This window comes from Methylophaga sp. (assembly GCF_048266885.1).
GTDB lineage: Bacteria > Pseudomonadota > Gammaproteobacteria > Nitrosococcales > Methylophagaceae > Methylophaga.
Genome location: NZ_JBLWYR010000002.1, coordinates 69,403 through 127,073 on the forward strand (window position 1 = coordinate 69,403; position 57,671 = coordinate 127,073).

At 44.3% G+C, this 57,671-nt stretch carries 55 protein-coding genes and 2 tRNA genes (2 of these 57 only partly in view); 40 read left to right on the plus strand and 17 right to left on the minus strand.

All coding sequences use genetic code 11. The features are described from left to right. Positions 1–299, plus strand: partial view of a TIGR01620 family protein gene (locus ACN0V2_RS01450; RefSeq protein WP_417549013.1) — the final stretch only. 739 nt of this gene lie to the left of the window's left edge; the window shows 299 of its 1,038 coding nt (coding positions 740–1,038); its start codon lies beyond the left edge, outside the window; the stop codon is at positions 297–299. Between the two features lie 8 nt (positions 300–307). Here ACN0V2_RS01450 and ACN0V2_RS01455 read toward each other — a convergent pair whose 3' ends face one another. Further along, complete coding sequence (locus tag ACN0V2_RS01455) at positions 308–3,067, minus strand: PAS domain S-box protein (protein WP_417549014.1); 2,760 nt, start codon at positions 3,065–3,067, stop codon at positions 308–310. Between the two features lie 267 nt (positions 3,068–3,334). Here ACN0V2_RS01455 and ACN0V2_RS01460 point away from each other — a divergent pair, with 267 nt between their 5' ends. The 3 genes from ACN0V2_RS01460 (at position 3,335) to ACN0V2_RS01470 (ending at position 5,745) form a co-directional block, all read left to right on the plus strand. Beyond that, a complete protein-coding gene (locus ACN0V2_RS01460) occupies positions 3,335–3,712 on the plus strand; it encodes a DUF6627 family protein (RefSeq protein ID WP_417549015.1) in 378 nt (125 codons plus the stop codon). Positions 3,713–3,721: 9 nt separating this feature from the next. After that, positions 3,722–4,717, plus strand: a complete 996-nt coding sequence (locus ACN0V2_RS01465; protein ID WP_417549016.1) for a PA2778 family cysteine peptidase — start codon at positions 3,722–3,724, stop codon at positions 4,715–4,717. A 257-nt stretch (positions 4,718–4,974) separates the two neighbouring features. Next, complete coding sequence (locus ACN0V2_RS01470) at positions 4,975–5,745, plus strand: EAL domain-containing protein (RefSeq protein WP_417549017.1); 771 nt, start codon at positions 4,975–4,977, stop codon at positions 5,743–5,745. Between the two features lie 54 nt (positions 5,746–5,799). Here ACN0V2_RS01470 and azu read toward each other — a convergent pair whose 3' ends face one another. The 7 genes from azu to ACN0V2_RS01505 all read right to left on the minus strand — a co-directional run bounded on the left by azu (position 5,800) and on the right by ACN0V2_RS01505 (position 10,990). Further along, on the minus strand, positions 5,800–6,249 hold the full coding sequence (gene azu / locus ACN0V2_RS01475) for an azurin (RefSeq protein WP_417549018.1): 450 nt from the start codon (positions 6,247–6,249) through the stop codon (positions 5,800–5,802). 278 nt (positions 6,250–6,527) lie between these two features. After that, positions 6,528–7,520: a hypothetical protein gene (locus ACN0V2_RS01480; RefSeq protein WP_417549019.1), complete on the minus strand. Its 993-nt coding sequence runs from the start codon at positions 7,518–7,520 to the stop codon at positions 6,528–6,530. Between the two features lie 530 nt (positions 7,521–8,050). Further along, positions 8,051–8,124: transfer RNA gene (locus tag ACN0V2_RS01485), tRNA-Cys, on the minus strand. 78 nt (positions 8,125–8,202) lie between these two features. Beyond that, positions 8,203–8,277, minus strand: a tRNA-Gly gene (locus ACN0V2_RS01490). 38 nt (positions 8,278–8,315) lie between these two features. Beyond that, positions 8,316–8,873 carry a CDP-diacylglycerol--glycerol-3-phosphate 3-phosphatidyltransferase gene (gene pgsA, locus ACN0V2_RS01495; protein ID WP_417549020.1) on the minus strand — a complete coding sequence of 186 codons (558 nt, stop codon included), beginning with the start codon at positions 8,871–8,873 and terminating at the stop codon, positions 8,316–8,318. Between the two features lie 53 nt (positions 8,874–8,926). Next, entirely contained in the window at positions 8,927–10,768 is a 1,842-nt protein-coding gene (gene uvrC, locus ACN0V2_RS01500) for an excinuclease ABC subunit UvrC (protein WP_417549021.1), read from the minus strand. Between the two features lie 12 nt (positions 10,769–10,780). After that, on the minus strand, positions 10,781–10,990 hold the full coding sequence (locus ACN0V2_RS01505; protein ID WP_069295918.1) for a hypothetical protein: 210 nt from the start codon (positions 10,988–10,990) through the stop codon (positions 10,781–10,783). Between the two features lie 79 nt (positions 10,991–11,069). Between ACN0V2_RS01505 and mfd the strand changes: the two genes are divergently transcribed. The 9 genes from mfd (at position 11,070) to ACN0V2_RS01550 (ending at position 24,334) form a co-directional block, all read left to right on the plus strand. After that, positions 11,070–14,603, plus strand: coding sequence for a transcription-repair coupling factor (mfd, locus tag ACN0V2_RS01510; protein WP_417549119.1), 3,534 nt, complete (start codon positions 11,070–11,072; stop codon positions 14,601–14,603). Further along, entirely contained in the window at positions 14,603–15,370 is a 768-nt protein-coding gene (locus ACN0V2_RS01515) for a methyltransferase domain-containing protein (RefSeq protein ID WP_417549022.1), read from the plus strand. Before mfd ends, ACN0V2_RS01515 begins: the two co-directional genes overlap by 1 nt. Before the next feature lie 89 nt (positions 15,371–15,459). Then, positions 15,460–16,329 (plus strand): ATP-dependent zinc protease, encoded by an 870-nt coding sequence (locus ACN0V2_RS01520; RefSeq protein WP_417549023.1) that lies wholly within the window; start codon positions 15,460–15,462, stop codon positions 16,327–16,329. Between the two features lie 9 nt (positions 16,330–16,338). Beyond that, a complete protein-coding gene (locus tag ACN0V2_RS01525; protein ID WP_417549024.1) occupies positions 16,339–17,850 on the plus strand; it encodes an inactive transglutaminase family protein in 1,512 nt (503 codons plus the stop codon). Continuing rightward, positions 17,847–18,848 (plus strand): alpha-L-glutamate ligase-like protein, encoded by a 1,002-nt coding sequence (locus tag ACN0V2_RS01530; protein WP_417549025.1) that lies wholly within the window; start codon positions 17,847–17,849, stop codon positions 18,846–18,848. The genes ACN0V2_RS01525 and ACN0V2_RS01530 overlap by 4 nt, the downstream gene beginning before the upstream one ends. Positions 18,849–18,867: 19 nt before the next feature. Beyond that, a complete protein-coding gene (locus ACN0V2_RS01535) occupies positions 18,868–19,587 on the plus strand; it encodes an SIMPL domain-containing protein (RefSeq protein WP_417549026.1) in 720 nt (239 codons plus the stop codon). Beyond that, complete coding sequence (locus ACN0V2_RS01540) at positions 19,587–20,645, plus strand: PA0069 family radical SAM protein (RefSeq protein ID WP_417549027.1); 1,059 nt, start codon at positions 19,587–19,589, stop codon at positions 20,643–20,645. Before ACN0V2_RS01535 ends, ACN0V2_RS01540 begins: the two co-directional genes overlap by 1 nt. Before the next feature lie 192 nt (positions 20,646–20,837). Further along, on the plus strand, positions 20,838–22,472 hold the full coding sequence (locus ACN0V2_RS01545) for a methyl-accepting chemotaxis protein (protein WP_417549028.1): 1,635 nt from the start codon (positions 20,838–20,840) through the stop codon (positions 22,470–22,472). Between the two features lie 254 nt (positions 22,473–22,726). After that, complete coding sequence (locus tag ACN0V2_RS01550) at positions 22,727–24,334, plus strand: methyl-accepting chemotaxis protein (protein ID WP_417549029.1); 1,608 nt, start codon at positions 22,727–22,729, stop codon at positions 24,332–24,334. Between the two features lie 40 nt (positions 24,335–24,374). On the opposite strand, the gene ACN0V2_RS01555 is transcribed toward ACN0V2_RS01550, so the two are convergent. After that, positions 24,375–25,391, minus strand: coding sequence for a Gfo/Idh/MocA family protein (locus tag ACN0V2_RS01555; RefSeq protein WP_417549030.1), 1,017 nt, complete (start codon positions 25,389–25,391; stop codon positions 24,375–24,377). Positions 25,392–25,545: 154 nt separating this feature from the next. Between ACN0V2_RS01555 and ACN0V2_RS01560 the strand changes: the two genes are divergently transcribed. Further along, positions 25,546–26,058 (plus strand): peroxiredoxin, encoded by a 513-nt coding sequence (locus ACN0V2_RS01560; protein WP_417549031.1) that lies wholly within the window; start codon positions 25,546–25,548, stop codon positions 26,056–26,058. Between the two features lie 63 nt (positions 26,059–26,121). Here ACN0V2_RS01560 and rpiA read toward each other — a convergent pair whose 3' ends face one another. Further along, a complete protein-coding gene (rpiA, locus tag ACN0V2_RS01565; protein WP_417549032.1) occupies positions 26,122–26,823 on the minus strand; it encodes a ribose-5-phosphate isomerase RpiA in 702 nt (233 codons plus the stop codon). Between the two features lie 85 nt (positions 26,824–26,908). Between rpiA and ACN0V2_RS01570 the strand changes: the two genes are divergently transcribed. The 25 genes from ACN0V2_RS01570 (at position 26,909) to ACN0V2_RS01690 (ending at position 51,128) form a co-directional block, all read left to right on the plus strand. Further along, the gene (locus ACN0V2_RS01570) at positions 26,909–27,796 is read left to right on the plus strand and encodes a fructosamine kinase family protein (RefSeq protein ID WP_417549033.1); all 888 of its coding nucleotides are present in this window, start codon (positions 26,909–26,911) and stop codon (positions 27,794–27,796) included. Positions 27,797–27,803: 7 nt separating this feature from the next. Next, entirely contained in the window at positions 27,804–28,280 is a 477-nt protein-coding gene (locus ACN0V2_RS01575; protein ID WP_417549034.1) for a low molecular weight protein-tyrosine-phosphatase, read from the plus strand. Between the two features lie 126 nt (positions 28,281–28,406). Further along, positions 28,407–29,879, plus strand: coding sequence for a sodium:proton antiporter NhaD (gene nhaD / locus ACN0V2_RS01580; protein WP_417549035.1), 1,473 nt, complete (start codon positions 28,407–28,409; stop codon positions 29,877–29,879). Between the two features lie 75 nt (positions 29,880–29,954). After that, positions 29,955–31,022, plus strand: a complete 1,068-nt coding sequence (locus ACN0V2_RS01585) for a 3-deoxy-7-phosphoheptulonate synthase (RefSeq protein WP_417549036.1) — start codon at positions 29,955–29,957, stop codon at positions 31,020–31,022. Between the two features lie 268 nt (positions 31,023–31,290). Next, entirely contained in the window at positions 31,291–31,872 is a 582-nt protein-coding gene (gene rsxA, locus ACN0V2_RS01590) for an electron transport complex subunit RsxA (RefSeq protein ID WP_226072788.1), read from the plus strand. A 3-nt stretch (positions 31,873–31,875) separates the two neighbouring features. Beyond that, complete coding sequence (rsxB, locus tag ACN0V2_RS01595; protein ID WP_417549037.1) at positions 31,876–32,436, plus strand: electron transport complex subunit RsxB; 561 nt, start codon at positions 31,876–31,878, stop codon at positions 32,434–32,436. Continuing rightward, a complete protein-coding gene (gene rsxC, locus ACN0V2_RS01600) occupies positions 32,433–33,962 on the plus strand; it encodes an electron transport complex subunit RsxC (RefSeq protein WP_417549038.1) in 1,530 nt (509 codons plus the stop codon). The genes rsxB and rsxC overlap by 4 nt, the downstream gene beginning before the upstream one ends. Continuing rightward, a complete protein-coding gene (rsxD, locus tag ACN0V2_RS01605) occupies positions 33,962–34,993 on the plus strand; it encodes an electron transport complex subunit RsxD (RefSeq protein WP_417549039.1) in 1,032 nt (343 codons plus the stop codon). Before rsxC ends, rsxD begins: the two co-directional genes overlap by 1 nt. Continuing rightward, positions 34,990–35,628 carry an electron transport complex subunit RsxG gene (gene rsxG, locus ACN0V2_RS01610; protein ID WP_417549040.1) on the plus strand — a complete coding sequence of 213 codons (639 nt, stop codon included), beginning with the start codon at positions 34,990–34,992 and terminating at the stop codon, positions 35,626–35,628. Before rsxD ends, rsxG begins: the two co-directional genes overlap by 4 nt. Next, positions 35,625–36,314: an electron transport complex subunit E gene (locus tag ACN0V2_RS01615; protein WP_417549041.1), complete on the plus strand. Its 690-nt coding sequence runs from the start codon at positions 35,625–35,627 to the stop codon at positions 36,312–36,314. Before rsxG ends, ACN0V2_RS01615 begins: the two co-directional genes overlap by 4 nt. A 2-nt stretch (positions 36,315–36,316) precedes the next feature. Continuing rightward, positions 36,317–36,967: an endonuclease III gene (gene nth, locus ACN0V2_RS01620; RefSeq protein ID WP_417549042.1), complete on the plus strand. Its 651-nt coding sequence runs from the start codon at positions 36,317–36,319 to the stop codon at positions 36,965–36,967. Next, a complete protein-coding gene (locus ACN0V2_RS01625) occupies positions 36,967–37,401 on the plus strand; it encodes a DUF1841 family protein (RefSeq protein WP_417549043.1) in 435 nt (144 codons plus the stop codon). Before nth ends, ACN0V2_RS01625 begins: the two co-directional genes overlap by 1 nt. A gap of 2 nt (positions 37,402–37,403) precedes the next feature. Beyond that, positions 37,404–38,408, plus strand: a complete 1,005-nt coding sequence (locus ACN0V2_RS01630) for a zinc-binding alcohol dehydrogenase family protein (protein WP_417549044.1) — start codon at positions 37,404–37,406, stop codon at positions 38,406–38,408. Between the two features lie 58 nt (positions 38,409–38,466). Next, positions 38,467–38,958, plus strand: coding sequence for a c-type cytochrome (locus ACN0V2_RS01635; protein WP_417549045.1), 492 nt, complete (start codon positions 38,467–38,469; stop codon positions 38,956–38,958). Positions 38,959–39,104: 146 nt separating this feature from the next. Next, on the plus strand, positions 39,105–41,924 hold the full coding sequence (locus ACN0V2_RS01640; RefSeq protein ID WP_417549046.1) for a monovalent cation/H+ antiporter subunit A: 2,820 nt from the start codon (positions 39,105–39,107) through the stop codon (positions 41,922–41,924). After that, entirely contained in the window at positions 41,924–42,316 is a 393-nt protein-coding gene (locus ACN0V2_RS01645) for a Na+/H+ antiporter subunit C (protein WP_417549047.1), read from the plus strand. The genes ACN0V2_RS01640 and ACN0V2_RS01645 overlap by 1 nt, the downstream gene beginning before the upstream one ends. Further along, positions 42,313–43,839 (plus strand): monovalent cation/H+ antiporter subunit D, encoded by a 1,527-nt coding sequence (locus tag ACN0V2_RS01650; RefSeq protein WP_417549048.1) that lies wholly within the window; start codon positions 42,313–42,315, stop codon positions 43,837–43,839. Before ACN0V2_RS01645 ends, ACN0V2_RS01650 begins: the two co-directional genes overlap by 4 nt. Further along, on the plus strand, positions 43,836–44,333 hold the full coding sequence (locus ACN0V2_RS01655) for a Na+/H+ antiporter subunit E (protein WP_417549049.1): 498 nt from the start codon (positions 43,836–43,838) through the stop codon (positions 44,331–44,333). Before ACN0V2_RS01650 ends, ACN0V2_RS01655 begins: the two co-directional genes overlap by 4 nt. Beyond that, positions 44,327–44,596: a K+/H+ antiporter subunit F gene (locus tag ACN0V2_RS01660; RefSeq protein ID WP_417549050.1), complete on the plus strand. Its 270-nt coding sequence runs from the start codon at positions 44,327–44,329 to the stop codon at positions 44,594–44,596. The genes ACN0V2_RS01655 and ACN0V2_RS01660 overlap by 7 nt, the downstream gene beginning before the upstream one ends. A gap of 8 nt (positions 44,597–44,604) precedes the next feature. Further along, positions 44,605–44,925, plus strand: coding sequence for a Na+/H+ antiporter subunit G (locus ACN0V2_RS01665; RefSeq protein WP_417549051.1), 321 nt, complete (start codon positions 44,605–44,607; stop codon positions 44,923–44,925). Continuing rightward, positions 44,926–45,393 carry a YaiI/YqxD family protein gene (locus tag ACN0V2_RS01670; RefSeq protein WP_417549052.1) on the plus strand — a complete coding sequence of 156 codons (468 nt, stop codon included), beginning with the start codon at positions 44,926–44,928 and terminating at the stop codon, positions 45,391–45,393. It abuts the gene before it with no gap. Positions 45,394–45,631: 238 nt separating this feature from the next. After that, a complete protein-coding gene (locus ACN0V2_RS01675; RefSeq protein ID WP_417549053.1) occupies positions 45,632–46,186 on the plus strand; it encodes a sigma-70 family RNA polymerase sigma factor in 555 nt (184 codons plus the stop codon). Positions 46,187–46,188: 2 nt separating this feature from the next. Then, positions 46,189–47,163, plus strand: coding sequence for a FecR family protein (locus tag ACN0V2_RS01680; RefSeq protein WP_417549054.1), 975 nt, complete (start codon positions 46,189–46,191; stop codon positions 47,161–47,163). A 107-nt stretch (positions 47,164–47,270) separates the two neighbouring features. Continuing rightward, complete coding sequence (locus tag ACN0V2_RS01685; protein ID WP_417549055.1) at positions 47,271–49,688, plus strand: TonB-dependent siderophore receptor; 2,418 nt, start codon at positions 47,271–47,273, stop codon at positions 49,686–49,688. 165 nt (positions 49,689–49,853) lie between these two features. Further along, positions 49,854–51,128: an MFS transporter gene (locus ACN0V2_RS01690; RefSeq protein ID WP_417549056.1), complete on the plus strand. Its 1,275-nt coding sequence runs from the start codon at positions 49,854–49,856 to the stop codon at positions 51,126–51,128. Between the two features lie 29 nt (positions 51,129–51,157). On the opposite strand, the gene ACN0V2_RS01695 is transcribed toward ACN0V2_RS01690, so the two are convergent. The 5 genes from ACN0V2_RS01695 to ACN0V2_RS01715 form a co-directional block, all read right to left on the minus strand. After that, positions 51,158–51,508, minus strand: a complete 351-nt coding sequence (locus ACN0V2_RS01695) for a DUF2200 domain-containing protein (RefSeq protein ID WP_417549057.1) — start codon at positions 51,506–51,508, stop codon at positions 51,158–51,160. A gap of 67 nt (positions 51,509–51,575) precedes the next feature. Beyond that, positions 51,576–52,373, minus strand: a complete 798-nt coding sequence (locus tag ACN0V2_RS01700; protein WP_417549058.1) for a hypothetical protein — start codon at positions 52,371–52,373, stop codon at positions 51,576–51,578. An 87-nt stretch (positions 52,374–52,460) separates the two neighbouring features. Beyond that, positions 52,461–53,477, minus strand: coding sequence for a hypothetical protein (locus ACN0V2_RS01705; RefSeq protein ID WP_417549059.1), 1,017 nt, complete (start codon positions 53,475–53,477; stop codon positions 52,461–52,463). A gap of 313 nt (positions 53,478–53,790) precedes the next feature. After that, the gene (locus ACN0V2_RS01710) at positions 53,791–54,243 is read right to left on the minus strand and encodes a hypothetical protein (protein ID WP_417549060.1); all 453 of its coding nucleotides are present in this window, start codon (positions 54,241–54,243) and stop codon (positions 53,791–53,793) included. Between the two features lie 477 nt (positions 54,244–54,720). Beyond that, positions 54,721–54,855, minus strand: a complete 135-nt coding sequence (locus tag ACN0V2_RS01715; protein ID WP_417549061.1) for a hypothetical protein — start codon at positions 54,853–54,855, stop codon at positions 54,721–54,723. A gap of 182 nt (positions 54,856–55,037) precedes the next feature. Here ACN0V2_RS01715 and ACN0V2_RS01720 point away from each other — a divergent pair, with 182 nt between their 5' ends. After that, positions 55,038–55,259, plus strand: coding sequence for a hypothetical protein (locus ACN0V2_RS01720; RefSeq protein ID WP_417549062.1), 222 nt, complete (start codon positions 55,038–55,040; stop codon positions 55,257–55,259). Positions 55,260–55,371: 112 nt separating this feature from the next. Here the strand turns inward: ACN0V2_RS01720 and ACN0V2_RS01725 are convergent, their stop codons facing one another. Continuing rightward, positions 55,372–56,847: a PepSY domain-containing protein gene (locus ACN0V2_RS01725; RefSeq protein ID WP_417549063.1), complete on the minus strand. Its 1,476-nt coding sequence runs from the start codon at positions 56,845–56,847 to the stop codon at positions 55,372–55,374. A 16-nt stretch (positions 56,848–56,863) separates the two neighbouring features. Then, positions 56,864–57,671 carry the 3' end of a TonB-dependent receptor family protein gene (locus ACN0V2_RS01730; protein ID WP_417549064.1) on the minus strand. The gene runs 1,292 nt beyond the window's last position, so only the last 808 of its 2,100 coding nucleotides appear in the window; the start codon falls outside the window, past its right edge; its stop codon occupies positions 56,864–56,866.

The window sequence follows — 57,671 nt, forward strand, 5'->3', positions numbered from 1 at the left end:
TAAATCGATTGTCGCAATGGCGTTTAAACTTGCGTGTTGCCAAAATTGCCTTGGGCAGTTATGCCAGCCAGGCTGGCATCAGCTTCTTTTCCGAACAAGTCGGTATCGGTTTAGGCGGGAAAATTTTGGGCAGTGTAGCTCAGGGATTTGGTGTCGGTTTGTATCAAGCCAGAATTGGTATCAGCGCCATGCAACAAATCCGCCCAGTTGCCTTTACCAGCGATGAAAAGCCCAAACTCAATATGTTTGCCAATATTTTACGTCGAAAACTCACCAAACTGACTGAAGAAAACGATTAACATTTAGCTCAGTTTTGTGACGTAATCGCATGAGCATTTAAATGATTGGATCCAAACACATGAACGCCATTACGACCAGCTGATTTAACCTCATACAACGCTAAATCGGCTTTTTTGGTGAGCTCACTGACGGTTTCCGTTTCAGAATCCCCGTTGAATATGGCAACGCCAATACTCAATGTGATGCGGAAATCATGAGTATGCACATGCAGTGGCTTAGATACAGTTTCCAGTAGATGTTCAGCAACCAGTTGGGCGTCCTCAGACTTTTTGATTTCGGTCAGTAAGATCACAAACTCGTCGCCGCCCACTCGGCTTAACGTGTCGGTTTGACGTAGACAATGTGCCATTCTATCCGCCACGGATTTCAGGATTTCATCTCCTACATCATGACCATGCGTGTCGTTGATTTGTTTAAAATGATCGATATCGACAAACATCAAAGCAATCGGATAACCCACCCGTTTCGCGTGAGCTAAGGTATGACCAATTCGTTCGTCGAACAAACGTCTATTTGGCAATCCCGTTAAGGTATCGTGATACGCCATCTGGCGAATACGATCCGACTCAGACTTGCGTGCTGTAACGTCTTCGATTTGCGAAATAAAGTGAATAACTTCACCTCTTTCATTTCGGACCAAAGAGACACTCAATAATACAAAAATAACATCGCCGGTTTTATGGAAATAGCGCTTTTCCATCTGATAGTGTTCGAGATCACCATTCAGCAGTTTTCTTACATAGTCTAAATCCAAATCCAGATCATCTGGATGGGTGACATCAACAAACGTTTTATCCAGCAACTCTTCTTCGGTGTATCCCAACATGCGACAAAGAGCACCATTGACCTCTAACCAGCTGCCATCAAGACCGACGATTGCCATACCTATTGCCGCAGTATCAAATGCATTTCGGAAGCGCTCTTCACTTTGCTGCAAAGCCAACTCGGCTTGTTTACGCCAAGAAATATCTGTCTTGGTGCCAATCACCCGTATTGCATTATTCTGAGCGTCGCGTTCGCCAACAGTGGCACTGCCCAACATCCATTTCCAACTGCCATCTTTGCTGAGAATACGATGTTCGTTACGGTATTCTGGTTTTTCACCGCTAAGCATTCGGTTGATATCTGCGGTGACCCGTTCGATATCCTGTGGATGAACCAGCTTCAACCAATTTTCCATGTGTCCCGTGATTTCACCCGGCGCATAGCCAAGCATAGCGAGTAATTTATCCGAGAACACTACTACATTATTGGCAACATTCCAGTCCCATACCCCTGCCCCACTGCCCTCAAGCGCGTGTTTCCAACGCTGTTCAGTTTCCAGAATCGTTTTCTGATGCTGCCAGTCTTCAGTAATGTCATAGCTGACACCCACCAGCGAAAGAATTTGCCCGGCTTCGTTAAAGTAAAGTTCAGCCGATGTATGTAACATCTTGATATCAGAGCCATGATGAATTCTAAAACGAATTTCTATCGGTTTATGCTGTTGCATGGCTTGTTCGACAGCCACTCGAAAGGCTAACAGATCGGCTTCATGCACTAACTTTTCAAACTGGGAATAATCTAATTGTTGCGTATCAGGCTTCAAACCAAATACTGTACTCGCCATGCTATCCAGCAAAATAATGTTGGTTTCAATATCCCACTCCCAAATCGCAATCTCCGCCGCTTCTGTAGCCAATGCCAGACGGCGTGCATTTTGTCGATATGATTTGGTCATTTGAGAAGCGATACGAATGGCGTTTGCCCGACTTTTGGCAATCGCAGCAATCACCAAAGCGAATAATAATGAGATCACCGTGCCGATTATCCAGGTAACTAAAGTATTATTGCGCGACATGGTACTGACAAACTCTTTATCTGGTTGACCGACAAAAGACCATGTACGTCCACCAACCTCATAGCTTTTTTGCAAACTGAAGGATACGTCCGCAGCCTCACCGGTTTGATTGAACAGCAAATTCTCTGATTTTTCTGCATTCTCATCATAGATATCCAGCAACCCCACATTTTTATGGGTGCCCAGTACATCTTTCAACACATCATCAATGCGAAATACCGCATAAACCCAGCCAGTATTAATGGTACGTTGCTCTATTGTCAGCTCAGTCTCGCCGGGATCAATCAACACAGGCAAATACATCAACAAACCGTTAATAGTGGCTGTTGAACTATCTTGTTTTAATATAACTTTCTCGGTTAACGTTGCATGGCCAGTGGTGACCGACTGATTCATGGCTGCCTGACGGTTAGCATCGGAATACATATCAAAGCCCAATGCCCGCAGATTTTTTTTGGTGATCGGTTCGATATAAAGATTTGAAGAGTATTGTTCGCGTTCGCCCTTGGGATGGATGTCATAGTTCAACAAACCGGACTGTCTGACTGCATTGATATGTGGTTGCTTTTGCTCTGGAGTGAGTGAGACCACATACCCTAAGCCTTGAATACCAGGATAATTTTCTTCCAGTTTCAAACTTTGATAAAAATTGGCAAAATCTTCTCGTGATAAATCAGGTGAAACATAAAACAATCCCTGGGTTGCCCGTAACATTTCTTCGTACGCATGAATTTTGCCCACCACCGCATCAACGGCCTGGTTAAAGGTCAACGTGTAGGCAGATTCCAAACGAACATGCTCCGTTTCAGCGATTTTCCCTGCAACGAAAAATGTCACAATCAAACCAAACATAAACGCTAAAACAGATGTGACTAGCGTAAAAGGTTTGAGCAATAAACTCTGATTAGTACGAATAATCAACTCCATTCAAAAACAAATGATTCCATTAACTATGTAAATCGTTATTTTGAAAATCAATAACGGGAATGCTTGGGAATAATGCTTAATATTGCCATCAAGTAATCTATACGAAAACTATATTCGAATAAACAATAAAATCTAAGCTATCTCGTCACAATACAAGCTTATAGGTCGGAAAAAAATCAGCAAAGCTTTATAGTGCTGATAAGCATCTCATGATAAGCTCGATTTGGGCATTTTTTTGCCCTCATAAGAAAACCAACGGAGGCATTTATGAAACAAAAAATCTTCGCCTGGATTGCTCTACTAGGCTTTTTGGGAAGTGTCACTCTACCGGTACAAGCAGCAATGATCAGTACGCCGGATGTCATTCAATCACAACAATCTCAATACGATCGTGAACAGTTATTTTCAATGCTGGATCGAGATGATGTACAAGAAAAATTAGTCTCCATGGGCGTAGCTCCAGAACTAGTACAAGAACGTATCAATAGCATGACTGATTTTGAAATTGCTCAGTTAAACCAACAAATTAACGACATGCCGGCTGGTGGTATTCTTGGCGCGGTTGTACTTATTTTTGTTGTATTTGTCATTACCGATGCAATCGGTGCGACAGATATCTTTCCATTTGTAAGACCGGTTAGATAATTCAAGATTATGCAAAAACGTAATAGCTCAACTCACACCCAGCTAAGGCTGGGTGTTTTATTACTACTTGGCTTTATGCTTTCCGCATGCAGCCATACTCCTCAAACCAATCAACTCAATCAAACAGCCTTTGAACCTCGACAGGCTGAGCTGGAAGATGTGCCCTTTTTCCCCCAAACCCAATACCAGTGTGGGCCAGCAGCATTAGCCACCGTAATGCAATATCGTGGCATAGACATTTTGCCCGAAGCACTTACTAATCAAGTTTATATCCCCGACAAAAAAGGCAGCTTACAAATCGAAATGGTGGCCGCAACACGTAAACAAGGGTTAATGCCCTATCCCCTGGCGCCGAATATGGAAGATTTACTGACTGAAGTGGCTGCAGGAAATCCAGTTTTAGTCATGCAGAACCTCGGCTATAACTGGAAACCGTTTTGGCATTACGCCGTGGTGGTTGGATTTGATATCGATTCAGAAGAGTTGGTCTTACGCTCTGGTGAAACCAAACGTTGGCAAACTACTTTAAAAACCTTTGAACGCACCTGGGCACGAACTGAACATTGGGCGTTGGTCATCGTACAACCCGAAAATATTCCGCCCACCGCGAACTTGGCTACCTGGTTACAAACAGCGTATGACGCTGAAAAAACTGGTCAATTAGAGACAGCACAACAAGCCTTTCAAGCCGCAATGACACATTGGCCAGATCAGCAACAAGCGGGTATCGCACTAGCCAATCTCTATTTCCACCAAGAACGTTTTGATGAAGCCGATAGCGTATATGGCAAACTCACTGAACAATTTCCGCAAGAAGCTTCGTTGAGAAATAATCGTGCCTATACATTAAAAGCAATAGGCTGTAATCAAACGGCATTAGCCTCGGCAGCGTGTGCAAAGCGATTGGCACCGGGAGATGAAAATATTCAATCCACTTTTCAAGAGATGTTAGCGCTAGAGCCACTTACAGAAAAGAATTGTCCCATTATTAACTGTGCAGATTAAGACATCGTCCAATAGAGAAACATAAAAAAACCAACACAATGCTATGAGTATTTAAAAATTAACTATAGCGGTTTGTAAGATGCTTATTTAATGTTGTCGACTAGTAGGCTGTGGCATACACTTAAAGTTGGATGCCGATAATTGTTTAACTTACGATTGAGCGTTATGCCTATCAGGATGCAGTGTTTTGAACAAAATCTTGTTGAGAATTTTATACACTAGTAAAACCTACGAATGAAAGAGAGAAAACGAATCAAATGACTATTGAAATGCCCAATTTCAAACCGTTAGGTTGTGATAAATGTTTAGAAGGTGGTGGGCTGGATTTCAGCTTTTCGATGGCTTTCCAGCCAATTATTGATGTTGAATTAAAACAGATTTTTGGTTACGAAGCGCTGGTAAGAGGGGTTAATAACGAACCGGCCTACACCATTCTGGATAAATTGAACGACACTAACCGCTATTCGTTTGATCAAACCATTCGTGTTAAAGCCATTCAACTGGCAAAACAACTTGATTTACAGGGCATGCTCAGCATCAATTTCTTTCCCAATGCCGTTTATCGCCCAGAGACCTGCATTCGAGCAACCTTGGAAGCAGCCGACACGATGAATTTTCCGACTGAGAACTTAATGTTTGAAGTAACTGAGGTGGAAAAGGTTACCGATAACAATCATCTGAAAAACATCTTTGAGGAATACAAACGGCATAATTTCACCACCGCGATTGATGATTTTGGCTCTGGTTATGCAGGATTAAACTTACTTGCCGATTGGCAGCCAGACATTATCAAACTTGATATGGCCCTTATTCGAGGCATTAGTACAGATAAAGTCAGACAGTCCATTGTTCGGTCGATCATCATGACGTGTAAGGATTTAGAGATACGAGTGATTGCTGAGGGAGTAGAAACAATAGAAGAATTTCAATTTATCCGAGATCAAGGCGTGGCTTTATTTCAAGGATATTATTTTGCCAAGCCAGCTTTTGAAGCTTTACCTGTAGTTGACCCTGCACTCTACAGTTGATTGAATAAAAAAATCCTCCCTCCAGCTGTACTTGGAGAGAGGATTGATATGAACTTATTTGATACTGAAGTTACCTTTCATCATGCCGCTATGACCAGGGAATGAACAAAAGAAAGTCAGTTTTTCACCAGCAAGTCCTTCAGTAGAAAACTCAACTTCTGAGGTTTCGCCGCCGCCAACAACGTCAGTAGCAGCAATAATGCGATCATCACCTTCTGGCAAATAATTATTATCCAAACCAGCCGCAGCACCTTCTTTCACAATTGCCTGCATATCATCTGCCTTAGTCAACACCCAGTTATGTCCCATCATATCCTTGGCGAGTGAGCCCGTATGTTTAAGGGTAACTTTGACTGTTTCACAACTGGCAGGGGCAGACATTTTCTTTTTGCTGAAACTCATTTGATCGGTGCCTTCAATCACCAAGCTACATTCATCAGCAAATGCTGAGAATGGAACCATCGCTAATACTGCAATACCGAATAATAAACGTTGAATTTTCATGCTGTTCTCCTAAGACTGGCAACATTGCCATTTAACATACCGACCCCCGTTTCTTACCGATAATCGGTACAAACTCGCAAAACGTTTCAGTTCTATTTAACTTTTAAATAATAACCGTTCTCAATTATAGTAAGCAGGTTTAGAGCATGACAATAGGCTAAAACTCATTGAGGTTATGTTCCCGTAATACTCCGTGAAATATAGGTAAAAGCAGCTATGTTGAAGGAAGCAATATGCAGCTTACTAATCGTTTTAGTCTTACTTTACCGTGCTGCAAACTATTCAGCTTTAACCTGGATATCAAACGTGCTTTCAAGCGCAAGCGGTGACATCAACATCGACATAAATGTCAGCATCAAACCTGAGCCTTGAGGATTTTTTGAATCAATATCGACATTAAGTTGAGGTTGATCACTATCAATAAAATCCGTCGTCGCTTGCGTCAACTGTTGTTGCAGATTAGGTGAAAGCGCTTTTGCCGCTGACAGCTGCTGCAGAATTTGTTGTTTGAATTGAGCTTTGAATTCTTCTTCGGAAACGCCCGCTTTTTTGGCGCCCTGTTCGATTATCGGTTGCCATGCGCCTTGATCAGCAAAATCAATGGATGCCTTAATTAAACCCGTTTGCATCCACTCAGCCGATGCTGCCGACATATCCTCATTGTTTCTTAACCGTTGCATCTGGCTTTCCAGATCCGGCACCTGACTAAAGTTAGTATGCAAGTTCATCGAGAATAATTTTGCCGAATCTTTTTCTTCCAGTTCGGGGTTATAAAACTGATTCTGTAAGCTCAAACTAAGCTGACGTTCTTGTGGTTTATAACGATAAGCCAAATGCTGATCATGGCCAATTTTGTCGTTTTTGATTCCCAGATTACGCAAGGTATCGACCAACGACTGTTCCTGCTCCGCCGTCCCATCGCCACCGGTCACAGTAAATAACGCATCCAATGTGGAAACATTCATTGCATAAATGAAATCCTGATTCTCATTCAGCTCAATATCACTCAGCGTTAATAAACCGATTTGATGTTGACGCCCTGAGTCATCAGTGACCAATACATCATTAACGGAAATGTTCTTATTATAAGGATTGGCAACAACCTCCCCTACTTCAACCTGACCACCATTTTGATTAATTTTGGTGACAAGTTCATCGACTAATTCCTGCGCCGCCTGATTGGCCTGATTATTCGCAACGGCATGCGCTCCACCTAAGGCAATCGCTAAAACTGCTAAGGGTACATAGATGATTTTTTTGACTTTGAACACTGATATCTCCAACTAAGATGAATGTAAAACGTGACAGCAGTATGCCTATGAGACCAACAACAAACTAGTTTAGTTTGAATCTAGATTGACTCGCTAAACAATCATCAAACACATTTCCTTGATTATTTAGTCGCTTGGAAAAAACGTTATTGTCAGGCGGGAAGAAACAAAAAAAGCCAGTCTTTAACCAACTTGTTATTGGTAATAATTAGATTGTGTTGTTAAAACGGAAAGGCATCAAGTTTTAGTGCAGATTTTTTTCCACACCGTGTTTACCATCATGCATGCCTCGATAAACCAAACGAAATACTTGGTTATCCAGTTCAACTTTGACGGTTTCCACCACTCCTCAATCAAGTTTTATGATGTCTGATTTATTGCATATTAAATAGGTAGATTGAAGAAAAGTAAGATGTGATAGCCAACAATTTATTTTTGAATAAATACTGTTGGAAATTGGAAATATAAAAGTAGCAGGCATAAAAAAAGCGCTATAAGCGCTTAGATATTTTTTTATGATTTTCTGAAAATGGAGGCTGGGGTCGGAATCGAACCGGCGTTAACGGAGTTGCAGTCCGCTGCATGACCACTCTGCCACCCAGCCATGGTAATGTCTTCTTAAGCTATCCAAAACTAAAAAGCCGCAGTAGTTACTTGGACTGACCGCGGCTTTTTTTATTCTTGGAGCGGGAAACGAGATTCGAACTCGCGACCCCAACCTTGGCAAGGTTGTGCTCTACCACTGAGCTATTCCCGCTTAGGAAGACGTGCATTATAGGCACTTAATATTTTCTGTCAACCCTTATCTAGCAACACTGGTAAGGCTGCTTTCAGGTAACTGATCATTGAGGTCAATGTAAGCAAAGCGGCTACATATAACAAGCCCACGCCGATCTCAAAAACCGGTAATCCAAACAGAGGTTTATAGAATATCAAGCAACCAATAGCGATCATTTGAAAGGTGGTCTTCCACTTACCAATCGAGGAAACCTTGACCACATGACGAGCACCAATTTCGGCCATCCATTCACGTAATGCGGAAATTGTTATTTCACGAAAAACGATGACAATCACTGGAAGCAAAATAAACCAGACTGGGGATTTGTAGAGGATCAGTAACAACGCTACGACAACAATCAATTTATCGGCAACTGGGTCAATAAAAGCCCCAAATGGCGTGGAGAGATTCATACGACGTGCTAGATAACCATCAAGCCAATCAGTAATACCCGCCAGCACAAACACCACGGTTGCCCAGATGGTGGCATAGGGACTTGGTGCAAAGTATAAAGCGACCAAAACAGGGATCAGTAAGACTCTAAGCAAACTGAGAAGGTTGGGTAAATTCAGCATAATAAATATCGTTGTAACCTATAGATTGCGACTATGTTAGCACTATGACGCGGTTAATTGTCTGGATGAAATAAGTCGTAAATCTTCTGTGCCAGAGCGGCGCTGATGCCTTCAACTCGTTGAAGATCTTCTACGCCTGCCCGTTTAACCTCTTGAAGGCCCCCAAATTGCTGCAATATCTTTTGCCGACGCTTAGGACCTAAACCCACAATATCTTCTAAGGTTGAGGTTTTACGGGCTTTGGCGCGACGTTGACGATGTCCAGTAATGGCAAAGCGATGCGCTTCATCACGGACTTGTTGTAGCAAATGTAATGCTGGTGAATCTGCAGATAAAGTGACTTCACCAGCCCGACCAACCAGAAATAATGTTTCTTCGCCGGGCTTACGGGCTGGGCCTTTAGCGATACCTAATATCGGTAAATCACTTAAATTTAATTCTGCGAGAACTTCTTGAGCTTCTTTTATCTGGCCTTTACCGCCATCTATTAATAATAAGTCTGGACGTTTGCCCTCGCCGTTATTCAATCGAGTAAAGCGTCTGCTTAATGCTTGATGCATCGCAGCATAATCATCGCCACCGGTAATGCCTTCTATATTGAATTTGCGGTAATCACTTTTAATCGCCCCTTCCAGACCAAACACCACACAAGATGCAACAGTGCGTTCACCACTGGTATGGCTAATATCGAAACACTCAATACGTTTAGGCAATTCATCCAGTTCTAACGCATCCTGCAGCATTTCAAAACGCTGTAACAAATTAGAACGACTGCTAATACGATGCGTCAGGCTGATCTCGGCATTGGTCATCGCCATTTGTAACCAACGGGTTGCATGACCGCGTTGCGGTTTACGAAGACTGACTTTGTGTCCGGACTCGGTCTGCAATACATCTTGCAACAATTGGGCATCATCTACTTCGTGACTGAGCAGAATTTCGGCTGGCACATCTTTGCCCAGGTAATACTGTGGAATGAAAGCCGCTAACAATTCTGATTCGGTGAGATCCGAGGATCCTTTAGGGAAATATGATTTACTGCCGAGATTACGACCGCCACGAACAAAACTGACTTCAACAACCGCGATGCCATCACGGACAATGGCCGCCAGCACATCAGAGTCACCTTGCATCGAGCTGACGTATTGACGTTCTTGCACACGCCGTAAGCTGATGATCTTGTCGCGAATAGAAGCGGCTTGTTCAAACTGTAAGTTTTGCGAAGCAACATCCATCTGATTACTCAGCTCTTCCATTACCTGCTGGTTTTTGCCTTCCAGAAACATAATGGTGTGCTGTACATCTTTTTGATAATCGCTTTCTGAAATCAAGCCCACACAAGGTGCAGTACAACGTTTGATTTGATATTGCAGACAGGGCCGACTGCGATTTTGATAATAACTGTCTTCACATTGACGCACTGGAAACAGTTTTTGCAGCAGGTTTAAACTCTCACGAACAGCACCGGCACTCGGGTAAGGACCAAAATATTTGCCGATTTTACGTTTTGCACCACGATGCACACTTAAACGAGGATATTTATCACCGGATATCAATAGATAGGGATAACTTTTATCATCCCGCAATAACACGTTGTAACGTGGCATCAGCTCTTTGATCAGGTTATTTTCCAGGATCAGAGCTTCGTTTTCGGTATGGGTAACAGTAATTTCGATCGCCACGATTTGGGCGACCATGACTTGGGTTTTGCTGGTTAAACCGGTGCTGCGGAAATAACTACCGACGCGTTTTTTTAGATTCTTCGCTTTACCGACATAGATAACGGTGCCATCCACATCGATCATGCGATAGACACCAGGTCGACTGGTCAGTGATTTTACAAAACTGACCGGATCAAATTGCGATTCGCTTGTGGGGTTTTCTGTCTGACTCATTAAAACCGTGATTTAAGAATTATCGTCTTTTCTAGGTGAATATTGACGTTGGTAGCATTTGTGAGCTTGGTAAAAACTGTTGGCCGATAAGCCTAACAAAATTAATCCACCGATGATTGCTGGAACATTTTCGTGATAAAAGTAGAACATGGCCAAGGCAGCTAATAACTCAGCAGTGCCAATAACTTTTAGTAACACAACATTTTCCGTACGTTTCACCATGTTCCATCTCCGCTTCGTTGCAAAATTTTGACTATAGCATTAACACTTATTATTTGTAAGGACATTATCGTGTTTGAAAATGCTGGATGCTGTACTTGGTCAAGTATGGGAAAATAACGCGCTTTCTCACTTTCAATATATCAAGGTATCACTCTTGCCAGCCAATTTGCTTCAGCCTGTACTGCCCGTATCAGCCAAAGATCAACTTCGTGCCGGACAATTATACGGTAGTGCACAAGGTTTGCTGTTAGCAAAAGCAGCGCAGCAACATGAAGGTCCTCTATTGGTAGTGACAGATGATGTGGCCAGCGCCCATCGCCTTGAGTTAGAAATCCGCTTTTATCTGGGCAATGCCGAATTGCCGATTTTGCATTTCCCTGACTGGGAAACCTTACCTTACGATAGCTTTTCACCACATCAGGATATTGTTTCCGAACGGCTGCAAACATTACATCATCTGCCAAACTTTAAACGTGGCATTTTATTGGTGCCCATCGCCACGTTAATGCAACGTATTGCGCCACGTGAATTTCTTGATGGCAATCATCTTGAGCTTAAGACCGGCGATCAATTTGATATCGAACAGTGGCGTCTAAAACTGGAAAAGTCAGGGTATCGCAATGTGGCTCAGGTAATAGAGCACGGCGAATTTGCAGTGCGTGGGGCCATCATTGATTTATTCCCGATGGGCAGTCGTCAGCCGTATCGAATTGATTTGTTTGATGATGAAATTGATACCTTACGTACGTTTGATCCTGAAACACAGCGTTCTATCGATAATATCGAACAGATTCAGTTATTACCGGCCCGTGAATTTCCGGTTAATGACGACAGCATCGCCCTGTTCCGTAAACAATTTCGTCAGTATTTCGATGGTGACCCGCAACGAAGTTTGATTTACCGTGAGGTCAGTGCCGGTAATATGCCCGGCGGTATCGAATTTTATCTGCCGTTGTTTTTCGAACAAACCGCTCGCCTGACCGACTATCTGCCCGATAACACGCTATTAGTGCAGCTCAATGATACGTTTCATGCAGCTGAACAGTTCTGGCAGGAGATCCAGGTTCGTTACCGTCAGCATAGCGTCGATCCTGAAAGACCGTTGTTACCGCCAATCAATGTGTTTGTGCCGGTAGAAGAATTATTCAGTCAGTTCAAGCAGTGGCAACGGTTGCAATGTCAGAATTTTGAATTAGATGGCTCAGCCGGTAACAGCAACTACGCCACGGTAATGCCGCCTTCATTGCCACTCAACTCTAAGCAAGATCGTCCTTGCGAAGCATTGCATCAATTTATTGATAAATTTGCTGGGCGAATTTTAATCGCCGCCGAATCCGCTGGTCGTCGCGAAACACTGCTGGATTTACTGCGTAAAAATCAGTTGCAACCTAAGGTTGTTGATAACTGGGATGCCTTTATTAATGATAGTGCCCCATTATCGATTACGGTCGCCCCACTCGAACAAGGCTTGTTGCTGCAAAGCGAGAATATTGCAGTCATTGCTGAAACCCAACTGTTCGGCCAACAGGTTATGCAACGTCGTCGTCGCAGCCGTAAAAAGCGGGATTCGGATGCCATTATCCGTAACCTTGCTGAACTCACAATTGGCGATGCCGTGGTGCATGAAGATCATGGTGTAGGACGCTATCTGGGTTTACAAACTCTCGACGTCGGTGATGTGGCCACCGAATATGTGACCTTGGAATATGCCAAGGGCGATAAGTTATATGTGCCGGTTGCCTCTTTAGATTTAATCAGTCGTTATTCCGGTTCTGCTCCAGAACTGGCTCCATTACATCAACTTGGCACTACACAATGGGAAAAAGCGCGTCGCCGTGCTGCAGAGAAAGTACGCGATGTGGCAGCAGAGTTACTCGATATCTATGCCAAACGCGCTGCCAACAAAAAACCGCCGATGCAGTCACCTGATGAACAATATGAAGCCTTCTCGGCAGCATTCCCGTTTGAAACCACACCCGATCAACAAGATGCGATTGATGCAGTGATTGCCGATATGCAATCTGAAACGCCGATGGATCGTTTGGTGTGTGGTGATGTTGGTTTCGGTAAAACCGAAGTCGCCATGCGTGCGGCATTCTTGGCTGTTCAATCTGGAAAACAAGTTCTGGTATTGGTACCGACGACTCTGCTCGCTCAACAGCATTATGAAAACTTCAAAGATCGTTTTGCTGATTGGCCGATTCGGGTTGAGGTGTTGTCACGCTTTCGTAGCAAGAAACAATTGGATGATGTGAAGTCAGCGATCAGCGAAGGTACGGCTGATATCGTGATTGGCACCCATAAATTATTGCAACAGGATATCGATCCGAAACGACTGGGTTTGTTTGTGCTCGATGAAGAACATCGCTTCGGTGTCACGCAAAAAGAACAACTGAAAAAATATCGCTCGCAAATCGATGTGTTAACTCTTACTGCCACACCGATTCCACGCACCTTGAATATGTCGATTTCCGGTATCCGTGATTTATCCATTATTGCCACCGCTCCGGCGCGTCGTTTAGCGATTAAAACCTTTGTGTTGCAATGGAATGCTGACAAGATCCGTGAAGGTATGCTGCGTGAAATCAAACGTGGCGGACAAGTTTACTTCTTGCATAACAAGGTCGAAGACATTGATCGCGTAGCACGTGAACTTGAAACTTTAATGCCGGAAGCTCGCATTGCAGTGGCACATGGGCAAATGCGTGAACGAGAGTTGGAACAAGTGATGCTCGATTTTTATCATCAGCGTTTCAATGTGCTGGTTTGCACCACCATTATTGAAACCGGTATCGACGTACCAACCGCCAACACCATCTTTATAGATAGAGCCGATAAATTAGGTTTGGCCCAGCTTTATCAAATCCGTGGGCGTGTCGGACGTTCGCATCATCGTGCCTATGCTTATTTAATTACGCCACCACAACAAGCCATGACAGCCGATGCGATTAAACGTCTGGAAGCCATTGAGTCGATTGAAGATTTAGGTGCGGGCTTTACCCTGGCTACTCACGATATGGAAATTCGTGGTGCCGGTGAATTGTTGGGTGATGAGCAAAGCGGCCAGATGCAGGAAATTGGCTTTACCTTATATAACGAATTACTGGAACGAGCGGTCAATGCGTTGAAATCCGGCAAAACACCGGATTTGGACAATATGGCTCGCCAGACCGTAGAAATCGATCTACATGTTCCAGCCTTGATACCTTCAGATTATTTGCCCGATGTTCATACCCGACTAGTGTTGTACAAACGTATTGCCGCCGCAGCTGATAAAGAAGCGTTGCGTGAACTGCAGGTAGAAATGATTGATCGGTTTGGCTTGTTACCTGAGCCGGTACAAACCTTATTTGCCGTGCATGAGTTGCGTCTTAAAGCTAAAACCATCGGCATTCGTAAGATTGATGCATATGATCAAGGTGGCCGCTTGTTGTTTGATAAAGAACCTCAGGTTGAACCGATGACCATTATTCAGTTGATTCAAAAACAACCCTCTCGTTTCAAACTGGATGGTCAGGATAAATTACGTTTTACCGATAATATGCCGGATGCCGAGAGCCGCATCATGACTATTGATACATTGCTGGATAATCTGTTGAAACCGGCTGCCTGATGCAACAAGACCGTAATTTTGACGATTTAGCAGATCGCTTTAACAAACGGATTTACGACACCAGCAAAGGTCAGTTAAGACTACAGATCTTAAAACAAGATCTTCATCAATTTACTGAAGCTCAGTCGTTAGAGATTTGGGATGCTGGCTGTGGCTCGGCCCAGATAAGTTTATGGTTGGCTGGTTTTGGTCATCAGCTGACCTTGTGTGATATTTCTGAAAAACTGCTAACACAAGCCCAACAGACCTTTGCCGAGGCAAAATTGGATGCCAATTTTCATCACGCTTCAATCCAACAGCTCTCCCCGCAGTTAAGCCAATTTGATTTGGTCATTTGTCACGCTGTAGTGGAATGGTTAGCGACACCTTTAGAGACACTAAAACAGGTGTTAGAGCGTGTGAAACCCGGTGGTTACCTGTCATTGATGTTTTATAATCGCAACGCCATGGTTTATAAAAATATTATTCAAGGTGGCTGGAGACTGGAACCGATTCTGAATGATCGCTATATTGGTGCCGGGAGCAAGCTAAGCCCACCCTATCCACAATACCCATATGAATTAATTCAGTTTTTGCAAAATAATGGTTTTGAGATTATTCAACACAGTGGCATTCGCGTGTTTAGTGATTATTTGAACTCTGAGAGTCGAAACCAGACAAATGAACAAGAATTACTGGCGTTAGAACACCAATATTGTCGTATGCCAACCTATCGTGACATGGGACGTTACGTTCATTTACTCACCGAGAAAAAATCTCCGGATTGACAGGGATTACGTCATAATATGCAGTTCTATCATTTTATTCTGATAAGTGCGTTTTGACTTTATAATCCGTTTTAAGCTTTGGGAAAAACATGTTCAACAAAAAATTACCACTCATCATCCTCTTCTCAAGCCTGTTAACTACAGCTTGCGTTCAAACTCAGACCCGCCCTTCAGTATCTAATGAACAGTTAAAGTCTGCACTTAGTGATAGTGAATCCAGAATAGAAACCCAGCTTCGCCAACAATGCCAGAAAGTGATTGATAACCAAGGCAAACATCAAGCTGGCATCCAATCGTTTTCTAAAGAGCAACAAATCACCCGTAAACAGCTCGATGACTTAAATGATCAAGTTGAACAACTGAATGAAAAGTTGGCTCAACGAGCCGTCGTTCAAGCAGCACAAACCGTTCAACCTATCAATGCCGATAGCTGTCCGCCGCCAGCCTCAGTAACATTGAATGATAAATTGGTATTGGGCCAAACCGAGTGGTTATGGATTGAAGCGGTCAACCGTGTGTTTCCAGCTCGTGTTGATACCGGTGCAACGACCTCCTCTTTAACTGCACAAGATATCGTTACCTTAGAACGTGATGGCCAAAAGTGGGCAAGGTTTACCATTGTTCCTGAAGAAGGCAGTGATAACAGTTACGAAGTAGAAGCGCCTATCGCCCGAATCGCCAACATTCGTCAATCTTCAACCAATGAAATTGATAAACGTCCGGTGGTCAGATTGACGATTCGAATTGGCAATATGACTGATACAGCAGAGTTCACTCTGACCGATCGTTCTCATATGAACTACCCCATTTTATTAGGCCGTGAGTTTTTGAAAGATATCGCCGTGGTGGATGTGGCCAAGAAAAATGTTCAGCCAAAACCTGAATTATTAAAAGATCGTGCATCTGCCATTCCGAAAAAAGCAGAACAAGCTAACCCTTCAGCATCAGACGACGAGTAAGGATTTCTCATGGCATCACGTGCGCCCTTTTATATTCTAGTCAGTCTGCTGTTTCTGGCCGGTACTGCCTTAACTTTACATCGACATATAGCGTTTGATATCCCTTGGTTTCCGGGTGACCAACGGCAAACCTGGTCAATCGAAGCGAAAGTAGACTTTGAAGCCAGCGGTGATCCGGTCACGGCTCGGCTCGCGATTCCAAACACACAACCCCTTTTTACTCAGCTTAATCAACAAACCGCTAGCCCTGGCTATGGACTATCTTTTATTGAACGTGAGGCTGGGACCTATGCCGAATGGTCGAAACGTGAAGCCAACGGTAATCAGTCGTTGTATTACAAAGTCGATATGCTGGTCGATCCATTTGCTATCCCAGATGAACAAAATATTGTTCAAAATGTGAAACCAAATGTTGAAAAAGAGCCGTATGCAACAGCGGCGAAGATGATTCTTGATCGCGCGACTGAACGATCTTCATCAAATTACACCTTGGCTCGTGAACTGATCCATGAGTTTAACAACCAAGAACAAACAGCTGAGTTACTTGCCCAAATCAAACCTAAAACAGTGTGGATTGCGCAATTGCTACAGGAAGCTGGAGTTCCAGCCAGACGTATTCATGCATTAGAACTTGAAGATGGCCGTCGTCGCCAATCCCTGATTGAATATATTCAGGTGTTTGATGGTGAAGAATATGATGTCTTCAATCCAGAAACCGGCGACCAGGGACAGGCTGAAAACCTGTTGCTTTGGCAATATCATTCAGGCCCAGTATTAGAGGTTATCGGTGCAACCAATGCACAAGTAACTTTCTCAATGATCTCTCAAGAGCAACCGTTTAATATCGCCTTGAATCAAAAATTTGCTGGTAACGAATGGCTGAACTTTTCCCTGTATACCTTGCCGCTTGAAGAACAAGCTATTTTCAAAGGCATCTTATTAATCCCGGTAGGTGTATTAATTGTCGTATTAATGCGCATCCTGGTGGGCATTAAAACCTCTGGTACATTTATGCCAGTTTTGATCGCCATGGCATTTATTCAAACGAGTTTATGGACCGGTCTGATTGGCTTTTTGCTGATTGTGGGCGTGGGTCTGATGATTCGCTCCTACTTGTCCTATCTTAACTTGTTATTGGTCGCCCGAATATCCGCGGTCATCATTATGGTAATAGGCATGATCGCGATTTTCTCAATCATCGCTTATAAATTTGGTTTAACCGAAGGGATGAAAATCACCTTCTTCCCAATGATCATCTTGGCGTGGACTATCGAACGTATGTCGATTCTCTGGGAAGAGGAAGGCGCTAAACAGGTCATGATTCAAGGTGGTGGATCGTTATTAGTGGCGATTTTGGCTTACATGGCGATGAATCTCGACTGGGTAAGACATTTAACGTTTAACTTTATGGGCATTCAGTTGATCTTGATGGCATTAACGTTGGTTGCCGGTAGTTACACTGGTTACCGTTTGCTTGAATTAAAACGCTTTAAACCTCTGACTAAGCTGGATAAATCATGAGCGAACCAGTCGAAAAATTAAACTGGTTTCAAACAATTCGCGAGCGCTATGCCCATCCCAATGCACTAAGCAAAATTGGTGTATTGGGCATGAATCGTCGGAATGTTTCGTATATCAGTCGCTACAATCCACGCCATTTGTTTCCGCTGGTTGATGATAAATTACAAACCAAAGAATTAGCGCTTGAAGCCGGTGTAAAAGTGCCTGATTTAATAGGTGTAATCAGTGAACAGCATGCGGTAAAAGATTTAAGTTATATCTTGCAACGTTGTAGCAGTGGTTTTTGTATCAAACCCGCACACGGCTCCGGCGGTAAAGGCATTATGGTTATCACTCGTCAGAGTGAAGAAGGTTATCGTAAGTCCAACGGTCAGTTTGCCAACATTGGCGATTTAGAACGCCATGTCAGTAATATTCTGGCGGGTCTATTTTCACTCGGTGGTCGTGCCGATGTGGCGATTATTGAGGATCTGATTCATTTTGATGACTGCTTTAGTGGCTTCAGCTACGAAGGCGTGCCCGACACGCGCGTTATTGTGTTCCGTGGTTTTCCGGTAATGGCAATGATGCGTTTATCAACCGCTGCATCCAATGGCAAAGCCAATTTGCATCAAGGTGCAGTGGGGGTTGGTTTAGATATTGGTGATGGTCATGCATTAAGAGCGGTACAATTTGATAAACCGATTTTGCTGCATCCGGATACCGGATTAAATATGATGACGTTGAATGTGCCGCATTGGGAAGAAGTATTAACCTTGGCAGTCTCATGTTATGAAATGTCAGGATTGGGATATCTGGGTACGGACATTGTGCTGGATAGATTTAAAGGCCCCATGTTGCTCGAATTAAACGCTCGACCTGGCCTGACCATTCAGATTGCCAATGGCAAAGGGTTATTACCGCGGCTGCGTCAAATTGAAAGTCTGAGTCATAAGAAAAGAATGAGCATCGCTGACCGCGTCGCTTATGCAAGAGAACACTTTACCGATCACCGCTGATTTAACAGGAGCTCAGAATATGGCTAATCAAACTAAATCAACCGCTTTGATTTTAGGGGGAGCATTGTTTCTGGGCTTAACCTTGCTGGGGTTTCAGCTCGGTAAAGCGTTAATCGACTTCAAGCAACTTGAACGCAGTGTCACGGTAAAAGGTTTATCTGAACGCGACTACCCCGCTGATATTGTGATTTGGCCAATTCAATTCACTGAAGCCAATAATGATCTGCCCGAGCTTTATCTGGCCGTTGAAAATAATGGCAAGAAAGTGCGTGAGTTTCTGCAGCAGCGTGGCATCAATGAGGATGAAGTTACCTTCAATGCCCCAGCGATTACCGATAAATCTGCTCAGCAATATGGTGGCGGCCCAAGAGCAGAATTCCGTTATACCGCAACACAAACTGTCACCGTTTATTCTGAAAACATTGAGACTGTTCGTAAGGCCATGACGGCTTTAGCTGATTTGGGTAAACAAGGTTTAGTGCTGGCAGGTGATAACTATATGGCTCAGACTGAATATCTGTTTACCCGTCTCAATGAAATCAAACCGGAAATGATTGAGGAAGCGACTCAAAATGCCCGCGAAGTCGCTGAAAAGTTTGCTGAGGATTCAGACAGTAACCTAGGTAAGATCCGCAAAGCTTCTCAAGGTCAGTTCAGTATCACGCCTCGCGACAATAACAATCCACATATCAAACAAGTTCGAGTGGTTTCGACTGTGGAATATTATTTGTCTGATTAATGGCTCATAAACCATCATTAATCAAAGGACGTGGAACTGCCGACAAAATTGATGGACGTTACAACACATATCAACGTGAAATAGTGGAAGATGGCTGGTTTCAAGAACCAGAGAATCCACCTAAAACCACGGTAGAAATTGAACACCCTAAAACCATTATTACCCGTAATCAATCACCTGACCTACCTTTTAGCCAATCAATTAATGCTTATCGTGGCTGCGAACATGGTTGTATTTATTGTTTTGCACGTCCATCTCATGCCTATTTAGGGCTTTCCCCGGGGCTGGATTTTGAGACTAAACTTACTGCCAAACCAGATGCAGCGAAGTTGCTCAAAAAAGAATTGGCCGCCAAAAATTATCAATGCTCGCCCATCTCGCTTGGTGCCAATACCGATCCCTACCAACCGATTGAACGCGAGTATCAAATCACCCGTCAGATTCTGCAGGTGTTGAATGATACCCGCCATCCCTGCCATATCGTGACGAAATCGGCCATGGTGGAACGGGATATTGATATTCTGCAAAAGATGGCCAAATATGATTTAGTTAAAGTTCATCTTTCTGTAACCACATTGGATCCAGCCTTATCACGTATCCTGGAACCCAGAGCCAGTGCACCTAAGCGTCGCTTACAAACCATTGAAACTTTACGCAATGCAGGCATTCCAGTCACTGTTTTAATTGCTCCAGTGATTCCGGTATTAACAGATGCCGAATTAGAGGATATCGTCAAAGCCGTTATCCAGGCAGGAGCGTTGGACGTAAATTACATTCTGCTCAGATTACCGCTTGAAGTCAGCCCTTTATTCGAAGCCTGGCTGCAAACCCACCGCCCTGATCAGGCCCAGCATATTTTGAATCGTATACATGATTTACGCAGCGGTAAAAATAATGACCCTCGTTTTGGCCATCGACTTCGCGGTGAAGGCATTTTCGCTGATTTGCTAGCTCAACGATTTCATAATATCTGCAAAAAATTAAACCTCAAGTCCACACTTTCACCATTACGATGTGATTTGTTTCAGTCACCCAACAGCCAAATGAGCTTGTTTTAATCCACTGGTTTATTAATTAGTTTCTGCTGCGCCTATCTGATCATCCCCTTATGACTACTAATGCTCATTTCTAATCAATGAGAGAATATTCCTGATTCTAAAATTTAAACAGGCATACATAATATTGCTTTGACATAAAACTCACATGTTGTGCGCGATGATGCGTTTGCTTAAATTAATCAGGAATTGTCAGTGACTATCAAAAACAGGCTTCAACTTGGCTTCGGTATCGTATTAAGTTTGATGGTATTGATTGCCATTATTGGCATAAATGAAGTCAGCAAGATTGATCGAACCATGAGTAAAATCAACGAGTTCGATAGTGTAAAGCAACGGGCTGCGATTAATTTTCGAGGCAGTGTTCACGACCGCGCCATTTCAATTCGAGACGTGGTGTTAAGTGACAACAGTGCTGAACGCCAACAACATCTTCAGGATATCGAACGCTTAGAACAATTCTATGCCGAATCAGCTATCAGCCTGGAAGCGATGGCGAATGATACTCAACAATTTACCGCAGAGGAAAAAACGCTGTTAGATAATATTAAAACGATTGAACAACAGACCCTTACTCATACAGCTGAAACTATTAATTTAATTAATCAAGGCAGAAGCACTGAAGCCCACGATTATCTAATGCTCAACACCTCTCCCGCTTACACTCAATGGTTAGCTGCTGTGAATCAATTTATCGATTTTCAGGAAGTGACTATCAGCGACCAGGTTGATTATATTCGCCAACAAACCGGTGGATTTATGGCTTTGATGATCACCGTTACGCTCATTGCCTTCATCATTGCCATCTTTGTCAGTTACCGATTAATTGGTCGACTCTATTCAACCATCGGTGGTGAGCCAGACTCAGCGGCCCAGTTAATCAGAGTGTTTGCCTCTGGTGATTTAACACAACAAGCACAGACCAAATTCCCAAAAAGTATCGTGGGTGCCTTAAGTACCATGTCGAGCGAACTGTCACATATTATGAAGGCAATTAGTTCATCCGCAGGACAAGTATCAGATGCGGCCAAGGTAATGAATCAAACCTCAGCAGATAATCAAAGTTTGGTTGTTGACCAAAAACAGCAAACGCTGGATGGAGCCAATGCCATCAGTGAAATTTCGACTTCGGTACAAGAAATTGCTCGCCTGACCAGCGAAGCAGCAATTCAGGCACAAACGGCCGACAAAGAAACTATTAATGGTAATCAGGAAGTAGCAAAAACACTTGCCAGCATCGCTGAGCTGGCAACCAAAGTGGAAGAAGCCGCTCGCGTTATTGATGAACTGTCTGAGGACAGCAAAAAAATTGGTACCGTTGTTCAGGTCATTGCTGATATTACCGAACAAACCAATCTACTGGCTTTAAATGCAGCTATTGAAGCCGCTCGTGCTGGTGAACATGGTCGCGGTTTTGCGGTGGTTGCTGATGAGGTTCGTGGTCTGGCCAGCCGCACCAAAGAGTCAACGTTAAATATTAAAGACTTAATCGAAAAAACCCAAAGCAGAACGGTTATAGCGGTAAAAGTTATGGAAGAAGGCAAAAACAAAGCCCATCAATGTGTCACTCAAGCAGAGCATGCTGGAGAATCGTTAGCTGTTATCAGCCGTTCCGTGACCGCTATCAATGATATGAATGCGCAGATCGCCAGTGTTGCTGAACAACAATCGGCTGTTGCAGAGGAAATTAATAATAACTTCCGTCGCATCACATTGGTTTCAGACAAAGCTGAAGCTGGATCGCAGTCTATGTCATCGCTGAGTTCGGAACTCAATCAATTGGCTGATACGCTACAACAATCGATTAGTAAGTTTAAAACGGCTAGTTAAGTAAGCTGGGTCATAAAAAGTGCCACTCTTACGGGTGGCATTTTTGTTTAACAACATCGTTTAATCGTTTTACACCTTACTCTTGGAAATATAGCCCATCAAAATCTCTGCTGATTTAAATATAGCGCTCATTAAATAGTCACGTTGGACGATAACCATCAGAGGCCCTAGTCATCCTAAAAATTATTAAGCTAGGGTCTGTTGATCTTAGATATACGGCTATTTAAGAGAACTAGACTTCAAGGTGAGAGAATATGAAGCTATACCAGAAACTCATTGTTTCCAATGTGGTGAGTAGTCTATTGCTAATATTAATTATCGTTAGTGCTACCACGTATATTCTGAGTCAAGGCTTATATATGCAAGCTCAGGAAAACCAGCAAAGCAATATGCGGGTGGCTTGGTCGGTGCTGCATCAGCAAGGTCAACAATTCAGCCTGAAAAATAACCAATTACTGCTTGATGGCCAGCCCGTTGATCAGGACTATGCTGTCGTCGATAAAATCAAACAATTAGTGGGCGGCACAGCCACCATCTTTCAATATGACACGCGCATATCTACTAATGTGATAAAAGATGATGGAAACCGCGCCATTGGCACAACACTCGCGCCGGGAGAAGTTTATGACACGGTTTTAAAACAGGCGAAGCCGTTTCAGGGTGAAGCCGATATTCTGGGAGTGCGTTATTTTACTGCTTACGATCCGATACTGAATGCTGATGGAGAGGTGATCGGGATTTTGTATGTCGGTGTCGAGAAAGCACGGTTTTTCGATATTATTGGCGAGTTGGTTACTAAGAGTGTGGTGTTTGCCATTATCCTGGTGATCATTTCTGCCATTGCCATTCGTCTGTTAACCCGTCGTTTACTGCTCCCCCTTAGCGAACTGGAAACGTCAATGAGTAATCTGGCTATGGGTGAGGCTGATTTAACCAAACGGCTGCCGATTGTAAATGCCGATGATGAAATAGGCGTAGTGGCCAGTGCCTTTAATCAGTTTATGAATAATTTACAAAATATTATTCGTGATTTGCTGGAACATACCCAAAAAACTTCAGAATCTGCTAATCAGCTAACAAATATCTCCGAACGCGTTGCCACTGGTTCCGTCAAACAGAAACAGGTGGTAGAAGATATCGTTCAGAACATCAGCCATATCAATTCTACTATTCAGTCGGTTGCCAATAATGCTTCCGAAGCACAGGAAATTTCCAAATCAGCACAGCATTCTGCAGAAAATGGACGAGCGGTTGTCGCTGAAGCAGCTGAAAGTATTAATCAAATTGCTGAAGCCGTTCGGCATATGGCGTCTACGGTCACCAATCTCGGAGAACGTTCTGACGAAATCAGCGGCATTCTACAAGTGATTCAGGATATTGCGGCTCAAACCAATTTATTAGCGTTAAATGCTGCGATTGAAGCCGCTCGCGCGGGCGATCAGGGACGGGGGTTTGCCGTGGTTGCAGATGAAGTACGCAAATTAGCGGAACGTACTTCACAGGCCACATTAGAGATTGGTGAGGTCATCGCAGCTGTACAATCGGAAACGCATAATGCTGTTAAACATGCGGATCAGGGTGAAGTACTGGTTAAACATGGCGTGGAACTGGTCGAAAAAGCCGGTCAATCTTTACTACAAATTAATGCTGGAGCCCAGCAGACCAATAATGTTATTGAAAATATTGCCACGGCAGCCGCTCAGGGAAGTGAGGACAGTCAGCAAATTAACAGCCAGATAGACAAAATCTCACAAATGGCAAAAGACAGAGCCGAAATCAGTGAGCAAATATCGCAAACCGCTGAGCAACTTGCACTGCTCTCAGGAAGGCTCAAAACCACTGTCGATAAATTCCAGGTTTAGGAGAACAAAAAGGCTGCATCAATGTGCAGCCTTATTATTTTTAATCCAGTTTTATCTTTTTCCCCTCTTTCACCGACTGCAAGGCCGCCACAATCGCCTTACAGTTGGCTCGGGCATCCTGCAGACTGAGTAATGGATCCGTGTTGTTTAGTACACAATTGGAAAAGTGTTCGATTTCATTCACGAACTGATCAGCAGCAGGTACTTCAACGGTTTCATGTTGCCCCGCTTCGGTCCACCAGGAAATCTTGGCGGTTTCATCTGCTGGTTGCCAGGTGGTATGACAGGTGATTCCACCCAATGTCCCGATGATTTCATACACACTGCGACGGGCATGTTCAAAACTCATCTCAAATTGAGCAAACCGGCCATCACCATAATCAAATATACCGGTCAGACTTAAATCCGCACCATGTTCATTTATTTTGGCGACAGCAGTCACGGCTTTAGGCTCGTCATCAAACCATAATCTGGCGGTATGAATCGCATAAGGACCGATATCCCACATGGCACCACCGCCATTCTCAATCGGCCGGTTTACCCGATATAAACGTGCTGGCTTCATTGGGAAGGCAAATCGAGTACTGACGGTTCTCACTTCGCCGATAACGCCCGATTCAATGATCTCCCGCACTGCATCATGCTGAGGATGAAAGCGATACATAAAGCCTTCCATCACTTTTACACCCTTGTCTTTTGCAGCTTGAGTAATGGCATCAATATCTTCAACTGTTAAGGCCATTGGTTTTTCAATTAACAGATGCTTGCCATGAGCAATGGCTTTTAAGGCCCATTCCGCATGTTCTTCATTGGCCATTGGCAGATGAATAACATCAATATCAGGATGGGCTAATAAGGCTTGAGGATCATCCAACGCCTGAATATCGTTATTGTCTGGCGCCAGTTTTTCAATCACTTCTGCAGCAGCTCCTTTACGCCGGCTGGCAACCGCAATAAGCCGCGAATTGTTCGCTTCTATAATGGCGGGGATTAATTTCTCTGTAACACGGGCCGCGCCAAGCACGCCCCAATTTAGAGTGGATTTGTCTGCTGCCATTTTTTACTCCATAAATCTCAATGTGTTGTTCATCATAACGATTTAAATGGATAGCACCAAACTTGAAAGCCCTTGTAATAATCAGTGTTTTTATCTGCTGGCAGATGGCTTATGCTAATAAATCAGTTTCTTAAACTCATCAAAAGGAGTGATTATGACGATCGAAGTTGGACAACAAATACCCGATGGCAAACTAACCGAATGTGTGGAATTTGATCCTCAAAATGGCTGCCCGATGAACCCATCGCCGATGGATGTACGTGAGATGGCAAAAGGTAAAACCATTGTGCTGTTTACTGTACCAGGTGCGTTTACACCGCTATGTTCATCTCAACATCTGCCTGGCTATGTTGAACATGCTGAAGCATTAAAAGCCGCTGGCGCTGATGAAATCTGGTGCTTAGCCGTTAATGATGCGTTTGTAATGGCTGCTTGGGGACGTGAACAAAAAGCCAATGGCAAAGTACGTATGATGGCTGACGGCAGCGCCGAATACACCAAGGCATTAGGTTTGGATCGTGATTTAACTGGCGGTGGTATGGGCGTTCGAGCTTTCCGTGCGGCGATGATTATTACCGATGGTGAAGTCAAATATGTAGGCGTTGAAGGTTCCGGTGAGTTTGCAAAATCGAAAGCCGAAACTATTTTGGAAGAACTAAAAAAATAAATTCACGCAGTTTCACTATATTTAATGAAAGGGGGGCAGTAATTTTTACTGCCCCTTTTTTATTTAGGCCTGTAGTAACTTCACTCCGTCAGCGGACCCAACAAACACCGCTTTAGCAATATCGGCAAAGATCCCATGTTCCACCACTCCCGGCATAACGGTAAGTAACGCGTTAATCTGAGCTGTTTCAAGACCACTAAACTGCATATCAAGAATCAAGTTTCCCGCAGCACTATAAGCAACATTGTCACCCGCAGCATTTAACCGCAAACTGCCTTTGGCTTGTAATTTTGCCAACTGATTTAACACCAACTGAGCAGCATTAGGCATTACTTCAATTGGAATGGCATTTTTATCACCAATCTTGCTGACCATCTTGCTGTCATCCACCAACACATAAAAAGCTGTGGCATGGCTGGCTAACAGTTTTTCACAAACCAGATCTTGGCCTCTTCCTTTTAACAGCGTCATATCGGGAGTGACTTCATCAGCTCCATCAACATACATATCCAAATGAGATAAATGTTCGATGGCTATGACTTTCAGACCTGCCTGCTGAGCTTTAACACGACTGATTACTGAACTGGAAACTACTTGAATATCCAATTGCTGTTCTTGTTGCCTACGGGCTAGTTCATCAATAAACAGATTGGCAGTTGAGCCTGTGCCCAAACCAACGATCATGCCATTGTCGACAATTTCGGCGGCTTTTATCGCAACCTGTTGCTTTGGGTTTGGAGCAGTTTTTTCAGAATGAGAGGCCATTGGCAAACTCCTTGAATATTTTGGCAAAATAATATTTTCAGCTTAGCATGGTTGAAACGCCCACTCATCTTTCCTGGAGAAATATATGGCTCAACTTACTGAAATTATCCAGCAAATTGAAAGTGTCACCGGACAAAGCTGCGAACCGTATCAACTCTCCTCCGTCGGGGGCGGTTGTATCAATACCGCCTATCAATTGAAAACACCGGACACACAGTTTTTTATCAAAGTAAATGATCCCAATCTGGCGGATATGTTTGTTGCTGAAGCGCAGGGTTTACAGGAAATGTCAGCGCTTAATGCCATCCGTGTGCCAGAGGTAGTTTGTTTTGGCACCGCTGATGGCCATAGTTATCTTGTGTTGGAATATATTGCTTTGGGCAGCATGCGAGGTGGTGCTAATGCCAAACTGGGCGAACAACTGGCCAAACTGCATCAGCATCCACAACCGTATTTTGGCTGGCATATGGATAACACCATTGGCAGCACACCACAGATAAATGATCGCTCGGATAATTGGGTTGAGTTCTGGCAGCAACAACGGTTGGGAAAGCAGCTTGAATTTGCCGCTCGTAATGGATTTAGAGGTAGTCTGCAGAAAAATGGCGAACGGCTTATTGAAGAGTTGCCCGCCTTTTTTACAGATTATCAACCGCAAGCTTCTTTATTACACGGCGATTTATGGGGCGGCAATGCTGCCGGAGATGAGCATGGTAATCCTGTGATATTTGATCCGGCCTGTTATTACGGAGACGCCGAGACTGATTTGGCTATGACCGAGTTATTTGGTGGCTTTGGCGGCGATTTTCATGCCGCTTATCGTAGTGTAAGACCCGTCGACCCAGGTTATCGAACTCGCAAAACACTTTATAACCTTTATCATATTATCAATCATCTTAATCTGTTTGGTGGCGGCTACCTCGGTCAGGCCGATGCCATGATTTCACAATTACTGGCCGAATTACGGAGCTAGTTTACGAATGAGCCAAATTAAAGTGTTATTTGTCTGCATGGGCAATATCTGTCGTTCCCCCACTGCCGAAGGCGTTTTTATCAGTTTGCTAAAAGATAAAGGCACTAGTGATAAGTTTCTGGTCGACTCTGCCGGCACCCATGCATATCACGTTGGCGAACCACCTGATGCACGTGCTCAGCAAACGGCAAAACAACGTGGTGTTGATTTGTCTTTTATTCGAGCTCGCAAATTTCGCCACGAGGATTTTGAACACTTTGATTATATTCTGGCCATGGATCAGGACAATTTGGATATATTGCAACAAGCCTGCCCCTTTGAATACCGACATAAAGTGAAGCTATTTCTCGACTATGCTGAGGGTCGTGACGAAACTGATGTACCTGATCCTTATTACGGTGGCCAGAATGGCTTTAATCATGTATTTGATTTGGTCGCCGATGCCTCTGAGGGTTTCTATCAAAAAGTCCTGGGGACAAAATAGGTATATTTTCATCCCCAACAGAGGCCGCTAGACAATATCAACAAGCTCTTAAAATAACGGTTGTCATTCCCACAATGAGGGGTATCATCTAGCAGCTTTTGATGCCCCATTTTTCAGGAAGTCGTTATGCCCATATTAGGCCTTTCTAAGTCTTTTACCGGTTGGTCATTTTTTTTCTTGGCCATGCTTTTCTCTCCATCAATATGGGCTGTAGAGAACGCCGCACTTCTTGATTTGACGGGTCACTGGGTTGGCTTCGCCGCCTTAGCAATATTCTTTCTCGCTTACGCATTGGTCATTGCCGAAGAGCAAATCCATATGCGCAAATCCAAACCGGTAATCGTGGCAGCAGGTTTGATTTGGGCATTAATTGCCGTTATTTATGCTCAGCAAACTGACCCCGTATTTCATGATACGGCAGGCATCATGATTCGCCACAATTTGCTGGAGTATGCGGAGTTGTTTCTATTCCTGCTCGCCGCGATGACCTATATCAACACTATGGGCGAACGTGGAGTGTTTGATGCGATTCGTGCCTGGTTGGTCAACAAAGGATTTTCTTTAAGAAGCATTTTCTGGATTACCGGATTAATGGCCTTCTTCATATCACCTGTAGCAGATAACTTAACAACCGCCTTGTTAATGGCAACAGTTGTTATGGCTGTTGCTGGTAATAATCATAAATTCATTGCCATTGCTTGTATCAACATTGTGGTTGCGGCCAATGCTGGTGGCGCTTTTAGTCCGTTTGGTGATATCACTACCTTAATGGTTTGGCAAAAAGGCGTATTGGAATTCCATGAATTCTTTGCTTTGTTTGTTCCTTCATTGGTCAATTGGTTAATTCCCGCTTTTTTATTGTCATTAGCCATCAAAAATGTCTCTTCTATCGCGGTGCATGAATATGCACCGCTTAAATCGGGTGCCTTGATTGTCGTGGCATTGTTTATATTGACGATTGCCATGGCCGCCAGTAGCCATCACTTTCTGCACTTGCCGCCAGTACTGGGAATGATGACCGGGCTTGGCTTTCTGAAATTGCATGGTTATGCCATAAAAATGCGTGATCATCGTATTATTGATAAACGTGAGAAAGATGGACAAGCCACGTTAAATATCAATGACGAAATTCAGCAAAACAAGCCATTTAATATCTTTGAACAATTACAACGTGCCGAATGGGACACCTTAATGTTTTTCTACGGCATCATTTTATGTGTTGGCGGTTTAGGCACTATTGGTTATTTGAGCGTTGGTTCAGAATTTCTTTATGGTCAACTGGGCGCCACTACTGCCAACATCTTGGTAGGTCTGATTTCCGCAGTAGTCGATAACATTCCGGTCATGTTTGCCGTGTTATCAATGATGCCGGACATGAGTCATGGTCAGTGGTTATTGGCAACATTAACAGCTGGTGTGGGTGGTTCATTGCTGTCAATTGGTTCTGCAGCGGGGGTTGCTGTTATGGGCCAAGCCCGCGGCATCTATACCTTCATGTCACACTTAAAGTGGATTTGGGCGATTGCGTTAGGTTACATCGCCAGCATTTGGGTACATCTGTGGTTGAACGCTGATTTATTTTTGACAGCTTCGCGCTAACTCGCTTGAAATAGCGAAAATAGCCCCGAAGTATTACAATTGTCGATTATTTTATGAACATAAATCAGGTTGAAAATGCGTTACAACACAGATGACTTACGCATCGTTGGTATTCAGGAAGTTCTGCCTCCAGCGCAATTGCATGAACAATTACCGATCTCGGATGCAGCATCTGAAACTGTGTTTAACGCTCGCACAGCCTCTCAGGATATTTTGCACCAGCGTGATGATCGACTGATTGTCATTATCGGACCATGCTCTATTCATGATCCTAACGCAGCACGCGACTATGCCAGTCGCTTACAGCCGTTAATCCGTGAGCTGGCAGATGATCTGCACATTATTATGCGGGTTTATTTCGAAAAACCGCGTTCCGTTGTAGGTTGGAAAGGTCTGATTAATGACCCCTACCTGGACGGCAGTTTCAAAATTAATGACGGTTTGCACATTGCCAGAAAGCTATTGTTGGATTTAGCTGAAATGGGTGTGCCTGCCGCCACAGAATATTTGGATTTGATCAGTCCTCAATACATTGCTGACTTGGTTTCTTGGGGTGCCATCGGTGCGCGTACGACTGAAAGTCAGGCTCATCGTGAATTGGCTTCAGGTTTATCTTGCCCAGTCGGTTTCAAAAATGCGACTGATGGTAGTCTACAAATTGCTGTCGATGCCTGCCTATCAGCATCCAAACCGCATCATTTCATGTCACTGACTAAAGATGGACATTCCGCTATTTTTTCCACCACCGGTAATCCGGATTGTCATGTGATCTTGCGTGGTGGTAAAAAACCTAATTACGATAAAACCAGCATCGACGAAGCAGCTGAAGTGATTGGTCGTAGCGGCCAGTCAGTTCGCATTATGGTGGATTGTAGTCATGCCAATAGTGGCAAAGATCATTTGCAACAGGAAGTGGTTGGTCATCTATTAGCTGAACAAATAGCCTCGGGTGATAAACGTATCATTGGTTTGATGCTGGAAAGTAATCTAGTTGCTGGCAGACAAAATGTCGAAGCGGGTAAAGAGCTGGTTTATGGTCAAAGTATTACTGATGCATGTATGGCCTGGGATAATAGCGTACCGTTATTGCGTGAGTTAGCGGCTGCGGTCAGACAGCGTCGCAAAAATGCCGAGGCTGCCTAGGCTTTTTTATCCTTCATATCCTCCACTGCTGGCGGAGATGAAAGATCAACAAGCCTTAATACAGAGCCAAGGAATTATTGACTGTTTCTATAGTCAGATTCCGCAATCGTTGCCACGACGCTAAGTCCTTCACCACCAAGCCTTAACCTCATTCGCAACGCTACATAAAAAGCGTTATTAAGCTATAATATTCGGTTCATAATTTGTACTTGAATCAGGTTACAGCGTTAATTTGGCTGAATTCCTGAGAAAATCAGTAGGTTATTACATGGCTGACTATGCCCTAATTCTAATAAGCACCATTTTGGTGAACAACATTGTGCTGGTGAAATTCCTCGGCCTGTGTCCGTTCATGGGTGTTTCGCGCAAGCTGGAAACAGCAATGGGCATGGCGTTGGCAACTACTTTTGTATTGACCTTATCTTCTATCAGCAGCTATCTGATTAACGAATACCTGTTGTCTCCGCTCGGCCTTGAGTTTTTGCGCACTATCAGCTTTATCTTTGTCATTGCTGTAGTGGTCCAATTTACCGAAATGGTCGTACACAAAACCAGCCCCCTGCTCTATCAAGTGCTAGGTATTTTCTTGCCACTTATCACGACCAACTGTGCTGTTTTAGGTGTTGCTTTGTTGAATGTTCAGGAAAAGCACGGTTTTCTTGAATCTGCATTATATGGCTTTGGTGCTGCCGTCGGTTTTTCAATGGTATTAATTATTTTTGCTGCAATGCGTGAGCGTTTAGCCGCGGCTGATGTGCCTGTACCGTTTCAAGGTGCAGCGATTGGCTTAATTACTGCCGGGCTAATGTCGATGGCCTTTATGGGCTTTGCCGGATTGGTAAAGGTCTAAGCCATGTTAACAGCTGTCATTGCCATCACGCTGCTCGCGTTGATCCTCGGACTTGTTCTCGGATTTGCATCGATTCGTTTTAAAGTCGAAGGCGATCCGATTGTCGATCAAATCGATAAAATCCTGCCACAAACCCAATGTGGCCAGTGCAGCTTTGCTGGTTGCAGACCTTATGCAGAAGCCATTGCCGCAGGAGAAGTTGATATCAATCGCTGCCCTCCTGGTGGTGAAGCCACGATTCAGGCATTAGCCGATCTATTGGACGTCGAACCCAAACCACTTGATGAAGAATGTGGTGTAGAAAAACCCAAAACGCTTGCTGTGATTGATGAAGCCCGTTGCATTGGTTGTACATTATGTATTCAGGCCTGCCCTGTTGATGCCATTCTCGGTGCCGCCAAACATATGCACACAGTCATTGCTGATGAATGCACTGGCTGTGAATTATGTGTTGAGCCTTGCCCGGTAGATTGTATTGATATGGTTGAAACCCAGCCCAATCCGCATACTTGGCGTTGGCCGGATCCTGCACATGTTGATTTGCAACGGAGAACCGGATCATGAGCGCGCCGTTAAGTAGTTTTCCGGGCGGCCTTAAACTGCCTGGTCATAAAAAACGTTCCACTCAGGACCCAATTCGCAAAACGCCGCTCAGCAAACAATTGGTGTTGCCTTTACAACAGCATATTGGCGCAGCCGCTGTGCCAATTGTTGAAGTGGGCGATAGGGTTTTAAAAGGCCAACGTATCGCTCGTGCAGAAGGTCATGTTTCAGTCTGCCTGCATGCGCCAACTTCCGGTGTTATTGCCGCTATCGGTGAACATGCAATACCGCATCCTTCGGGTCTGTCTGCTCCGTGTATCACCATTGAAACGGATGGTGAAGATCGTTGGATTGAACGTCAACAAATAAGCGATTTTCGTCAGCATTCCGCCCATGAGTTAAGGCAAATCATCCGTGATGCCGGCATTGTCGGTTTAGGTGGCGCAGGTTTCCCCAGTTTCATCAAACTCAATCCGGGTGTACATCACACCGTCGAAACCTTGTTGATTAATGGTGCAGAGTGCGAACCTTACATCAGCTGTGATGACATGCTCATGCGTGAACGCGCTGAAGGTATTCTCGACGGTGTTGAAATCATGTTGTTTGCACTGCGGGCTTCACGCTGCATTTTAGCGATTGAAGACAATAAACCCGAAGCCATTGCAGCAATGCGCTATGCCCTCAGCGGCAGATCGCATTTGTCTCAAACTGAAATTGTGGTTGTGCCAACGCGTTATCCAACCGGTGGTGAAAAGCAGCTCATTCAAGTTGTTACTGGCAAACAAGTGCCAACCAATAAATTACCGATTGATATCGGTATTGTCTGTCATAACCCAGGAACAGCCTATGCTGTGGGGCGTGCCATTTTGCATGGTGAACCCTTAATTTCAAGGGTCGTGACAGTCACCGGAACAGATGTGCCGCACGCTGGTAATTTTGAAACATTGTTTGGCACACCAATCAAAGACTTATTGGCATTTTGTGAAACTCGACGTCAACCGGATGAACCGTTTATCCAAGGTGGACCGATGATGGGTTACAGCCTTGCAGGTGACGATCTACCGATCACCAAAACAGCCAACTGTATTTTGGTCGGTGTCGATGATGTGGCCCCGCCCGCTCAACCGTTACCGTGTATTCGTTGTGGTGATTGTGCTGATGTCTGCCCTGCCAGTTTGTTACCGCAACAGCTTTACTGGTACTCACGGGCCAAGGATTTTGATAAAACCCGTGATTACAACTTATTTGATTGTATCGAATGCGGTTGCTGTGATTATGTTTGCCCAAGCAAAATACCACTGGTTTCTTATTTCCGTTTTGCCAAAACAGAAATCATGAATCAACAACGCGAACATCAAAAAGCCGACCTGGCTCGTGAACGCCATGAAAGTCGATTAGCTAGACTGGAACGCGAACAGCAGGAAAAAGAAGAACGACAACGGCAACGTAAAGCGGCACTAGCAGCTTCCAAAGCAGCAAAAGCCAAAGAAGAAGCGTCGACCACAACAGCAGAATCTGCCGATTCGGTAACTGAGGAAAAAGCCTGATGCCCATTTTTCGGCTGAGCCCACCGTTTCTAGCGGGTGCTAATCGCGTCACTTTGCAAATGCTGCAAGTGCTGGTGGCATTGATTCCAGCTGTCATTGCCATGACCTATTATTTCGGTCCGGGTGTTTTGATTAATGTGACGCTTGCTGTCGTAGTGGCACTGCTCTGTGAAGCGGTAATGCTCATGCTCCGTAATCGCCCGTTAAAACCTTTTCTAAGTGATGGCAGTGCTGCTGTCACTGCTGTGTTATTGGCCTTGGCAATTCCTCCACTCTCCCCTTGGTGGATGACGGTGATCGGTGTCACATTTGCCATTATCTTTGCCAAGCATCTGTATGGTGGTTTGGGCTATAACCCGTTTAATCCGGCAATGGTCGGCTATGTTTTGTTACTGATTTCCTTTCCGTTGGAAATGACCACTTGGTTGCCAGTGCAATCTTTAGCCGAGCAACCCATGGGTTGGCTAAGCGCTCTGCAATTAATTTTTAACGGCCAGTTTAATGGTTTGGGCATTGATGCCTATTCCGGCGCGACGCCGCTGGATGCGATGAAAACGCAGATTGTATTAGATCGGCATCCTGAATTTATCAGTAGCCAGGAATTGTTTGGCCTGGCTGGCGGACTAGGTTGGGAATGGATCAATATCTGGTTTGCTTTAGGTGGTATTTGGTTGATCTATCGTAAAGTCATTAGCTGGCATGTCCCTGTCGCCATGATTTTGGCATTGTTGATTATCAGCAGCATTACCACCTTAATTGACCCAACGATTTCTGGTTCCCCACTATTTCACTTAGTGAGTGGCGGCACCATGTTGGGTGCATTCTTTATTGCGACCGATCCGGTGTCAGGTTCAACCACGTTGAAAGGTCGCATTGTGTTTGGTGCTGGTGTTGGCATTTTGACTTATGTAATACGTATTTGGGGTGGTTATCCGGATGGTGTGGCCTTTGCCGTCATTCTGATGAATATGCTGGTACCGCTGATCGACTATTACACGCAACCACGGGTATATGGTGGAGCAACACGATGAAAGCATTATGGAATCAACCGGCGTTTCGTGTTGGCCTGATGCTGGCGCTTTTTGCCATTGTGGCGACAACATTGGTGGCTTACACCGAAGAAAGTACCCGCGAGCAAATCATCGAAAATGAACGTTTAGCCTTATTGGATGCCATTAATGTGTTGGTACCCAAGCAAGCTTATGATAATGAAATTTTGAACGACACCATTGTGTTACCGTCTACTGCGCAATTAGGTACGGAAGAACCGACGATTGTTTACCGAGCCAGAAAAAATAACCAACCGGTGGCAGCCGTATTAACAAGTGTGGCACCGGACGGTTACAGTGGCACGATTAAAATACTGATTGCGATCTATGCCGATGGCAGTCTTGCGGGCGTTAGGGTGATCAGCCATAAAGAAACACCCGGCCTCGGCGATAAAATTGATGTACAGCGTGATGATTGGATCCTGCAATTTGCTGGACTGTCATTAGAATCTCCAGACGAATCACGTTGGAAAGTTAAAAAAGACGGTGGCCATTTTGATCAGTTCACCGGCGCGACTATTACCGCTCGTGCGGTGGTCAATGCCATCAAACGTACATTGGAATTTTTTGAAGCAAATCAGGATAAGCTGTTTATCCCTGCAAAGGAAAACACATGACAATCTACAATCAAATTATTAAAGAAGGTCTGTGGAAAAATAATCCAGCGTTAGTGCAATTACTGGGTTTATGCCCATTGCTCGCTGTGACCAATACCGTCATTAATGGCCTCGGACTGGGCCTTGCCACCATCCTCACATTGGTTGCTTCAAACGGCATTATTTCTATGCTGCGACACCAAATCCCCGATGAAGCACGTTTGCCAGTATTTGTATTGATCATTGCCTCGATTGTCACCGCCATCGAATTATCAATGAATGCTTGGTTCCATGAACTGTATTTGATCCTCGGTATCTTCATTCCGTTAATCGTCACCAACTGCTCAATCATCGCTCGTGCAGAAGCCTTTGCCGCACGTAATCCGGTAACGCCCTCTTTGTTGGATGGTTTGATGATGGGGATTGGTTTTACAGCCGTGTTGGTTTTACTTGGCGGAATGCGTGAATTATTGGGTCAAGGCACGCTGCTCAGTCAGGCACATTTGATGTTTGGTGAAGCGGCACGCGGTTTGGAAATCACTGTGATTGAAGACTACCGTGGCTTTCTCATCGCGATTTTGCCACCTGGTGCATTTATTGGTTTGGGCTTGATTGTGGCATTAAAAAATGTGATTGATGCTCGTGTTAGCCGACGTGCCGTTAAAGTGGAAACAGCAGCGCTAACTCCGCAAACCACCACGGGCTAAAAATGAATCAAACGCAGCGGCAACAATTTTTCAGCAGACTGCGCGATCACAACCCAGCGCCCACTACCGAGCTGAATTATAAAACACCGTTTGAATTACTTATTTCGGTGATATTGTCAGCTCAAGCAACTGACGTTGGCGTCAATAAAGCTACCGATAAGCTTTATCCAGTTGCGAATACACCACAGGCCATTCTAGATTTGGGTGTGGATGGGTTGAAAAGCTATATCAAAACCATCGGTCTCTTTAACAGCAAAGCCGAAAATGTCATCAAAACCTGCCAGAAGTTAATCGAAAAACATGGCGGTGAAGTGCCTGATGACCGCGAAGCACTGGAAGCACTGCCAGGTGTCGGTCGTAAAACAGCCAACGTTATTCTCAATACCGTGTTCCAGCATCCGGTAATGGCCGTGGATACCCATATATTCCGTTTATCGAATCGAACCGGTTTAGCGAAAGGTAAAAATGTTCGTGAAGTCGAAGATCGTTTGATGAAAGTCATTCCAAACGAATTCAAACTCGATGCTCATCACTGGTTAATCCTGCATGGTCGTTACGTATGCACCGCCAGAAAACCGCATTGCGATCAATGTATTGTCAGCGATCTATGTGATGAATATCGACGCAATTATCGACAACGGACAACCGCCTGATGGCGATTTTCAGTCAAGATCGTGATGCATTGCGCCAGCAATATCATGATGTCTGGCAGAAAATGCAGTCCGGCAAAATACTTACTGCCCTCGAACAAATGATTGCCGATGTGATTGTCTTACATCCGGAATATCACAGCCTGCTCTCCTCTCCGGTTCAATCTGGCCAAGAGTATTTTGTAGAAAACGGCCAAACCAATCCCTATCTGCATATGGGGTTGCATATTGCCTTACTTGAACAGCTTTCCACTGATCGACCTGCTGGAATTATTCAGGCCCATCAACGATTAATTGCTCATACTGCTGATGAGCATAAAACAATGCATTTAATGATCGATTGTCTTGCAGAACAATTATGGTTAGCCCAGCAACAGCACCAACCGCCATCCGAAACTGCTTATCTCGATGCACTTCAACGCTTAACGGAGAAATAGTTATGCAGGCATTACAATTTCAACATGCAACACAATCTGCCCAACTTATTGAAAAAGAGCTGCCCAAGGCAACTGGCTATGATGTGGTTGTGGCGGTAGAAGCCGTTGCCGTCAATCCGGTGGATCTTAAGGTCAAATCGACTATTCAAGATGCTGCAAATGGCAAAATCATTGGCTGGGATGCCGCTGGCACCATCACAGAAGTTGGCGAGCGATGTCACGATTTTAAGGTGGGTGATAACGTTTTCTATTCCGGTGATATTGGTCGTGATGGTTGTTATGCCTCTCATCAACTGGTCGATTCTCGGATTATTGCCAAGGCACCTGAATCTTTATCAGCCCATCAGGCCGCTGCTCTGCCGTTAACCGCTTTGACCGCCTGGGAATCGTTATTTGATCGACTACGGATTAATGCCGAAAAAGATCACGATAAAACCTTATTAATTATCGGTGCCGCGGGTGGCGTCGGTTCGATGGCTATTCAGCTAGCAAAACAACTGACTAGTCTAAAGGTTATTGCCACCGCTTCACGTCCAGAGACACAACAATGGTGTGAAAAGTTAGGCGCTGATGCCGTTGTTAGCCATAAAGGTGTGCTAAAAGACAATTATCAAGCCGCTAATTTGCCTGCTCCAGATTATATTTTGTGCCTCAATGACAGCGATTATTACTATCCACAGATGGTTGAACTGCTTGCACCTCAAGGGCTGATCGCCGTAGTAGTCAGTTTTCAACAGCCGGTAGATCTGAACCCATTGAAAAACAAAAGTGCCGGGTTAGTGTGGGAATTTATGTTTACTCGTCCACATTTGAAAACTGCCGATATAGATCAACAAGGCCGCATTTTGCAGCGTATTGCTGAAATGGCTGATTTAAACCAATTACAACCTGTTTCGCAGCAACATTTTGCTAAGCTAACGGCACAAACGCTTGATCAGGCTCATCATTTATTAAGCCTTGGCCAAACAATCGGTAAAATCACGCTCGGACCGTTGTCTGATTCGTAGCGCGGCTGAACATATGCCCGTATAATTAGTGCCACTATTATGGAGTCAGAGGTAAACCATGCAATCTTCTAATACACCAAAGTACTTGATCGGCAGTTTAATTGTTGTCGGGGTACTGTTTTTAATCGCTAATCTGATTTTGTCGAATATGCTGGCTATTGCTGACAACGTTGTCGCTCCTGAACCAATGGATGCAGAAGCCGTTGCAGAACGATTAAAACCGATAGCTAAAGAAAATATTGGTGAAGAACAAATTGCAGAGGCTCCTGCAGCTGAAGAGACAGAAGCAGCCGGTGATGCTGGCGAAGACAGCGTTGGTAAACAGGTAGTCACACAAGTTTGTGCGGTTTGCCATTCAACCGGAATGATGAATTCACCAAAAATTGGCAGCGCTGATAACTGGGCGCCACGTATTGAAAAAGGTATTGATACCCTTTATGAGCATGCCATCAATGGTTTCAATATGATGCCAGCACGTGGTGGTAATCCAAAACTCACTGACGACGAAGTTAAAGCCGCTGTCGATTATATGGTTTCATCAGCTAAATAAAGATTATCAGTGATATCAATCAGTAAGAATCGATAACTAACGCGATTCTTACTGATATGTTAAGTCCAGAAAGAGAATTTTATTCATCATAAGCAATATGCTGAAACGATTATCGTCTAGCATCGACAGGGATCACACCAGCCGCCATGAGCTTACTTAGTTTTAATCTTCCCTTAGCCGCATTACTCCCTTTCGCCGCCGCTCCACTTGCTGCATGGGCAACCAAATACAATAGATTAGCGTCTGCCTGGGTCGCGGGTCTGACAACACTGTTAACCCTGGCCATTCTCTTTCCCTCCATGCAAGCAGTTTTTGCTGGCGAAACGCTGATTCAACAATGGGCTTGGCTACCTGATATTGGCTTCAACCTGGCATTTCGCCTTGATGGTCTGGCACTGTTATTTGCTTTGTTGATCCTCCTGATCGGCCTGCTCATTATTTTCTATGCCCGATACTATCTGTCTGCTAAAGATTCGATGGGCCGTTTTTACGCCTATATGTTGATGTTTATGGGCTCGATGCTGGGCATTGTGTTATCGGAAAACTTGTTACAACTGGTCGTTTTCTGGGAACTCACCTCCATAACTTCATTCTTGTTAATCAGCTATTGGCAGCATCGTCAGGATGCCCGTCAAGGTGCCAGAATGGCTTTAGCAATAACCGGTGCCGGTGGCTTGGCTTTACTGGGTGGCGTGTTATTGCTGGGACAGATTGTTGGCAGTTATGAACTTACTCAAGTGCTGGCTTCGGGCGATTTAATCAGAGGCCATGATTTATATCTGCCGACATTGCTACTGATTTTACTGGGTGTGTTTACCAAATCAGCCCAATTTCCATTTCATTTCTGGCTACCGCATGCGATGGCCGCGCCTACTCCAGTATCTGCCTATCTGCATTCTGCCACCATGGTAAAAGCCGGTATCTTTTTGCTGGCGCGATTTTTCCCAGCATTATCGGGCACTCCGGAATGGAGCTGGCTGGTTGGCACCGCCGGAATGATTACCTTATTAATTGGTGCCTATGTCGCTTTATTCAAACACGATTTAAAAGGCCTGTTGGCCTACTCAACCTTAAGTCATCTAGGACTTATCACTCTGCTGTTTGGCTTTGGCAGTCAAATGGCATTGGTAGCAGCAATCTTCCATATCATTAACCACGCGACCTTTAAAGGTTCGCTGTTTATGGTCGCCGGTATTATCGACCACGAATCTGGCACTCGTGATATGCGTAAACTCAACGGTTTATTCAAAATGATGCCGCATACAGCCATGCTGGCAATGATCGCTGCTGCTGCCATGGCAGGTGTTCCGTTATTAAATGGTTTCTTGAGTAAAGAGATGTTTTTTGAACAGGCGATCAGCGCCTCAGATACCACTCTTTCAGCCTGGACAATACCCGTATTAGTGACCATTGCAGCAATATTCTCGGTCGCCTATTCACTACGCTTTATTCACGATGTGTTCTTTAATGGCGAACCGATAGATTTGCCCAAAACACCACATGAACCACCCCGGTTTATGAAAATCCCAGTCGATATTTTGGTGGTGTTATGTTTACTGGTTGGTGTGGCTCCAATGCTACTGATTGGGCCAATTTTAAATGTAGCTGTTGCAGCAAGTCTGCAAACACCGGCTCCCGAATTCAGTTTAGCCATCTGGCATGGCTTTAACTTGCCATTGATGATGAGCTTTATTGCCTTAGTATTAGGTGTGGGGGTTTACACCATACGGCACCGTTTGTTTGCATGGCATGACAGATGTTTACATGGAATTGACGGAAAGGCCGTGTTTGATTGGGTATTATGGAAAGTCATTCGCTTTGCCAAAAAGGTCACCGATTATTTTGATCAAACCACTTTACAACCTTCCGTTACCTGGGTGATTGGTGGAGCTTTGGTGCTCAGCATTATTACCTTCTTCCAATTCAATTCACCGCTGTTTGGCAATCGAGCATTAATGGACGCCGATGTCATTACGATATTAATGGCATTGTTGTTGATTGTGGCCAGCTTGTTAACAGCAGTTTTACACCATCAACGCTTGGTTTCGCTGATCACCATCGGCGTGGTTGGCCTGGTAGTGGCATTAGGTTTTGTAAAATTCTCGGCACCAGATTTAGCCCTGACTCAACTTTCTGTTGAGGTCGTGACCATCGTGTTACTACTGTTAGCTTTATTCTTTTTGCCACAGCATACCCCACAGGAACGCAGTTATATTCGTTACAGTCGAGATGGCATTATCTCTATTGCCTCAGCTGCCGGCGTATTTATGCTGACCATGGCCGTGTTAACTCGTGAATACTCGCCTATCTCTGGGTTCTTTCTTGAGAATGCTAAACCAGGCGGTGGCGGTACCAATGTGGTCAATGTCATTCTGGTCGATTTCCGAGGTTTTGATACTTTAGGTGAAATCGTAGTGTTGGCGCTGGCAGGTTTGGGTGTGTTTGCCATGCTGGAAGGACTTAAGCTCGCTGCCCCAGCAAAAGATGTCGATGGTCTGGAATGGAGTCATGATCCACATCCACCGATTATGCAAACCTTAACAAGACTACTATTCCCGTTAATGCTGATGGTAGCGGTGTATATCTTCCTGCGTGGTCACAACCTACCAGGCGGTGGATTTATTGCTGGCCTGATTGCTTCGGTTGCATTGATTTCACAATATCTCGCAAATGGTATTGATTGGACCAATGATCGGTTGCGAACCGATATGCATCGCTTGCTGTGGATTGGTCTGCTGATTGCCACCGGAACCGGTGTTGTCTCGATGTTGCTGGGCTATCCATTCTTAACCTCGGCGTTTACCTATCTGAATTGGCCAATCGTCGGCAAATTCGAAGTGGCCAGTGCCATTGCCTTTGATTTAGGGGTATTCCTAGTCGTTGTTGGCGCCACCGTTATGATTCTAGTTGAGCTTGGCAAACTAAGTCATGCTGCACATTTCATCAATGTTGAGGATATCAAGTAATGGAGTGGCTAGTTGCCAGTGTGATTTCCGTGATGACCGGTTGTGGAGTGTTTCTCACCTTAAGAGCGAGAACCTTCCCCGTCGTATTAGGATTAACATTGCTTGCATATGCAGTGAACGTTTTTCTTTTTTCAATGGGCCGTTTACAAATTGGCTTCCCAGCGGTGATTGATCCTGCCGCTGCAGCTTACACCGATCCGCTGCCTCAAGCCTTGGTGTTAACCGCTATCGTCATTGCCTTTGGTATGACTGCTTTCCTTATCGTACTGGCGTTAAAAGCGCGTAGTGAATTGGGCAATGACCATGTGGATGGTGTGCACCGCTCTGATGATGAACGCAAAGCCACCAAACACAACACCACAAAAGCCGAAGCTGAACGGAGTAAATCATGAGTCCGTTTACCATTTTGCCATTATTGCTGCCGTTGATTGGCGGCATATTAATGTTGATGGCGCGTCCATTAGGCATCGAAACACAACGTGTATTAAACCTGATATTAACGTCGTTACTGGTTGGCGTAGGCCTGGTCAGCTTCCAACTAGCCAACACAGATGTATATCAAGTATTGCTGCTGGGTAACTGGCAGGCACCGTTTGGTATTGTCATTGTGCTGGATCGTTTATCAGCGTTGATGTTATTACTGACATCCCTGCTTGCTCTGGGCGCGTTATGGTATGCCATCCGCACTGATACCGATAAACAGGGCCAACATTTTCATGTGTTGTTCCAGTTACAACTGTTCGGTCTGAACGGTGCGTTTATGACCGGCGATGTGTTTAACTTGTTTGTATTCTTTGAAGTTCTGCTGCTCGCCTCTTATGGTTTGTTATTGCATGGTGGTGGTCGTTTACGTACTCGAGCCGGCTTGCATTACGTAGTCATTAATCTGGTCGGCTCAACACTCTTCCTATTCGCAGTAGGCACGCTTTACGGCATTCTCGGCACATTAAATATTGCTGATATGGCAGTCGCCGTGCGTAATGTTTCAGAGGCAGATCAAGGTATTGTTGCCACAGCTGCCGTATTACTCCTGGTCGTCTTTGGTATCAAAGCCGCCATGTTCCCACTGTATCTGTGGCTGCCCGGTGCTTATGCTTATACCTCAGCTCCGGTTGCAGCATTATTTGCCATCATGACTAAGGTCGGTCTTTACGCCATTATTCGCGTACATGGCACTCTTTTCAGCGAAGCAGCCGGTGATTTAGCCTTTGTACATGTTGAATGGGTATTACTACTGGGCTTAATTACTTTAGCATTGGCTGCTTTGGGCGTATTGGCCGCTCGTGCTTTACGTCGACAAGTTGCGTATTTGATATTGGCATCGGTCGCCACATTGATGATTGCTATCGGTATCAATAATGAAGCCGCCCTCTCAGCCACGCTCTATTATTTAATTCACTCCACCTTGATAGGCGCGGCGATGTTTTTAATCGCCGATGTCATTATGAAAGGCCGTGGCATCTATGCCGATTCGTTTACCAAAGCCATCCCAATTGATCGACCGGTTTTAGTGGGTTCTGTGTTTATGCTGTTGGGCATCGCTTTAACCGGTATGCCACCGCTATCGGGCTTTTTCGGTAAGGTGATGGTATTAAATTCTGCCCTCAACCATCCATGGTTTGCCGCCATCTTAAGCGTAGTGTTAATTGCCGGATTAATGATGATTATCGCCGTAGCCCGTTCAGGCTCACTGATGTTTTACAGTGTGCAAAAGGAAGAAGGCCAAAGAGCTGCTCCATTAAACAAATCTGCTTTTGTGGCAGTTATCATGTTGATGCTGGTTAGCCCCTTGATGGTGGTCTTTGCTAAACCATTAACCAATATCACTAGCCAGATTGCCGGGCAGTTATACAACGAGCAGGCTTATATTGATGCTGTGTTAGGTACCGTTCCTCATGGAGATAACAGCAAATGATTCTTCAGCGGCTATTTCCCCACCCTTTGCTCACACTGATTTTGTGGGGCATTTGGTTATTACTCAATAATAGTATTGATCCTGGTCATATCGTGCTGGGCGCTGCATTGGCGATTTTTATTCCGTGGCTGACATCCAGTTACTGGCCGGAAAAAATCATTATTCGCCATCCGTGGATGTTGGTGCTTTATATTCTGAAGGTATTGTTTGAAATCCTGGTGGCCAACGTCGTAGTTGCCAAACTGATCCTCGGCCCTCAAAAAAAGTTAAATCCAGGTTTTCTACATTATGAATTGCAATTAACCAGCCCTGTCGGCATCGGTTTATTAGCCAATACCATTTCGTTAACACCGGGTACTGTGAGTTGTGATCTTTCAAAAGACCGCCGCTATTTATTGATCCACGCTTTGCATATTGATGATGTTGAAGCGATCAAAGCTGAAATTCATCGCAAATTCGAAAAGCCACTGCTGGAGATATTTGTCGCATGCTGAATCTGGCCTTATCAATTGCCTTCGTCATGGTGGGTATAGCTATCTTATTAAGCTTTATCCGACTGATTATCGGTCCGAATATTCCAGACAGAATACTGGCCCTGGACACCTTATACATCAACACCATTGCACTGCTGATCCTGCTAGGCATTAATCTGCAGAGCGCTTTGTATTTTGAAGCAGCATTGTTAATCGCTGTAATGGGCTTTATGGGTACGCTCGCGCTAAGCAAATATCTGCTGCGCGGCGATATCATGGAATAGAGGCAATTATGCTTGAGTGGACATTATCGATTTTAATCCTGCTGGGAGCGTTTTTTACGCTGGTCGGTTCGATTGGTTTATTTAAACTACCGGATTTTTATATGCGTTTGCACGGCCCGACTAAGGCCAGCACGCTTGGGGTTGGTGCAATTTTAATTGCCTCGGCGATTCATTTCAGCCTAAAAACAGATGGTGTCAGTTTGCATGAAATTCTGGTTACGCTGTTTCTGTTTATCACTGCCCCTGTAAGCGCACATCTTATGGCTAAAGCGGCCATCCATATCAAAGTCAAACAGGTTGAACGTACTCGTCAGCTTGAAGAAAAATAGATGTCAGAATTGCGTAAACCCCAAATATGGGTCGATGCCGATGCTTGTCCTGTGGTGATTAAAGAAATTCTTTATCGAGCCGCCACCCGCACAGAAACCCACACCACGTTTATAGCCAATCATAGTTTACGATTACCCCCCTCACCTTTTCTCAAATTCCAGCAAGTGCACTCTGGTTTTGACGTGGCGGATAATGAAATTGTCGAACGCTTACAGAAAGGTGATTTGGTGATCACGGCAGATATTCCGCTCGCCGCCGAAGCTATCGAAAAAGGTGCGTTAGCCCTCAACCCAAGAGGCGAACTCTATACCACCGATACCATTAGTGCCCGCCTCACCATGCGTAACTTTATGGAAACCATGCGTAGTAGTGGCGAACACATGGGCGGCCCCGCCACCTTTAATCAGCGTGACCGACAAGCCTTTGGCAATCAACTGGATAAGTGGTTGTTAAAAGCTCAGCGTTGAATTCAAAGCTTTTCTAAATGAGTTTATAGCAATCAATTTCTCGCTATTCTTTTGTCAAAAAATTATGGTCGAAAACTGTCTCAGCTTTCCATAGCAGCCACACCAGTCAAGTCATCAAAATCCACCTTAACAAACCTCTTCAGAAATAGTCCTAAAACACAGTTCACTTGCGATGTTTGATCTTAATCAATAGAATGATATTGATTCTCATTAACATATAACATCTCAGGAGCCTTTCGTGAGCAGTGCACAATCTGTCAATAACTTTAATGTGCAGGTGCTGTATAGCGAACATCACAACTGGCTAAAATCCTGGTTATATCAACGATTAGGTAATAGCGCAGAAGCCGCCGATCTTACTCAGGATACTTTTCTTCGTCTGCTCGGCTTGCCGTCATCACGTCATTTTTCCAGTGGTGCACACGCCCGCAATTTTTTATGTGCTACCGCTAAAAACCTTTGTATCGATCTTTGGCGTCGTAAAGAAATTGAAAAAGCGTGGCACGATACACTTTCCAGCTATCCAGAAGAAACCGCCCCTTCAGCCGAACGACAAGCGGCTGTGCTGGAAGCCTTGGAAGAAATCAACCTGATGTTAAGCGAGTTACCTGCCAACGTCGCCAAAGCTTTTTTATTAGCAGTAGTCTGTCAGATGACCGATGCCGAAACTGCCGCTCAATTAGGTGTATCGGATCGCATGGTACGTAAATACGTCGCCAAGGCGATGTTGGCCTGCCTAAAATTACAGGCATCTCATACCAGCCGCGAACTGCTCTCCGAACTAGACATTTAACGATGGCCGAGCCTTCTCATCAAACGCTGGAACAAGCTGCCGAATGGTTTGCCCTGCTTCGTGATGGTCAAGCCAGTCAAGAACACAAAATAGCATGGCGTAACTGGCTTGAAGCCAAGCCAGAACATAAAAAAGCGTGGCTTTACGTCGAAAAGATCAGTCACAGTTTTGAGACCTTGCAACAGACGCCGAATCCTCAAAGCACTGCCGATAATCTTTATCACGCCAATCAGCGACTACGGCAACGGCGGCGACTCCTCAGTGGCCTGCTTAGTATTGCGGTAATCGGGTTTGTGGGTCAGCTGAGTTGGAATAGGAAATGGCTGCCTGACAGTGTTATGGCAATCAATGCAGACTATCGCACAGGCGTCGGTCAACAACGACAGATTACGCTAGCCGATGGAAGCCAACTTTGGTTGAATACCGCAAGCGCTATCAATATCGATTACACCGCCCAACAAAGACGCATTGAGCTACTGCACGGTGAAATCTATATTGAAACAGCAAAAGATCCCGGCCGCTCATTTGTCGTCGATACCACGCATGGCCGATTAACAGCTCTTGGCACGCAATTTAACGTAATGAGCCATCCTGATGATATTGAACTTGCTGTTTACGAAGGCGCAGTAGCGGTTCAAACCCTAAATCATCAGCAAGCTAAACTTCAGGCGGGTGAAAGAAGCCGTTTTAATGGGGATAAGATACAAGCAAAACAACACGTAATCACCGCCCAGCAAGCCTGGCGACAAGGGCTTTTGGTCGCAGAAGATATGACACTGCAAGATCTGATTAGCGAACTCAACCGCTATCACTATGGCTATATCAATATCGCTGATGAAATTGCTCAACTAAAAGTCTATGGCAGTTTTCCAGTTAACGAAACCGAACGTTCGCTCAGCATGTTAACTCGAGTGTTACCTATCCAAGTCCGTCAGGTCTTTCCAGGCTGGATTAAGCTTGAACCACAAAGCAGTTAAATTACCGAGCCAGATTTTATTTCAATTTTTTTTCAATTAATGGTTCCGGGTTTATTCCTCTCATCCGTTTATATCGGTATCAACACTAAACTCGATGAGGTAAAACCATGGTGAAATCACACCGCCCCAAGCAACCTATTAAAAACGGCTTTAAGCCGCTGGCGCTTTCGATAAAGATTATTTTAGTTTCCAGCATGAGCACACTGGCTTGGCTGCCTACCGCACAGGCTGAAATCACTCAATCTGCATCTCAGGTGGCACAACAATTTACCATCCCAGCCGGATCGTTGAGCCAAGTACTGGCCCGCTTATCTGCTCAAGCCGGGATCTATCTAGTGGGTGCTTCAGAATTAGCCAGTGGTAAGAGCAGTGAAGGTTTGCAAGGCAGCTATACCGTTGAAAATGCACTTAGCCAGATCCTTAATGGAAGCGGTCTGGTGGCCGTGGCTCAGGGTGACAATAGTTACGCTTTGCATAAAGAAGCCAATCAGGATGATGGACAAAGTGTCACCTTATCGACCCTGCAAGTTCAAGGTCTAGGGATGGATGGATCTGCCGCTAATGCGTATCGTGTTGGTGATGCGTTTGCTGGTGCACTGGGAAATATGTCAAAGCAGAATACACCGTTTACCATTGAAACCTATTCAGAAGATTACATTTCTAATTTGCAGGCCCGTTCACTTGGCGAGCTCACCAAATTTGATGCGGCAATCAGTCTCTCCGGCAATAATCTGATCACAGAAAATAATGCTTTTGCCATTCGAGGCATCAGTACGGATTTTGATACTGGGCAAAAACTCGATGGTATGAATTTTCGTAGCCGTGCCAAAGACCTTCCTTTAGAACATCTTGAACGAGTCGAGATCCTGAAAGGTGCCGGCGGTTTCCTTTACGGTTTCGCAGCACCCGGCGGCATCATAAATTACGTACTTAAGCGGCCTACTGACGAATTCAAGGCCAGTGTCTCCACCCAATTAATGGACAGCGGACTGTTGTTAGCTCATGGAGATGTCGGCGGTCGTGCCGGTCCAGAAGACATATTTGGTTACCGCGTCAATGTCGTTAGCGAGGCTGGTGACACCTATGTCGATGACGGTGAGGCTTATCGTAAGTCGGCTTCAGCTGCGATTGATTGGCGAATCACCCCGGATCTTATCTGGCAGGCGGATGCCCTGATTTCTGAACGTAAAAGCTATGGTGGTTATTTTTCGATTAACCCAACCAACACATTTGGCAAGGTTGTGAGTCCTATTGATGGTGATAAACGACTTGCCCCAGACTGGACCCGTTATGAATCAGAACACATTACTACCGGCAGTGATTTAATCTGGAACATTAACAATAACTGGAACAACAAGCTCTCTTATCGTTATTCCACCAGCTACCGTAACCCGCTGATGCCGATTTTGTATGTTGATGGCGATGGTAACTATTCTGCTACGCTGTTCAACTACAATAATTTGTTCAAAAGCTATCAGACGCAGAATGTATTGAGTGGCGTTATCGAAACAGGTCCCGTCACGCATAACATGGCATTTGGTTTATCACATACCCGCACCATTTCATCAAATAGCTCTGGTATCGGCACATTATCAATCCCGCTGGGATCAGGTAATTTATCGTCACCTGTCGACTTCGACCGTCCGGTCGGCCATCTCGATAAAAGCGATGCTAGCTTTAATGAGTATTCCCGCATCACCCGTAAAGAAGCGTTTATGTCCGATACGCTTAATGTCGGCGAGAGCTGGGATTTCATTATTGGAGCCCGTTATGGCAGCCTTGAGGATGATTATGGTGATTACAAAGAAAGTGAAATCACCCCATCCTTTGCAGCCATCTATCGGCCATTGGAATGGATGTCAATTTACGCCAGTTATGTAGAAGCCTTTGAACAAGGTGCGACAGCACCCAATACCGCTGTCAATGCTGGTGAGGTATTTCAACCTTTGGTCAGCAAACAATATGAGACAGGCATTAAAGTCGACTACGATAACTGGTCAGCCAATATGGCGATATTCCAGTTAGAAAGAGGCTTGACGTTCACGGACGGCAATAATGTATTTAGCCAGGATGGTGAAGCTCATTTCGAAGGAATTGAGCTTTCAACCCGCGGCAAAATCACTGAACAATGGATGGTTGGTGCAAGTGCAATGTGGCTGGATGCCACCAATAAAAAAACCACCAATCCAAGTCTAGAAGGTGAACCGATACAAGGTGTCGCTGATAAACAATTCCGTTTGTATAGTGAATATCAGTTGCCCAATACCCAGTTGACCTTCACTGGCGGCGCGCAATACACCAGCAGTGTTCCATTGGACGTAGCCAATCAATGGCAGGTTGGCTCAGTAACCTTGTTTGATTTGGGCGCACGCTATGAAATTGACCTGAACAAACAGCTACTAACACTGCGTTTAAATGTGGAAAACCTGACCGATAAAGCTTATTGGCTAACCTCTGCAGGCAGTTCAGGCATTGCTCAAGGTGCGCCACGCACTATCAAACTCGGAGCTCAACTGGACTTCTAACCACTAAGCCCCGGCAGTCATCCCTGCCGGGGCTTAGAGCATATATGAAATGGGAGACATTTTAGCTTTACTCTCCTTGCGTTTGTGCGGAAAATAGTTGCACTACTAAAAATAATGGCTTGTTGTGTTTAGGCATAACAAGCTTTTTTCGTTTCAGGAATCCGCGTGTTTTTTCAAAGAGCCTTATTACCCATTTCATCGTTGTTCTTCTCGATTTCGCTATTGGCAACGGGTTATGGTTTATTGATGACGTTCATCGGCATATTCCTGAAACAGGAAGGCCTTACTGAGGGTGTCATCGGCTTAATCAATTCTGCTTTTTTCCTGGGCGCGATGTTAGCTGCTGTTTTCAGCCAAAAACTGATTGTGACCGTGGGTCATGCACGTAGTTTTTCGGCTTTTTCAGCGATTATGGTGATGGCATTTTTGGGGCACGCATTATGGTTTGATCCCTGGTTTTGGGCCACATTGCGTTTGATATCAGGTTTTGCCTTTTATGCCATGCTGATTGTGTTAGAAAGCTGGCTCAATGAAAAAAGCTCAACGGATGACCGTGGCAAAATCCTGGCTATATATACCATCGTCTTCTTCCTGGCGTTGGCATTGGGCCAATTGCTATTAATGCTGGAAATGTCAGCCACTACGATTTTCATTCTAGGTTCCATTCTGGTGCTTTGGTCACTGGTATTGGTCGCAGTAACACGTGTATCGCAACCCGTATTAAAACCCTTTGAACGTTACAGCATGCCAAAACTGTTATCGATCGCCCCGCTTGCATTGGTTGGGAGCTTTATCGGCGGGGTGTTTATTGGCGCGTTTTACACCATGCTGCCGCTGTATGTTTTAAATGTGTTTGACCAACCCAAGGTGGTCTCATTGTTTATGACGATTACCATTCTGGGTGGACTGATGGCACAGTTACCTGTCGGCATGTTATCGGATCGATTGGGACGACGGAAAATGCTGGCTTGGTCTGGATTTTTCGGTGCGGGTGTTTTTCTTTTGATGCTGGTTTTGCCCCTGATTTGGCGTGAAAGTGAGACCTTGCTTTATACGGTGGGCTTTTTATTGGGTATAAGTTTGTTCAGCATTTATCCCTTGAGTGTTGCACGAGCCAACGATGTGTTTGATGAAAATACAGATCTGGTCGAGATTAGCCGAACCTTATTGTTTTCGTATGGTTTCGGGTCATTTATAGCGCCGTTATTGTTAGGGTTTGTGCTGGGATTTTCCGCGATAGCATTCTTTACCGTATTGACCTTGTTTGCCTTGGCGTTAGGTTATTACTCATTACATAGCGAGCGTATCCCAGAAGACCATATGAATGTCTATGTTGCCGTTCCGGCAGCATCAGGCAGTGTGCTAGCTGAAATGGATCCACGCATGGACGATAAATGGGTTGAAGATCATCGCCCTCATGCAGAACACGCGCATGATTGATTAGGTATCTAGTCTGTTGATAGCTGGTTTTATTGTCGGAGAATTTTCTCCGTCAACTTACCTTTAGCCAGCTCATCAATCAACTTGTCCAGATAACGAATTTTCTGCATCAACGGATCGTCGACTTCTTCAACCCGAACACCACACACCACGCCTTTGATCAATGAACTATTGGGGTGAATAGCCGGAGCTTGAGCAAAAAAGGTTTCAAAATCATTTTCCAATTCGATCTGCTGTTTTAATCCCTCTTGGTCATAACCAGTCAGCCAGCAAATGATTTGATCAACTTCCGCTTTCGTTCGATTTTTGCGTTCAGCTTTTTGAATATAAAGCGGATAAACCTTTGCAAATGGCATTGAGAAGATAGGATGTTTAGACATTTTCATACCCAAATAATGTCGGTCTGATACCAAGTTTACTGACCCTTAGATTTCTTGTTAGCTTACTTTACGGCCAATCATTTCTTTCGTTGATAAATGCTTCCTTAATTCCTTGTAAGTCATCTAATACTGCTTCAAAAGAATTAGACAGCCGATCAAGAGCAGGATAACAGTGTGTGATTCCACCTGAAAGTGTCGTGTCATAGATTAACCACTGTGCCTCTGTCCCAGAGTAATAGCCAATAGTAGTCAGTGTATCGACACAAATTCTGAATCGTTCTTTAGTCATCAGTGCCTTCCAAGCTGCGTCAAACAACTTACGCTCTGAATCCTCATCGTCGATATTTTCTTGCTTGAAAATAAATCTTTCGAATATGTCATTAATAGCAGACCAATAAAAACGAATTTGAACTGCTGGGGTAAAGTTAGGAAAAAGCAAGCCAACATTATTGTTTTCAATAGATTTCTTTACTATATCGTCAATATTTTTCGCAGTCAGAATATAGTGCTTACGTCTTTCATCGAAAGGTTGAGCCACCAAACTATGATGCTTAAGACACTCAGTTTTATATTGATTTCGATAATTATTTTTATGAATGTTGCTGTTAATAAAAAGAGAGCGGAGTTCTTGTTCGTCGAAAAATTCACTTGAGAGAAATTCTTCACTAGGCTCAGACAAATAATTATCTCCTAGACCATCTTTTAATAATGCTGCATCTTGCTCGCCATTTGGTAGATGATCCGATACTGTGTAATACCACTTTTTGAGAAATAACGCCTCCTCAATCCCACCACCCCAATCTAACGGACAACGTAAGTTTTCTTTAATTGATTCTATATATTCAATTCTAGTTGTTGGAGTCATGACTTTCCTTGTGTCTAACGCCCGCATTTGCGGTTGGTTTGAAGCGCAGTGGAAAACCAGTCCGACAACATAGGCTTGTTAACACTTTTACCCACGATCTCGGCGCCCGGAAATTATGGATAGGATATTTACTACAGCATTCGTTGATTCAGCACTAAGCGCAGCTAACCTAAAATCAGCTGTACGTCTGTGAATGAGATCATTTGCCAAATCAAGAGAGGCCTTAGCGTGGCGCCTTATATTTTCGTTACTTTTACCCGGCAAAACATACGATATGTATGCCTCAAGCATTCTCTTTGCGTCGGTTTTCGATAGCACTGTCCCGTCAGTAGAAGGGTGTAATTCCGAGACATAAACCGCTTGTGCAAGCGAGATTAAGGTTTCTCTTGCTAGCAACCCAATACCTTGAAATTGCTCCTCAGAGCTTGCCTGAGCCAAGCGTAGCTTGATTTCCCCCATGCTTCGATCTACTCTATTCCAGCCGGTAGGTTCTTCAAATAATGGATTTATAGATGCTGTTTTCATACCTTTGATTGTTTCAATTATTGTAGAAAACATATTGGACACGAATGCCCGCCTAGATTGGTATGTAGGTAAAGATCCATCACTCCACTTACCATACCACTCCCATAAATCTTTAAATGGATTAGGGTTGTCCAATCCCCTCTCTCTAAGGGCTTCAGAAATTTCTGGTTGGTTTGACTGGTATTCGGTATTTACATCTTCAACTCTGGCGCCACCAGTAGACACAGAAACCATTACACTCTTTTGGGCTTCAAGCAACGTCACTAAATCTTCATGTGATATTTTGTATGCCTTACCATGGATTTCATCAACTAATTCAGGAGAAATAACCACTTCACCGACCCAAGATTCCGGGTAAGAGCGAAACAAAGTTTCAGCTTTGTTCTTTATGCTTTGCTCAATGGCCTGAATTTCTAGTTCAATATTCGAATACAGCTCTAATGGAACCCTGCAGTAAATTCCATAAATTGTCGTTCCGCCATTCCAGTTATCATATCCACTTACCTCGATATTTGCCTTTCCCTGCGACAACACCTGAAATTCAGGCGCAAGATTTTCTCTTTTAAAAAGATTTGCCAAGGTTACGATAATTCTTCTGGAATCTTGTATTAGTGAGTCCATGTTCTTGTAGTGTTAACGCCTTTCTAAAAAGAGGTCTCTGACCCTATTGATCGACAACTGGCTCAAAAGCTTGATTCAATTGACACTGGCCCTATTGATCGCAAGCGCTTTTGTTCCAGCACGATGGCTCTTAATTGGATTTGGGAGCACCCGATTTTCCTTTACAGACTTAATAGCATGTTAATGAAATATCTGACCGTAAACACCCTGACCCTACACTAGAGGCAAGGCCACAGTTTGTTTTAGCGTAGATAAGTGAATTGTTATTCAGCTAAATCACCCCTGTGGCCAGTTTGATTGCTCGATTTATTAGATCGGTTTTCTCTAAGAAAACCTGTAGTCGGCTTCCAGGAGATTGATCAGGCTTTGGAGCGATGCTGAACTTAATAGCTTCATCTGGATCACAAGTAGTCTGCTCATCATGTAAAACAGAGTCTTGATAGAAAATCTGCGGTTTCGGGCTTAGCTTTTCTGTAAGTAGCTCCGCTTGGGACTGAAGTAGGTTTATACGCTGCTCTACGACTGCTTCATATTGATGGAAACGATCCTTTTGGTGTGATATTTCGGTTCGCAATATGTCGCACTCCTTTTGGTGAAAACTCTTGGATATTTTCCATGAGAGCATCCCACACGCTGCGATGAAAGTACCAAGAATCCCAAGCACATATTCCCAGTGATTAAACACGACCATCCCGAGTAAATTTCCCAGCTCTTCTTCTGTCATTAACTATCCCTTGGATATATCGTTACAGCTTCTTTTCCGTGTTTCTCAAACAATATTAATGCTTTGAATTCATATATATTTTTTTAAACCACTTTTTATGCTTGGAATTAATCGAGAATGATTCACGATTAATTTTCTGCCTAAACAGGCTTTGAATGACGCTGGTGCAAGCTGAATATCCATATCGGCCTCAAAATGAGAGATATTTCACAATTTATATGGTTTTTGAAATTAAAACAAACCTTTGATTTATTTGAGATATTAATGATGAATCGAAGATATGAATTTGATTCAGATTAATTCAGTAGCTGCCATAAAAAGTGAACCACCAATTCAAAATTTTTCTCTGTGCCCTCGGTGTCTCTGTGGTTAATTTTTAAATCCGATAATTTATCCAATTACAGACAAAAAAAAAGCCCAGTTTTAGTTAAAAACTGAGCCTTTATTATTTGGCCTAATGTGACTATTGGCCCTATTTCAAATATCAACTTCTTCAAACAGTTCTGGCACTTCGGCATCCCAGTCGAATTTTTCGCTGATGTGTTTACGTATGGTGTCTCTGGCGACGACATCGCCATGGTGACATAACTTTATTGCCAGTTTATTGACCATATTGATGCAGATTAATTGTAAATCTATTGATTTGTAGTAACGTCTAACTGAAAACAGCATTTACTTGTTGTGATACAAGAGCGTGGTTATTTAATCGCATCTGTTCTGACTAAATGAAAGTTTTTCAGTCTTCTATTACTGCAAGATAGATGTCCTCTTTGATAACTTTAAGGAATCAAATCATGACACTACAGCAAATAAATCAAGAAGGATCAGCTAGCATTTCGACTATCATCGCCGCTTCTAAAAAGCTCTCTGAAGATGGGGAGAAAGAAAAGGAAAAATCGCCGCAGGTTCCAGATCCTTCGGAAGGAACCTATCAGCCAGCTGATGACCCGGATGATGATAAACAGAAAGAGGCTGAAGATGCCCCCATTATGCCGCAGCCTCCCGTTCCACCATGAGCACTCATCACCCATAAAAAAATGGCCCAGTTTTAATTCAAAACTGGGCCATTTTTATTTAGCTAATTGATATTAAACATCATGAGCATTTTATTGAGTTTCTAGTCGTAAATTATTGATTAGTCTGACGACGCCGCAACATCCGAATACCCACCACAGCAAACCCCAGAATGCTCAGCACCACCAATAACATCAAGGCATCACGAGGACCTTGTCCCCAGAGATGACCGAGTTGTGCCCACTTGTGCAAGGTGGCAAAGACATTTCCTTCAAGGCGTTGACTGGCATCAGATTGATCCACTAACAAACCACTAGCTGCGTCGATGAAAAGGCTGGTTTTGTTGAGATCATTAAAATCCACCCGCCAAACTGGCAAACGCTTATTACGGAAATCGTATTCAGGGCCGAAATGGCTGATTCGCTGGATATTGTTGATATCTGGATCTTCAAATCCACTATGGCGTTTGGCCCAGTAACTCGCGATTTCAGAATCCGTAATGGCGACGGGTTGAGCTGAGACAACATCATAATAACGGGCCGGTTGCTCGGTAGATTGTCCATCAAAACGCTGATGATGCCCGACATGTTGATCCATGCTGCCTTCAGGCAACGCCACACGATATAAAAGTTGATTGTCCGGGCCTTGCATCAAGGTAATCGCCTGAACGGGTTGTTGCTGATAATCCTCTAACCATTCTGCTCTGGCGACCTCGCCCATTTTCGGTAAGCTGATTACATCAGGAAGTTGCAGACCTTGCTGACGTTCATTGCCGCTGTATGTCAGAAGATGCCAGATGCCGCTGATCAAAAATGCCAGCAAAGGAATCAAAATCCATAAAGACAAACGACGATGCCAGCGGCGACCGGCTTGGGGGATTCGTCGAGCGGGCATGGCCAATCTCAATCCAAAGCCGCTGATAATCATTAAGCCGAGCCCACCCAGCAAGGTCAGCATCAACGCCAGTCGTACCGGCTCGGCAATATTTTCCAACCATTGCCAGGTATGAAATGTCTGGAATAAGCCTTGGACCGTGTTTTTCCAGTTATTGGTCAATCCGGCTAATGCCGCAAATTCAGTATAGATATAGGCAGTGCGTTGGTCGGGGGTATCAAATGTAATCCGATATACCGGTAGGAGTCGATTTACCCAAGGATATTGATTATCAAAGTTTTCCTGCAACGTTACAGACTGGATAGGCGCTTGTTCCAGTCCAGTGAAATAGCGTGCTAACCAGCGTGCCTGTTGTTCATCATAATTCGGCCATTCCTCACCAGTTTGGAGACTGAAATAGCGCCGTGATGAGGATGATTCGGTAACTTGCAGTGCATTACCCTGCTCTGTTGGCACCACCTGAATCAGTTGAGCTTGAGATATATTTTGGCTGGATAGAATGGCTGGGACATTGCTCAACTCATCCGCTTGAATCGTAGTTTGTGGACCAAAAAACTTCGCAGATTGCGGCCCTGTCCAGACCATCAGAATATGCATGAGACCTGAACAGATAAACAAAAATAACGCGGCTGCCGCGACCCACCCAATAAACCGGTGAAGGCCACGACTTTTGCTAATCCACTGTGTACGGTTCATCGAGTAACCTTAATAATTACCAGTAACGGTATTCAAAGCCGACATAGACTGAGCGTGGCTCACCGGGAAATAGAATAGCGGCATCATCAGCGGCAGTACTTTGGACACTGTGCGTGGCAATGTAGTCACGATCAAACAGATTTCTTACTTCAGCAAATACTTGGAAAGATTGGTTTTCCCAACCTGCTTTTAAACCCATCAAAGCGTAATTGTCGACAGTATAATCATTCGCAAAATCAGCATAACGTTTGCCAATCAAGTCCATGGTCGGCCCAGCATAAAAGCCATTAGCATGACGATACATAACCTCACCACGAAGCGCGTAAGTTGGCGCGGCGGGTAATTCATTATTGCCCCAGGTATCGTCTTCATCAAAGTGAAAATTATTCAGTGTCAAACTCATTAATGGTGTGAGTCGGTGAGTACCGGATTCATCCAGCTGAATATCAGCACCAAGTAACGCTTCCATGCCGGTATGGGTTGTTTTATCGATATTGGTGGCGACACCAATGCCTTGTGCACCAGGAATTTCGGTGGAAAGAATTTCGTCTTTAATTTCGGCATGATAAATCGAGAAATCCCAGTTCCAGTCAAGCCAATCGTTTTGAGCATAGTGACCACGTGTGCCGATTTCAAATACCACACCGCTCATCGCATCTAATTCAACCGGATTTGCGCCAGTTTCATCCGTCAGTTGATAGTTTGTCGGTGGCTCGTAAATTCGGCTTAGATTACTGTAGAGGCTGGATTCATCAGTCATTTGATAAATCACACCAATATTGGGATTAATCGCTTGATAACGATCATCTGGATTATTGGTAATT

Coding starts and splice junctions, on each gene's coding strand:
- ACN0V2_RS01455 (WP_417549014.1), bottom strand. CDS start 3,067: ATGGAGTTGATTATTCGTACTAATCAGAGTTTATTGCTCAAACCTTTT.
- nhaD (WP_417549035.1), top strand. CDS start 28,407: ATGCCCATATTAGGCCTTTCTAAGTCTTTTACCGGTTGGTCATTTTTT.
- rsxB (WP_417549037.1), top strand. CDS start 31,876: ATGTTAACAGCTGTCATTGCCATCACGCTGCTCGCGTTGATCCTCGGA.
- ACN0V2_RS01710 (WP_417549060.1), bottom strand. CDS start 54,243: ATGACAGAAGAAGAGCTGGGAAATTTACTCGGGATGGTCGTGTTTAAT.
- ACN0V2_RS01555 (WP_417549030.1), bottom strand. CDS start 25,391: ATGGCAGCAGACAAATCCACTCTAAATTGGGGCGTGCTTGGCGCGGCC.
- rsxC (WP_417549038.1), top strand. CDS start 32,433: ATGAGCGCGCCGTTAAGTAGTTTTCCGGGCGGCCTTAAACTGCCTGGT.
- ACN0V2_RS01530 (WP_417549025.1), top strand. CDS start 17,847: ATGAGCGAACCAGTCGAAAAATTAAACTGGTTTCAAACAATTCGCGAG.
- pgsA (WP_417549020.1), bottom strand. CDS start 8,873: ATGCTGAATTTACCCAACCTTCTCAGTTTGCTTAGAGTCTTACTGATC.
- ACN0V2_RS01695 (WP_417549057.1), bottom strand. CDS start 51,508: ATGTCTAAACATCCTATCTTCTCAATGCCATTTGCAAAGGTTTATCCG.
- ACN0V2_RS01520 (WP_417549023.1), top strand. CDS start 15,460: ATGTTCAACAAAAAATTACCACTCATCATCCTCTTCTCAAGCCTGTTA.
- mfd (WP_417549119.1), top strand. CDS start 11,070: ATGCTGGATGCTGTACTTGGTCAAGTATGGGAAAATAACGCGCTTTCT.
- ACN0V2_RS01625 (WP_417549043.1), top strand. CDS start 36,967: ATGGCGATTTTCAGTCAAGATCGTGATGCATTGCGCCAGCAATATCAT.
- ACN0V2_RS01685 (WP_417549055.1), top strand. CDS start 47,271: ATGGTGAAATCACACCGCCCCAAGCAACCTATTAAAAACGGCTTTAAG.
- azu (WP_417549018.1), bottom strand. CDS start 6,249: ATGAAAATTCAACGTTTATTATTCGGTATTGCAGTATTAGCGATGGTT.
- ACN0V2_RS01470 (WP_417549017.1), top strand. CDS start 4,975: ATGACTATTGAAATGCCCAATTTCAAACCGTTAGGTTGTGATAAATGT.
- ACN0V2_RS01525 (WP_417549024.1), top strand. CDS start 16,339: ATGGCATCACGTGCGCCCTTTTATATTCTAGTCAGTCTGCTGTTTCTG.
- ACN0V2_RS01650 (WP_417549048.1), top strand. CDS start 42,313: ATGAGTCCGTTTACCATTTTGCCATTATTGCTGCCGTTGATTGGCGGC.
- ACN0V2_RS01615 (WP_417549041.1), top strand. CDS start 35,625: ATGACAATCTACAATCAAATTATTAAAGAAGGTCTGTGGAAAAATAAT.
- ACN0V2_RS01665 (WP_417549051.1), top strand. CDS start 44,605: ATGCTTGAGTGGACATTATCGATTTTAATCCTGCTGGGAGCGTTTTTT.
- ACN0V2_RS01505 (WP_069295918.1), bottom strand. CDS start 10,990: ATGGTGAAACGTACGGAAAATGTTGTGTTACTAAAAGTTATTGGCACT.
- ACN0V2_RS01570 (WP_417549033.1), top strand. CDS start 26,909: ATGGCTCAACTTACTGAAATTATCCAGCAAATTGAAAGTGTCACCGGA.
- uvrC (WP_417549021.1), bottom strand. CDS start 10,768: ATGAGTCAGACAGAAAACCCCACAAGCGAATCGCAATTTGATCCGGTC.
- ACN0V2_RS01725 (WP_417549063.1), bottom strand. CDS start 56,847: ATGAACCGTACACAGTGGATTAGCAAAAGTCGTGGCCTTCACCGGTTT.
- nth (WP_417549042.1), top strand. CDS start 36,317: ATGAATCAAACGCAGCGGCAACAATTTTTCAGCAGACTGCGCGATCAC.
- rsxD (WP_417549039.1), top strand. CDS start 33,962: ATGCCCATTTTTCGGCTGAGCCCACCGTTTCTAGCGGGTGCTAATCGC.
- ACN0V2_RS01680 (WP_417549054.1), top strand. CDS start 46,189: ATGGCCGAGCCTTCTCATCAAACGCTGGAACAAGCTGCCGAATGGTTT.
- ACN0V2_RS01630 (WP_417549044.1), top strand. CDS start 37,404: ATGCAGGCATTACAATTTCAACATGCAACACAATCTGCCCAACTTATT.
- ACN0V2_RS01660 (WP_417549050.1), top strand. CDS start 44,327: ATGCTGAATCTGGCCTTATCAATTGCCTTCGTCATGGTGGGTATAGCT.
- ACN0V2_RS01635 (WP_417549045.1), top strand. CDS start 38,467: ATGCAATCTTCTAATACACCAAAGTACTTGATCGGCAGTTTAATTGTT.
- ACN0V2_RS01645 (WP_417549047.1), top strand. CDS start 41,924: ATGGAGTGGCTAGTTGCCAGTGTGATTTCCGTGATGACCGGTTGTGGA.
- ACN0V2_RS01550 (WP_417549029.1), top strand. CDS start 22,727: ATGAAGCTATACCAGAAACTCATTGTTTCCAATGTGGTGAGTAGTCTA.
- ACN0V2_RS01715 (WP_417549061.1), bottom strand. CDS start 54,855: ATGGTCAATAAACTGGCAATAAAGTTATGTCACCATGGCGATGTCGTC.
- ACN0V2_RS01560 (WP_417549031.1), top strand. CDS start 25,546: ATGACGATCGAAGTTGGACAACAAATACCCGATGGCAAACTAACCGAA.
- ACN0V2_RS01640 (WP_417549046.1), top strand. CDS start 39,105: ATGAGCTTACTTAGTTTTAATCTTCCCTTAGCCGCATTACTCCCTTTC.
- ACN0V2_RS01700 (WP_417549058.1), bottom strand. CDS start 52,373: ATGACTCCAACAACTAGAATTGAATATATAGAATCAATTAAAGAAAAC.
- ACN0V2_RS01535 (WP_417549026.1), top strand. CDS start 18,868: ATGGCTAATCAAACTAAATCAACCGCTTTGATTTTAGGGGGAGCATTG.
- ACN0V2_RS01460 (WP_417549015.1), top strand. CDS start 3,335: ATGAAACAAAAAATCTTCGCCTGGATTGCTCTACTAGGCTTTTTGGGA.
- rsxG (WP_417549040.1), top strand. CDS start 34,990: ATGAAAGCATTATGGAATCAACCGGCGTTTCGTGTTGGCCTGATGCTG.
- ACN0V2_RS01655 (WP_417549049.1), top strand. CDS start 43,836: ATGATTCTTCAGCGGCTATTTCCCCACCCTTTGCTCACACTGATTTTG.
- ACN0V2_RS01585 (WP_417549036.1), top strand. CDS start 29,955: ATGCGTTACAACACAGATGACTTACGCATCGTTGGTATTCAGGAAGTT.
- rpiA (WP_417549032.1), bottom strand. CDS start 26,823: ATGGCCTCTCATTCTGAAAAAACTGCTCCAAACCCAAAGCAACAGGTT.
- ACN0V2_RS01720 (WP_417549062.1), top strand. CDS start 55,038: ATGACACTACAGCAAATAAATCAAGAAGGATCAGCTAGCATTTCGACT.
- ACN0V2_RS01540 (WP_417549027.1), top strand. CDS start 19,587: ATGGCTCATAAACCATCATTAATCAAAGGACGTGGAACTGCCGACAAA.
- ACN0V2_RS01670 (WP_417549052.1), top strand. CDS start 44,926: ATGTCAGAATTGCGTAAACCCCAAATATGGGTCGATGCCGATGCTTGT.
- rsxA (WP_226072788.1), top strand. CDS start 31,291: ATGGCTGACTATGCCCTAATTCTAATAAGCACCATTTTGGTGAACAAC.
- ACN0V2_RS01465 (WP_417549016.1), top strand. CDS start 3,722: ATGCAAAAACGTAATAGCTCAACTCACACCCAGCTAAGGCTGGGTGTT.
- ACN0V2_RS01515 (WP_417549022.1), top strand. CDS start 14,603: ATGCAACAAGACCGTAATTTTGACGATTTAGCAGATCGCTTTAACAAA.
- ACN0V2_RS01575 (WP_417549034.1), top strand. CDS start 27,804: ATGAGCCAAATTAAAGTGTTATTTGTCTGCATGGGCAATATCTGTCGT.